The sequence below is a fragment of the Natrinema salifodinae genome (assembly GCF_900110455.1).
GTDB classification, from domain to species: Archaea; Halobacteriota; Halobacteria; order Halobacteriales; family Natrialbaceae; genus Natrinema; species Natrinema salifodinae.
The window spans coordinates 448,207-505,486 of record NZ_FOIS01000004.1 but is presented as its reverse complement, the minus strand read 5'-3'; the positions used below and the strand labels follow the sequence as shown (position 1 = coordinate 505,486).

50 protein-coding genes and 1 tRNA gene (2 of these 51 running past the window's edge) are annotated in these 57,280 nt (G+C 66.7%); 25 read left to right on the top strand and 26 right to left on the bottom strand.

Annotated elements, in window-relative coordinates; genetic code table 11:
• From BMY29_RS16760 to BMY29_RS16750, 3 genes are all read right to left on the bottom strand, one after another.
• Positions 1–109, bottom strand: partial view of an ABC transporter permease gene (locus BMY29_RS16760; protein ID WP_049990717.1) — the 5' end (the start) only. Its footprint begins 923 nt before the window's first position; only the first 109 of its 1,032 coding nucleotides appear in the window; its start codon is at positions 107–109; its stop codon lies off the left edge, out of view.
• A gap of 2 nt (positions 110–111) precedes the next feature.
• Positions 112–1,113 carry an ABC transporter permease gene (locus BMY29_RS16755; RefSeq protein WP_049990718.1) on the bottom strand — a complete coding sequence of 334 codons (1,002 nt, stop codon included), beginning with the start codon at positions 1,111–1,113 and terminating at the stop codon, positions 112–114.
• 99 nt (positions 1,114–1,212) lie between these two features.
• On the bottom strand, positions 1,213–2,796 hold the full coding sequence (locus tag BMY29_RS16750; protein ID WP_049990719.1) for an ABC transporter substrate-binding protein: 1,584 nt from the start codon (positions 2,794–2,796) through the stop codon (positions 1,213–1,215).
• A gap of 206 nt (positions 2,797–3,002) precedes the next feature.
• On the opposite strand from BMY29_RS16750, the gene BMY29_RS16745 reads away from it, so the two are divergent.
• From BMY29_RS16745 to BMY29_RS16725, 5 genes are all read left to right on the top strand, one after another.
• Positions 3,003–3,422: a PPC domain-containing DNA-binding protein gene (locus BMY29_RS16745; RefSeq protein WP_049990720.1), complete on the top strand. Its 420-nt coding sequence runs from the start codon at positions 3,003–3,005 to the stop codon at positions 3,420–3,422.
• Between the two features lies 1 nt (position 3,423).
• On the top strand, positions 3,424–7,086 hold the full coding sequence (locus tag BMY29_RS16740; protein WP_049990721.1) for a DNA polymerase II large subunit: 3,663 nt from the start codon (positions 3,424–3,426) through the stop codon (positions 7,084–7,086).
• Positions 7,087–7,440: 354 nt separating this feature from the next.
• Positions 7,441–7,779 carry a DUF7130 family rubredoxin-like protein gene (locus tag BMY29_RS16735; RefSeq protein ID WP_049990722.1) on the top strand — a complete coding sequence of 113 codons (339 nt, stop codon included), beginning with the start codon at positions 7,441–7,443 and terminating at the stop codon, positions 7,777–7,779.
• A 101-nt stretch (positions 7,780–7,880) separates the two neighbouring features.
• Positions 7,881–8,174, top strand: a complete 294-nt coding sequence (locus tag BMY29_RS16730; protein ID WP_049990723.1) for a DUF7130 family rubredoxin-like protein — start codon at positions 7,881–7,883, stop codon at positions 8,172–8,174.
• An 88-nt stretch (positions 8,175–8,262) separates the two neighbouring features.
• On the top strand, positions 8,263–9,183 hold the full coding sequence (locus BMY29_RS16725; protein WP_049990724.1) for a ketopantoate reductase family protein: 921 nt from the start codon (positions 8,263–8,265) through the stop codon (positions 9,181–9,183).
• 106 nt (positions 9,184–9,289) lie between these two features.
• Here the strand turns inward: BMY29_RS16725 and BMY29_RS16720 are convergent, their stop codons facing one another.
• Positions 9,290–9,652 (bottom strand): NifU family protein, encoded by a 363-nt coding sequence (locus tag BMY29_RS16720; RefSeq protein WP_049990725.1) that lies wholly within the window; start codon positions 9,650–9,652, stop codon positions 9,290–9,292.
• 83 nt (positions 9,653–9,735) lie between these two features.
• The gene (locus tag BMY29_RS16715; protein WP_049990726.1) at positions 9,736–10,053 is read right to left on the bottom strand and encodes a DUF5783 family protein; all 318 of its coding nucleotides are present in this window, start codon (positions 10,051–10,053) and stop codon (positions 9,736–9,738) included.
• 220 nt (positions 10,054–10,273) lie between these two features.
• On the opposite strand from BMY29_RS16715, the gene BMY29_RS16710 reads away from it, so the two are divergent.
• The gene (locus tag BMY29_RS16710; protein WP_049990727.1) at positions 10,274–10,669 is read left to right on the top strand and encodes a hypothetical protein; all 396 of its coding nucleotides are present in this window, start codon (positions 10,274–10,276) and stop codon (positions 10,667–10,669) included.
• Positions 10,670–10,811: 142 nt separating this feature from the next.
• Here BMY29_RS16710 and BMY29_RS21795 read toward each other — a convergent pair whose 3' ends face one another.
• Positions 10,812–11,234 (bottom strand): DUF7552 domain-containing protein, encoded by a 423-nt coding sequence (locus tag BMY29_RS21795; RefSeq protein WP_049990728.1) that lies wholly within the window; start codon positions 11,232–11,234, stop codon positions 10,812–10,814.
• Between the two features lie 975 nt (positions 11,235–12,209).
• Here BMY29_RS21795 and BMY29_RS16700 point away from each other — a divergent pair.
• Positions 12,210–12,965 (top strand): PHP-associated domain-containing protein, encoded by a 756-nt coding sequence (locus BMY29_RS16700; RefSeq protein ID WP_049990729.1) that lies wholly within the window; start codon positions 12,210–12,212, stop codon positions 12,963–12,965.
• Positions 12,966–12,980: 15 nt separating this feature from the next.
• Here BMY29_RS16700 and BMY29_RS16695 read toward each other — a convergent pair whose 3' ends face one another.
• The 7 genes from BMY29_RS16695 to hemC all read right to left on the bottom strand — a co-directional run bounded on the left by BMY29_RS16695 (position 12,981) and on the right by hemC (position 22,307).
• Complete coding sequence (locus BMY29_RS16695; RefSeq protein ID WP_049990730.1) at positions 12,981–14,516, bottom strand: RecJ family nuclease; 1,536 nt, start codon at positions 14,514–14,516, stop codon at positions 12,981–12,983.
• Positions 14,517–14,591: 75 nt separating this feature from the next.
• The gene (locus BMY29_RS16690) at positions 14,592–15,584 is read right to left on the bottom strand and encodes an outer membrane protein assembly factor BamB family protein (RefSeq protein ID WP_049990731.1); all 993 of its coding nucleotides are present in this window, start codon (positions 15,582–15,584) and stop codon (positions 14,592–14,594) included.
• A gap of 128 nt (positions 15,585–15,712) precedes the next feature.
• The gene (locus tag BMY29_RS16685; RefSeq protein WP_049990732.1) at positions 15,713–18,106 is read right to left on the bottom strand and encodes a type 1 glutamine amidotransferase family protein; all 2,394 of its coding nucleotides are present in this window, start codon (positions 18,104–18,106) and stop codon (positions 15,713–15,715) included.
• Positions 18,106–19,131: a hypothetical protein gene (locus BMY29_RS16680; RefSeq protein ID WP_143067729.1), complete on the bottom strand. Its 1,026-nt coding sequence runs from the start codon at positions 19,129–19,131 to the stop codon at positions 18,106–18,108. Before BMY29_RS16680 ends, BMY29_RS16685 begins: the two co-directional genes overlap by 1 nt.
• 451 nt (positions 19,132–19,582) lie before the next feature.
• The gene (locus BMY29_RS16675) at positions 19,583–20,320 is read right to left on the bottom strand and encodes a uroporphyrinogen-III synthase (RefSeq protein WP_049990734.1); all 738 of its coding nucleotides are present in this window, start codon (positions 20,318–20,320) and stop codon (positions 19,583–19,585) included.
• A gap of 4 nt (positions 20,321–20,324) precedes the next feature.
• Complete coding sequence (cobA, locus tag BMY29_RS16670) at positions 20,325–21,155, bottom strand: uroporphyrinogen-III C-methyltransferase (protein ID WP_049990735.1); 831 nt, start codon at positions 21,153–21,155, stop codon at positions 20,325–20,327.
• A gap of 15 nt (positions 21,156–21,170) precedes the next feature.
• The gene (hemC, locus tag BMY29_RS16665) at positions 21,171–22,307 is read right to left on the bottom strand and encodes a hydroxymethylbilane synthase (protein WP_049990736.1); all 1,137 of its coding nucleotides are present in this window, start codon (positions 22,305–22,307) and stop codon (positions 21,171–21,173) included.
• 230 nt (positions 22,308–22,537) lie between these two features.
• On the opposite strand from hemC, the gene BMY29_RS16660 reads away from it, so the two are divergent.
• Positions 22,538–22,903, top strand: coding sequence for a group I truncated hemoglobin (locus BMY29_RS16660; protein WP_049990737.1), 366 nt, complete (start codon positions 22,538–22,540; stop codon positions 22,901–22,903).
• 194 nt (positions 22,904–23,097) lie between these two features.
• Here the strand turns inward: BMY29_RS16660 and hemL are convergent, their stop codons facing one another.
• The 4 genes from hemL to BMY29_RS16635 all read right to left on the bottom strand — a co-directional run bounded on the left by hemL (position 23,098) and on the right by BMY29_RS16635 (position 29,706).
• Complete coding sequence (hemL, locus tag BMY29_RS16655) at positions 23,098–24,444, bottom strand: glutamate-1-semialdehyde 2,1-aminomutase (RefSeq protein ID WP_049990738.1); 1,347 nt, start codon at positions 24,442–24,444, stop codon at positions 23,098–23,100.
• Between the two features lie 420 nt (positions 24,445–24,864).
• Positions 24,865–26,529, bottom strand: coding sequence for an ammonium transporter (locus tag BMY29_RS16645; RefSeq protein WP_049990739.1), 1,665 nt, complete (start codon positions 26,527–26,529; stop codon positions 24,865–24,867).
• A gap of 535 nt (positions 26,530–27,064) precedes the next feature.
• Positions 27,065–28,078: a porphobilinogen synthase gene (gene hemB, locus BMY29_RS16640; RefSeq protein WP_049990740.1), complete on the bottom strand. Its 1,014-nt coding sequence runs from the start codon at positions 28,076–28,078 to the stop codon at positions 27,065–27,067.
• A 143-nt stretch (positions 28,079–28,221) separates the two neighbouring features.
• On the bottom strand, positions 28,222–29,706 hold the full coding sequence (locus tag BMY29_RS16635) for a sodium:solute symporter family protein (protein WP_049990741.1): 1,485 nt from the start codon (positions 29,704–29,706) through the stop codon (positions 28,222–28,224).
• Positions 29,707–29,996: 290 nt separating this feature from the next.
• Here BMY29_RS16635 and BMY29_RS16630 point away from each other — a divergent pair, with 290 nt between their 5' ends.
• From BMY29_RS16630 to BMY29_RS16620, 4 genes are all read left to right on the top strand, one after another.
• The gene (locus tag BMY29_RS16630) at positions 29,997–31,172 is read left to right on the top strand and encodes an MFS transporter (protein ID WP_049990742.1); all 1,176 of its coding nucleotides are present in this window, start codon (positions 29,997–29,999) and stop codon (positions 31,170–31,172) included.
• A 121-nt stretch (positions 31,173–31,293) separates the two neighbouring features.
• Positions 31,294–31,449 carry a hypothetical protein gene (locus BMY29_RS21235; RefSeq protein WP_173424919.1) on the top strand — a complete coding sequence of 52 codons (156 nt, stop codon included), beginning with the start codon at positions 31,294–31,296 and terminating at the stop codon, positions 31,447–31,449.
• Between the two features lie 69 nt (positions 31,450–31,518).
• Entirely contained in the window at positions 31,519–32,319 is an 801-nt protein-coding gene (locus tag BMY29_RS16625) for a TrmB family transcriptional regulator (RefSeq protein ID WP_049990743.1), read from the top strand.
• A gap of 165 nt (positions 32,320–32,484) precedes the next feature.
• Complete coding sequence (locus BMY29_RS16620; protein WP_049990744.1) at positions 32,485–32,808, top strand: 4Fe-4S dicluster domain-containing protein; 324 nt, start codon at positions 32,485–32,487, stop codon at positions 32,806–32,808.
• 38 nt (positions 32,809–32,846) lie between these two features.
• On the opposite strand, the gene BMY29_RS21230 is transcribed toward BMY29_RS16620, so the two are convergent.
• Positions 32,847–33,011: a DUF6757 family protein gene (locus BMY29_RS21230; protein ID WP_006110911.1), complete on the bottom strand. Its 165-nt coding sequence runs from the start codon at positions 33,009–33,011 to the stop codon at positions 32,847–32,849.
• A gap of 64 nt (positions 33,012–33,075) precedes the next feature.
• On the bottom strand, positions 33,076–33,852 hold the full coding sequence (locus BMY29_RS16615; protein ID WP_049990745.1) for a PHP domain-containing protein: 777 nt from the start codon (positions 33,850–33,852) through the stop codon (positions 33,076–33,078).
• A 159-nt stretch (positions 33,853–34,011) separates the two neighbouring features.
• Here BMY29_RS16615 and BMY29_RS16610 point away from each other — a divergent pair, with 159 nt between their 5' ends.
• Positions 34,012–34,299: a DUF5789 family protein gene (locus BMY29_RS16610; protein ID WP_049990746.1), complete on the top strand. Its 288-nt coding sequence runs from the start codon at positions 34,012–34,014 to the stop codon at positions 34,297–34,299.
• A gap of 117 nt (positions 34,300–34,416) precedes the next feature.
• Here BMY29_RS16610 and BMY29_RS16605 read toward each other — a convergent pair whose 3' ends face one another.
• Positions 34,417–35,424, bottom strand: a complete 1,008-nt coding sequence (locus BMY29_RS16605; protein WP_049990754.1) for a DUF5784 family protein — start codon at positions 35,422–35,424, stop codon at positions 34,417–34,419.
• Positions 35,425–35,613: 189 nt separating this feature from the next.
• On the opposite strand from BMY29_RS16605, the gene BMY29_RS21225 reads away from it, so the two are divergent.
• The gene (locus BMY29_RS21225) at positions 35,614–35,787 is read left to right on the top strand and encodes a DUF5786 family protein (protein ID WP_241471299.1); all 174 of its coding nucleotides are present in this window, start codon (positions 35,614–35,616) and stop codon (positions 35,785–35,787) included.
• 136 nt (positions 35,788–35,923) lie between these two features.
• Here BMY29_RS21225 and BMY29_RS16600 read toward each other — a convergent pair whose 3' ends face one another.
• On the bottom strand, positions 35,924–36,940 hold the full coding sequence (locus BMY29_RS16600) for a YkgJ family cysteine cluster protein (protein WP_049990747.1): 1,017 nt from the start codon (positions 36,938–36,940) through the stop codon (positions 35,924–35,926).
• 111 nt (positions 36,941–37,051) lie between these two features.
• Between BMY29_RS16600 and BMY29_RS16595 the strand changes: the two genes are divergently transcribed.
• On the top strand, positions 37,052–37,303 hold the full coding sequence (locus BMY29_RS16595) for a DUF7561 family protein (RefSeq protein ID WP_049990755.1): 252 nt from the start codon (positions 37,052–37,054) through the stop codon (positions 37,301–37,303).
• Between the two features lie 168 nt (positions 37,304–37,471).
• Here BMY29_RS16595 and BMY29_RS16590 read toward each other — a convergent pair.
• Positions 37,472–37,560 (bottom strand) — tRNA-Gly (locus BMY29_RS16590).
• A gap of 212 nt (positions 37,561–37,772) precedes the next feature.
• Between BMY29_RS16590 and BMY29_RS16585 the strand changes: the two genes are divergently transcribed.
• Positions 37,773–39,620, top strand: a complete 1,848-nt coding sequence (locus tag BMY29_RS16585; RefSeq protein ID WP_049990748.1) for a helicase C-terminal domain-containing protein — start codon at positions 37,773–37,775, stop codon at positions 39,618–39,620.
• A 266-nt stretch (positions 39,621–39,886) separates the two neighbouring features.
• Here the strand turns inward: BMY29_RS16585 and BMY29_RS16580 are convergent, their stop codons facing one another.
• The 4 genes from BMY29_RS16580 to BMY29_RS16565 all read right to left on the bottom strand — a co-directional run bounded on the left by BMY29_RS16580 (position 39,887) and on the right by BMY29_RS16565 (position 45,243).
• Entirely contained in the window at positions 39,887–40,762 is an 876-nt protein-coding gene (locus BMY29_RS16580) for a helix-turn-helix transcriptional regulator (protein ID WP_074854824.1), read from the bottom strand.
• 303 nt (positions 40,763–41,065) lie between these two features.
• Complete coding sequence (locus BMY29_RS16575) at positions 41,066–42,313, bottom strand: class I SAM-dependent methyltransferase (RefSeq protein WP_049990089.1); 1,248 nt, start codon at positions 42,311–42,313, stop codon at positions 41,066–41,068.
• On the bottom strand, positions 42,306–43,493 hold the full coding sequence (locus tag BMY29_RS16570; protein WP_049990088.1) for a 60S ribosomal export protein NMD3: 1,188 nt from the start codon (positions 43,491–43,493) through the stop codon (positions 42,306–42,308). The genes BMY29_RS16575 and BMY29_RS16570 overlap by 8 nt, the downstream gene beginning before the upstream one ends.
• A gap of 97 nt (positions 43,494–43,590) precedes the next feature.
• Complete coding sequence (locus tag BMY29_RS16565; protein ID WP_049990087.1) at positions 43,591–45,243, bottom strand: outer membrane protein assembly factor BamB family protein; 1,653 nt, start codon at positions 45,241–45,243, stop codon at positions 43,591–43,593.
• Positions 45,244–45,656: 413 nt separating this feature from the next.
• Between BMY29_RS16565 and htpX the strand changes: the two genes are divergently transcribed.
• From htpX to BMY29_RS16520, 9 genes are all read left to right on the top strand, one after another.
• A complete protein-coding gene (gene htpX, locus BMY29_RS16560; RefSeq protein WP_049990086.1) occupies positions 45,657–46,544 on the top strand; it encodes a zinc metalloprotease HtpX in 888 nt (295 codons plus the stop codon).
• A 25-nt stretch (positions 46,545–46,569) separates the two neighbouring features.
• Positions 46,570–47,175 carry a PspA-associated protein PspAB gene (gene pspAB / locus BMY29_RS16555; RefSeq protein ID WP_049990085.1) on the top strand — a complete coding sequence of 202 codons (606 nt, stop codon included), beginning with the start codon at positions 46,570–46,572 and terminating at the stop codon, positions 47,173–47,175.
• 441 nt (positions 47,176–47,616) lie between these two features.
• Entirely contained in the window at positions 47,617–48,861 is a 1,245-nt protein-coding gene (locus tag BMY29_RS16550) for an outer membrane protein assembly factor BamB family protein (RefSeq protein ID WP_049990084.1), read from the top strand.
• Between the two features lie 138 nt (positions 48,862–48,999).
• Complete coding sequence (gene radA / locus BMY29_RS16545; protein WP_049990083.1) at positions 49,000–50,031, top strand: DNA repair and recombination protein RadA; 1,032 nt, start codon at positions 49,000–49,002, stop codon at positions 50,029–50,031.
• Positions 50,032–50,593: 562 nt separating this feature from the next.
• Positions 50,594–51,967 carry a diaminobutyrate--2-oxoglutarate transaminase gene (locus BMY29_RS16540; RefSeq protein WP_049990082.1) on the top strand — a complete coding sequence of 458 codons (1,374 nt, stop codon included), beginning with the start codon at positions 50,594–50,596 and terminating at the stop codon, positions 51,965–51,967.
• A complete protein-coding gene (locus BMY29_RS16535; RefSeq protein WP_049990081.1) occupies positions 51,964–53,562 on the top strand; it encodes a pyridoxal phosphate-dependent decarboxylase family protein in 1,599 nt (532 codons plus the stop codon). The genes BMY29_RS16540 and BMY29_RS16535 overlap by 4 nt, the downstream gene beginning before the upstream one ends.
• Positions 53,559–55,457: an IucA/IucC family protein gene (locus BMY29_RS16530; protein WP_049990080.1), complete on the top strand. Its 1,899-nt coding sequence runs from the start codon at positions 53,559–53,561 to the stop codon at positions 55,455–55,457. The genes BMY29_RS16535 and BMY29_RS16530 overlap by 4 nt, the downstream gene beginning before the upstream one ends.
• Positions 55,454–56,155: a GNAT family N-acetyltransferase gene (locus tag BMY29_RS16525; protein WP_049990079.1), complete on the top strand. Its 702-nt coding sequence runs from the start codon at positions 55,454–55,456 to the stop codon at positions 56,153–56,155. The genes BMY29_RS16530 and BMY29_RS16525 overlap by 4 nt, the downstream gene beginning before the upstream one ends.
• Positions 56,148–57,280, top strand: the 5' portion of a protein-coding gene (locus BMY29_RS16520) for a lysine N(6)-hydroxylase/L-ornithine N(5)-oxygenase family protein (RefSeq protein ID WP_081985455.1). 499 nt of this gene lie beyond the right edge of the window; the window shows 1,133 of its 1,632 coding nt (coding positions 1–1,133); its start codon is at positions 56,148–56,150; the stop codon falls past the right edge of the window. The genes BMY29_RS16525 and BMY29_RS16520 overlap by 8 nt, the downstream gene beginning before the upstream one ends.

The following is a 57,280-nucleotide window of genomic DNA, read 5'->3' as shown; positions in this document are numbered from 1 at the left end:
CTTGTTTGATCCGCGCGACGGTGTACTGCCAGCCGACGCGGGCTTCGACCTCGTCGTCCTCGGTCGTCGAGTCGGTGCCGCTCTCGAGTTGTGATTCGCCGACTGCCATGGTTAGTCACGGTCTCCGTAGGTGACGCGCGGGTCGACGTACGCGTACGAGATGTCGGTGACGATGACCCCGACCACGAACAGGAGGCCGAGCATCATCGTGACGCCCATCACGAGTTGGTAGTCGTTCTGGGAGATCGCGTTGACGAACAGCCGACCCATGCCGTTGATGTTGAACACCGTCTCGACCAGCACCGCGCCCCCGATCGCCGTCGACAGGTTGAGGCCGACGATGGTGATGATCGGCAGCTGTGCGACCTGGAAGGCGTGCTTTCGCAGGATCGTCCGCTCGGGCACGCCGTACGCGCGGGCCAGTTTGACGTACTCGCCCTGGAGCGACTCGATCATCTGGGTGCGCTCGACGCGCATGATCGTCGCCATCTGGAGGGTTCCCAGCGCGATCATCGGCAACAGCAGGTGTCTGAGCGACTGGTAGTACAGTTCGAGGTGCCCGTCGATCCCTCGATAGGACTCGGGCGGCCGCCAGGGGTAGATGAGCCCGCTCGAGGGGAGCCAGCCGAGTTTGACCGCGAAGATCAGGATCAGGACGATCCCGATCCAGAACGACGGGGTGCTGACGCCGACGAGCGCGGCGATCCGCGAGACGTGATCGGTCGGTTCGTTGCGCTTGTTGGCGGCGACGATCCCGAGGGGGATGGCCGTCGCGAGCGCGAACGCGTACGCCGACACGACCAGCAACAGGGTCGGGCCGAGCCGCTCGACGATCAGGGCCGCGACCGGCCGCTGGTGGTGGATGCTCTGGCCGAGATCGCCCTGTAACAGGCCGGTCATGTACGTCACGTATCGCTCGTGGAGCGGCCTGTCGAGCCCGTAGCGCCGTTCGATCATCCTGATCAGCTCCTCGTCGTGCTCCTGGCCCTGGAGCATGAGGCTGACGGGGTCGCCCGGGCCCAGGTTCGCGAGCAGGAACGTGATGATCGAGATCCCGATCAGGACGGGGATCGCCTGCAGGAGCCTGTATATCGTGTACTTGAGTAGTTTCATGGGTCCACGAGTCGATCGGTGTCGGTCGTCTCGTCGCCGTCGTCCGAGCGTCGACGGCGGAAACCGGTGGGTGTCTCCGCTCCCGGTTCCGTTTCCGTCTCACTCCATCGATACGTTCGTGTAGTCCGTGATGAGCGGCGGATTGTTGGTGACCTCCGGATGCGCCTGCAAGTCCTCGACGTAGTCGCGCGAGGCCATCGTGTTATCCTCCGTGAACGCGGGCAACACGGGCAGTTGCTCGACGATCTCCCGGATCACAGGCTCGTAGATGTCGTACCGCTCCTCCTGATCGGCCGAGTTGCGCCCCTCGACGATCGCGTCGTGGAACCCGTCGCTGCCCTCGTAGAAGTGGCCCTGATTGATCTCCGCCTGGCTCTCGTGGAACAGCGAGTAGAGGTAGAAGTCCGGGTCGGGGCCGCCGGTCCAGCCCAGCAGGTACATCTGGTAGTCGTCGGCGCTTCCGGTGGTGTACGTATCGACCAGGGTCGCGAAGTCCAGCACCTGCACGTCGGCCCCGTAGCCGATCTCGTCGAGCCTGGTGGCGACTCGCTCGGCGAGTTGCGCACGGATCCCCTCCGGCGTGATGATCGTCGGCGTGAAGTCGTCGGGCGCGTGCTCGTCGAGCAGCGACTGGGCCTCGTCGGGGTCGTACTCCGGCAGCAGCTCCTGGTACTCCTCCTCGGGGAACTCCCAGACCTCGTTGACGACCGGCGGGATCGGGCTGTACATCGGCGAAGTGACGTTCGCGGCGTTGGACTCGATGAAGTCATCGAGCGAGAACGAGTGGGCGATCGCCCGTCGCACCTCCGGGTTGGTCGTCGGCCCCTCGTTGCAGTTGAACGCCATGTACATGAAGCTCGGACTCTCGGCCGAGTGGAGATTGACCCCGTCCTCCCCCTCGAGAACGTCCCAGTCGTCGTTCGGGATCCCGGCCATGGCGTCGGTGTTCTCGGCCCGAATGTCGGAGACACGACCCGCCTCGTCGTCGTGGGCCTCGAAGCGGACCCGCTCGAGGTTCGGCTCCAGGTCGTCCCAGTAGTCGTCCCACCGCTCGATTTCGACGTACTCGTTCTCCTGGAGGTCGGCGAACTCGAATGGGCCGGTGCCGACCGGATCCGTGTTGAACGCGTCGCGGTCCTCGGTCCGCACCGCCTCGGGGACGACCGTCACGGCCATCGTCTGGAGTTCGAACGGCCCGTAGGGGTCCTCGCCGAGGTCGACCTGCAGTTGGTAGTCGTCGACGACCTCGGTGCTCTCGATCATGTCGTACTCGGGAGCGTTCTCCGTCTCCTCCTCGACGGGCGCGGTAAACGAGTGCGCGACGTCCGACGCGGTCACCTCGTCGCCGTTGTGGAACTCCACCCCTTCCTGGATTTCGAAGATGTACCTGGTCCCGTCGCGCTCGACGGTCGGCTCGCCCGTCGCGATCTTCGGCTGGAGTTCTAACCCCTCGTCGAACTCGTAGAGGCCGTCGAAGACCAGGTTGATCACCTGAAAACTGTAGGCGTCGTTCGAGATGACGGGATCGAAGTTCTCCTCGCGGGACTGCTCCTGCGTGAAGTGAAACGTCTCCCCGTCCCCGGATCCTCCCCCACCGATGCACCCTGCGATCGCCGCCGCAGTGACGGCGGCGCCCGACGCGAGCAGCCGGCGTCGCTGTAACTGAATCTGGTTCGATACCATCCTGGTAGATGGTATCATCGAACCCATTTTGGTATCAACAGAGTAAGGCGTGCAAATCGGAAGTTACTAACGGATAATACGCAGAATACCGGCCGCTCCGGGTCGGCACGTGTCCATCGATGGACGGTTCTGTGCACTACCGCCACGGCGGCACGCTCGAAACCGACCCGTGGTATTTTTCTTCCGGCCGGACACAGACCACTCGTATGAACTATCGTGCCGTCGAGACCACGGACGAGTACGTCGCCCGTCTCGAGAACGGTGCCGACTGGCGAGCGGAAATCGAGTCGCTCGCCGACGAGGTCGAGGCCGACGCCGCCTGGTTCACCGCGCTCGGCGCGGTTCAGGACGCCGAACTCTGGTTCTACGACCAGGACGAGTGCGAGTACTATCCCGTCGAGTTCGACGAGCCTCTCGAGGTCGCCAGCTGCGTCGGGAACGTCTCGTGGTTAGATGACGAGCGGTTCGCCCACACCCACGTGGTCCTCTCGGACGACGAGGGGGCCGCGTACGCCGGCCACCTGAACGAGGCGACGGTCTGGGCCGGCGAGGTCCACATGCGCGTCTTCGAGGAGCCCCTCGACCGCGAGTACGACGAGACGACCGAACTGGACCTCTGGCTCTGAGATGCGGTCGGAAGACGAACGGTACTTCCAGCGGCTCGAATTGCAACTCGACGAGGCCTTCGACGTGGCCGAGCGGGCCAAAGAGCGCGGCGCGGACCCGGTGCCCGAGGTCGAGATCCCGGTCGCCCAGGACATGGCCGACCGCGTCGAGAACATCCTCGGGATCGACGGCGTCGCCGAACGCGTCCGCGAACTCGAGGGAGAGATGTCCCGCGAGGAGGCCGCGCTCGAACTCGCGGAGGACTTCGCGGAGGGCCGGGTCGGCGATTACGAGACGAAAGCCGGCAAGGTCGAAGGCGCGGTTCGGACCGCAGTCGCCCTGTTGACCGAGGGGGTCGTCGCCGCGCCCATCGAGGGGATCGACAAGGTCGAGATCTTGGAGAACGACGACGGGACGGAGTTCGTCAACGTCTACTACGCCGGTCCGATCCGCTCCGCGGGCGGGACCGCCCAGGCGCTGTCCGTGCTCGTCGCCGACTACACCCGCGCGCTCGTCGGCATCGAACAGTACGACGCCCGCGAGGAGGAAATCGAACGCTACGCCGAGGAGGTCTCCCTCTACGACAAGGAGACCGGCCTCCAGTACACGCCGAAGGACAAGGAGACGAAGTTCATCGCGAAGCACATGCCGATCATGCTGGACGGCGAAGCGACGGGCGACGAGGAGGTCTCCGGCTTCCGCGACTTAGAGCGGGTCGACACCAACAGCGCCCGCGGTGGGATGTGTCTCGTCCTCGCGGAGGGGATCGCGCTGAAGGCCCCGAAGATCCAGCGCTACACTCGGAACTTGGACGAGGTCGACTGGCCGTGGCTCCAGGACCTCATCGACGGCACCTACTACGACGACGCGGCCGACGACGAAGACGAGACGGACGAAGAAAGCGCGGACGAAGAAGGAGACGAGTCCGCCGACGGCGACGAGGACGCGGCCGACGCTGACGGGGAGGACGACGCGCCCGACCCCGACGAACCGCAGGGCCCCCCGCGCGTCGACGAGTCGATGAAGTTCCTCCGAGACCTGATCGCCGGCCGCCCCGTCTTCTCTCATCCCTGCGCCGAGGGCGGTTTCAGACTACGCTACGGTCGCGCGCGCAACCACGGGTTCGCGACCGCCGGCGTCCACCCCGCCGCGATGCATCTGGTCGACGACTTCCTCGCGACGGGTACCCAGATCAAGACCGAACGCCCCGGCAAAGCGGCGGGGGTCGTCCCCGTCGACTCCATCGAGGGGCCGACCATCAAACTCGCCAACGGCGACGTCCGCCGGATCGACGACCCCGAGGACGCCCTCGAGATCAGAAACGGCGTCGAGAAGATCCTCGACCTCGGCGAGTACCTGGTCAACTACGGCGAGTTCGTCGAGAACAACCACCCGCTCGCGCCCGCCTCCTACACCTACGAGTGGTGGGTCCAGGACCTCGAAGCCGCAGGGGCTGACGTCCAGGCCCTGGAGGACGATCCGCGGATCGACCTCGAGTTCCCCGACCCCGAGATGGCCCTCGAGTTGGCCGCGGAGCACGACGCACCGCTCCACCCCGAGTATACCTACCTCTGGCACGATCTCTCGGTCGACGCCTTCTGCGACCTCGCGGCCGCAGTCGCCGACGGCCGGGTCGAGGGTACGGGCTCCGACGGCGACGATACGCTCGTTCTCGACTACGACGACGCCACCGCCGACGCCCTCGAGACGATCGTCATCGAACACCGCCAGCGCGCGGACGAGGACCGAATCGAGATCGACACCTGGCGCCCGTTCGTCCGCACCGTCGGCTGCGAGCCCCGCCAGGCGGTCGCCGACGGCGCCGCGTTGGATCCCGACCCCGACGAGCAGCGCCGGGAGCCGACCATCGAACTCGAGCGCACCTGGGCCGACGACGGTCTCTCCGAGCGCGCTCGAAACTGGGGCCACGACGAGGACGGCGACAACGCCATCGAGGCGGTCACCGAGGTTGCCCCCTTCGAGGTCCGCGAGCGCGCGCCCACCCGGATCGGCAACCGGATGGGTCGCCCCGAGAAGTCCGAGCGTCGCGACCTGAGCCCGCCGGTCCACACCCTCTTCCCGATCGGCGAGGCCGGCGGCGCCCAGCGCAACGTCGCCGACGCCGCCAGCCACGCCGAGACGATGTCGGACACGCCTGGCGTCGTCGAACTCCAGATCGGCCGCCAGCGCTGTGGGGCCTGCGGGACGGAGACGTTCAAGAACCGCTGTCCCGACTGCGGCGAGCGGACCGACCCCGACTACCGTTGTCCGGACTGCGACCAGTCGCTCGAACCCGACGACGCGGGCCGCGTCGAGTGCGACCGCTGCGAGCGCGAGGGGACCTGCGTCGAGACCCGCGAGATCGACGTCAAAGACGAGTTCCGCTCCGCTCTGGAGTCGGTCGGCGAGCGCGAGAACGCCTTCGAGATCCTGAAAGGCGTCAAGGGGCTGTCCTCGACGAACAAGATACCCGAACCTATCGAGAAGGGCGTTCTGCGGGCGAAACACGACGTGTCGGCGTTCAAGGACGGCACCGTCCGATACGACATGACCGACCTGCCCGTGACGTCGGTCCGGGCCAGCGAACTCGACGTCGACGTCGGCCAACTGCAGGCGCTGGGATACGAGGAGGATATCCACGGCGAACCGCTCACCCACGAGGACCAGCTGGTCGAGCTCAAGGTGCAGGACATCGTCCTCTCCGACGGCGCGGCCGAGCACATGATGCAGACCGCCGACTTCATCGACGACCTGTTGGAGCAGTACTACGGGCTCGCGTCGTTCTACGAACTCGACGAGCGGGACGATCTGGTCGGCGAACTCGTCTTCGGGATGGCGCCGCACACGAGCGCGGCAACTGTCGGAAGAGTGATTGGATTCACGAGCGCGGCCGTGGGATACGCTCATCCGTACTTTCACGCAGCGAAACGGCGCAATTGCGACGGTGACGAGGACTGCGTCATGCTCCTGCTCGACGGACTCCTCAACTTCAGTAAGTCTTTCCTGCCGGACAAGCGCGGGGGGAAGATGGACGCCCCGCTGGTCATGTCCTCGCGGATCGACCCCTCCGAGATCGACGACGAGGCCCACAACATGGACATCGTCTCGCAGTACCCCCGCGAGTTCTACGAGGCCACGCGGGAGCAGGCCGATCCCGGCGAGGTCGACGTCCAGATCGCGGAGGACACGCTCGGCACCGACGGCGAGTACACCGGCTTCGAGCACACCCACGACACCACCGACATCGCGATGGGGCCTGATCTCTCGGCGTACAAGACGCTGGGCTCGATGATGGAGAAGATGGACGCCCAACTCGAGCTATCCCGCAAGCTCGAGGCCGTCGACGAGACCGACGTCGCCGAGCGGGTCATCGAGTACCACTTCCTCCCGGACCTGATCGGCAACCTTCGGGCCTTCTCCCGACAGGAGACGCGGTGTCTCGACTGCAGCGAGAAGTTCCGCCGGATGCCGCTGACCGGCGAGTGCCGCGAGTGCGGGGGCCGCGTCAACCTCACCGTCCACAAAGGCTCCGTCAACAAGTATATGCAGACGGCGATCCAGGTCGCCGACGAGTACGACTGCCGAAAATACACGAAACAGCGGTTAGAGGTGCTCGAGCGGTCGCTCGAGAGTATCTTCGAGAACGACAAGAACAAGCAGTCGGGCATCGAGGACTTCATGTAGCGGACGGGTCGGCGACGTACGATCGCTTCGCGCCGGTCTCGCGGCAATTTCGCCGACGTGTACTTCCTTCCGAACTCTCACTCGGGACAGTCCTTCGTTCGCAACAATTGTCGGACCGTTCTCCGTCCACGGCTTCGCTCGCGACCAGTACCGACTTCCAGTTTGCCTACCCAAGTCGCACGGATCGCCGCAATTGCGACGACCACGCGAACCAGGCTGCGACGCTCCGTTGCGCTGAAAAACCCGAATTGGATCCGATCCATCCTGTCCGTTAACGCCCTTCTCAGGGCCTCGAACGGCCACTCGAATAATGCGCGCTGTGTCTTTATCGCCGTCGCGAGTGTAGCTCAGCGTATGGTTGAAACTGGTGAAACACCGGCGCGGGAAGGCGAGGAGGAGGCCGTCGATGCGGTCGAGGACCTCAACTTCGGGCAGACGGTCTACGACGAGGACGGAAACGCACTCGGAAAGATTCGTGGCTTCGAGCAGAGCGGCTTCTTCGTCACCACCCGCGAGGGCGCCGAGGCGATGAGCGTCGAGCACGCCCGCTCGGGCCACGAGTTCGGCGAGGCCCACCTGATGTGGCGCTGCATGGAGTGTGGCGAGATGGGAGACATCGAGGACGGCCTCCCCGACGAGTGTCCGAACTGCGGCACCGAACGCGAGGACCTGATGTACTGGACCGAGGACTGAGCGGCGCCAGGCGTGCGGTCCGTAGCGATAGTCAGCCCAATTTTATATAGCACATTGGGGTTTATCACCGCTCGCGGCGTAGTTTCTCGTTGGTGATTCACATGGCCGAGGAACAGTCACGGCTCGCGTTCGGGATGACGGTCTACACCGAGGATGGCACCGAAATCGGACGGATTCGCGGGATCGACGAAAACGGACTGTACATCACGCTCCGCGACGGCATCGAAGGCCTGAGCGTCGAACACGTCCGGTCGGGTCAGAAGTTCGGTGAAGCCGAACTCATGTGGCGCTGCTGGGAGTGTGGCGAGTTGGGCCGGCTCGATCGCGACGTCCCCGACGAGTGTCCATCCTGCGGTGCCGACCGCGAGGACCTGTACTACTGGACCGAGGACTGATAACCGCGCCCGGCGCTCGGACGGCGGTCGGCGCCGAGCGCGGCCCCCGACGACAACCGTTTTTACTGCGCTCGGTCCACCTCGTGCCATGAACGCTGTCGTTTTCGGCGCCGGTAGCCTGGGCAGCCTCGTCGGCGGCCTATTGGCGCGCGAGCACGACGTTACCCTCGTCGCCCGCGCGGACCAGGCCCGCGCCGTCAGCGAATCGGGGTTGCAAATCGTGGGTGCGGGCGAGGGCGTCGCCGACGAGTTCCCCGTCCACTCGTCCCCATCCGTGACGACCGACGGGACCGAACTGAACGCCGACCTGGCCGTCGTGACGGTCAAGTCGTTCGACACCGCTGCGGCCGCCGCCGCGCTCTCGACGGGGTCGTTCGACGCCGTACTCTCCTTGCAAAACGGCATGGGCAACGAGGCGACGCTCGCGGCCCGCGTCGACGCGCCGGTGCTCGCGGGGACGGCGACCTACGGTGCGCTGCTCCGGGAACCAGGCGTCGTCGAATGTACGGGTCTCGGCGAGGTCGTTCTGGGCGCTCGCGACGGCGGTCCGTCGACGATCGCCGAGCGAGTCGGCCAGGCGTTTGCGGCCGCCGGGATCGAGACGACGGTCGCCGAGGATATGCCCCGCCGGTTGTGGGAGAAGATCGCGGTCAACGCCGGGATCAACGCCGTGACGGCCCTGACCGAGACCGAGAACGGGGCGGTCCTCGAGGCGCCGGCGAACGAACTGGCGCGGACGGCGACTCGGGAGACGGCACGCGTCGCTCGGGAGTGCGGCGTCTCCCTCTCGGACCGCGCGGCACTCGCCGCGATGGAAGCCGTCGCCGCGGCGACGGCCGCGAACACGTCCTCGATGGCGCAGGACCTGCTGGCCGACCGGCGGACCGAAATCGATGCGATCCACGGCTATGTCGTGGATCGCGCGGCCGAGACGGGCCTCGATGTGCCGACGGTTCGAACGCTCACGGCGCTGATCAGGACGTGGGAACGCGGACGCGACCTGCGCTGACCGGTGGTCGTCTCGGCGTCTCGTTGTGACCCCTCTACTCGGAGCGACGACTGTCGAGGAATGAAATAGCAAAAACGACTGCTCGAACGGGCGGGACGAGCGACGGTTAGAACGGTGCTTCCGGACCTTCGTCGGCTTCGCCGTCGTCGTCGACGGTCTCGCCGGGGAAGGAGGGGCTCGTGCCGCCGCCCATGTCGTCGCCACCGTCCATCCCGGTGGAAGCGTTGACCTGCTCGATTTCGGGGATTTCCTTGACCATCCGGCTCTTGATCGCCTGGATCGTCATCGGCGAGATCCCGCAGCCACTGCAGGCGCCGCCGAGCGCGATCGAGACCTCACCGCTCTCGCGGTCGATGTCCTGAATCGCTGCGCTCCCGCCGTGCATCTGGATCTGCGGGAAGTTCCGGCGCAGGAAGTTCGTGACGCGCTCCTCGAGGTCGTCCCCGTCGTTCTGGGTCTCGGTGCTCATAGAAGCCCCTTGGGTATCAGCCCCCCTAAACCTTCCGTCCTTCGCGGTCGGCTATCGGCGACTGCGACGGCCGGACCGCTTCGTTAGGCGAAGCCGAAGACGCGCTGTAGCTCGGTTTCGATTTCCTCGACGTGGGACTCTAAGACCTGCTCGAACCGTTCCTCTTCGACGAGCACGCCTGAGAGGCGCTCGTACGGATCGTCCGGGAGTTCGACGCGGAACTCGCCGTCGCCCTCGTAGAAGGGTTCGCTCTCGTTCAACACCTGCTGGTCGATCGCGTGGACGAGTTCGGAGTCGTAGCGGTCGTTCATCCGGTTGAACGCGTTCTTGTACGCCTGCTGCAGTTCGGGGAAGTAGTTGGCGTACTTGTCTTCGAACTTCTCGGGATCGAAGTCGGCCATACTCGAACTCGGACGGGCGCGGACAAAAGTCGGACGATCGTCCCCGTTCGGCCCGATTCCGCGCCGGTGGCCGTCTCGATCGCGCTCGGCGCCGCCGGCGCCCGAACGGACTCCGGTACGGTCCCCCTATGCCAGACCGCTGAAACGGTACGGGGATCCTATATAGGAACCCGCGTACGCAAGCGGAACGGACACTCCCGTTCTCTGCGATATCGATACTATGGTCGCTGACCAGGACCCCATCCCGCCGGAGGCATTGCCTCCGAGGTGGGGGCTCGCGGAGCTCCGCGACGATCGGTTCATCTACCGGCATAGCCGGCCCACGATCGAATTGATCGCGGACAGTACGCTCGCCGACCGATCCCACCCGGGACTCGGCCTCTGTCGGTGTTGGGAGCTCCGCTACCGGTACTTCCTCGCGGACAGGGCGATCCACCGAACGATCGGCCGCGTGTCGACCCGCCGAGCCGCCGTCGACGGGGTGCTCGAATGCATGCGATGCATTCACGAGACCGTCTCCACAGCCGACGATCCGCTGGCGGTCGACGAGGTGCTCGACACCGTATCGCTTTCCGACTTCGTACCCGAGGGAATTCAGTCCCCGGGTAGCACCTGAATCGTCCGCTCCGATTCGGACCGCCGCGGTCAGGTGCATCACACGGACGGCTGACGGCTGCTGCAGCTCCCGCACAGCCGCGTCACGATCGAGAGTAGCCCGAGAGTAGCGGCTGGCGGACCCAGCGTCGAGTAACACGCTGCTACCAATGACTGATACCGCGCGCCGCCGGGTCCGTAGCGGTCGTCGACTCGGTAAGTTGCACTTGCCGGTCCCCGATGAGCGCCTTCGGCCGATTCCGGTCGGTTCTCGAGTCGTTCGCGTTCGCCCGTAACGCTTCGAAGTCACGCTGGTGGAGCGACTCGTCGGCTGTCGTCCGCAGCCAGGCTCGTTTCGATCGAGTCCATCGACCAGTCGCCGCATCGCAGTTGCTGTCGTCAGTTGCCGAGCGCAACTGGCAGACGATCGGATCGGAGTACGGGAGCCGCGGATCGTCACGTCCGAGCGCGGCGCGGTATCGTTCGGTAGTGCGAGCGACGTCGGCCGCGGCCGTCCGGTCGCGAATCGCTGGCCGGCTCCGGCCCGGTCGTTCCCAGGAGCGAGCGCAGACGGCGTAGTAGTTCACGCCGTCGCTGGCTGCCTATTCGATGCGATGGCGTCTCTCTCGGAGCGTCGTTCCACCCACGGTTTTTTCTGGCTCCGAGTCCGTTTCGGAGATTCAGTATATCTCCATATGGTTCATCACTTTAGTAGAGGGCTTTTCCCAGCGTCGCGTCTCTGCGCTCGCGGTTCGAACGCAGTGTTCGCCCGCCTGGCCGACCCGCGGCCTGCCAGGACGCACGATCGTACCGCAACGGATCTCGGCCGATCGCAACGTCCGAGTTCGCGCGCGGTAGATGCCGTTTTCCTCGCCGTTCGAGCAGCCGAACTGCTCGACTACGATTTCCTCCTCCCTCGCCTCTCGGAATTGCTGTTTGTCACGAGGGGCCCGCCGCGCTCTCGGCTCGCCGCTACATTGGCTATCGCCTGGTCGGCCGATAGCGCCCCCATCGTTCGATCACGTCGGCAACCGGGTATCGACCACGTGGCGCCTCGGTCTCGATTCGCCTCGCGCAGCCCTGCATCGAGCGCGCGAGCACCCGATCTGCCGTCACCGGCGATCATCGGACCAGGCGAGCGACGATCGAACGCCGTCTCGCTGTCGCCGATCCCGGCCGCTCACGCGGTCAGCGGGGTTACAGTGCGACGACGGCAGGTACGCAACCTCGCCGTCAGCGGTCTCGAACCTCGACTGAGAATGCTTCGTTCGTCGACGTCGTTCTTCGATACCGCGTCCGCCGTCTACTGCGGGAGCACGTCCCGAGCGGACTGTTCGTACCGAATCGATCCCGACCTTCTCGTCGATTCGGCCGTTTTGGCGCGTTTCGTTCCCTCTCTGCTACTGCTTCGAATTCGGCGTCTGGACTGTCATAAATCACATAATGATATATTGAATCAGGGCCCGAGTGGGACTCGGGCGGCAGCACAGCGTTTATGCGGGGCAACAGGTTATTGGTGGTAGCGACGCCCGCTATACCGACCTCCACATGACGACCTCCACATGACGACCCAGATTCCGTTCGCGATCGACTTTCACGTCCACTCGGACGACTCCTACGACGGGCACGAACCGATCGAACTCATTCTCGAACACGCCGCCGACATCGGCCTCGACGGTGTGGTCATCACCGACCACGACGAAATCGACGAGTCGCTACGCGCCGCCGACCTCGCGCCGAAGTACGGCCTGGTCGGCATTTCAGGCGTCGAGGTCTCGACCAAACACGGCCACCTGCTGGCGATCGGCGTCGAGAAACGTCCCGATCCCGGGCAGCCGTTCATGGACACCGTTCGAGCGGTCCGCGAGCTGGGCGGGGTGGCGATCGTCCCCCACCCCTTCCAGCGCAGCCGTCACGGCGTCCGGAAACGCCACATCGCCGACGCCGATGCGATCGAGACCTACAACTCGATGCTCTTTACCGGCTACCGTAACCGCCGCGCCAGCACCTTCGCGAAGCGCCGGGATTATCCACGGATCGGTGCCAGCGACGCCCACTACCTCCTGAACGTCGGCAAGGCTTACACCGAAGTGATCGTGACGCCCGACGCGGCCAACCCGACGAAGGCCGATATCGACGGTGACGACCTGGTCGAGGCGATTCTCGAGGGACGGACCCAGATCCACGGCCGGCGCACCCCGATTCGCAAGAGCTCGGTCCAGTACGCCAAGGGCGCGGCTCGCAAGACAGCCTATCTGTTCACCTCGCGTGCACCGCTGGTCCCGACGGTCCCGGCCTCAATGGATCGATCGACCTGATAACGGACCGACTCGCTACGAGAGTTGGTCACCGACGATCTCGTCGGCGCGCTCGATGAACTCGTCTTCGTTTCCTTTCGGAATCGTCGCCCCCGCCGCGACGTCGTGACCGCCGCCGTCGCCGTCGACGGCGCGGGACGCCTGGCCCATCACGGCAGAGAGGTCCAGCCCTTTGCGGACGAGCGAGTGGGTCCCCCTGGCGGAGACCTTGATCTCCTCGTCGGCCGCTGGGACGTCGTCGCTCCGATTCGCGGTCGCTGACTCGCGCTCCGCGCGCTTCTCCGCGAACGCGATGATCGGCTTCGAGCGGCTAATTCCCTCGTTGCCCATCGCCATTCCCGCGACGATGCCGACGATTGTCTCCCGAATGCGATCGCCCGCGTGGAACCACTGGACGTTATCCTCGTGGGTCACGCCTTCGCGCGTGACCAGATCGATCCCCTCCGAGAGGTTCCGCCGGTGGTTCCGCAGGAGTTTCCGGGCGCGTTCGAGCGCTCCGTCTCGGTCGCCGAGACAGACGCCGAGCCCCACGTCGGCCCGCTCGTAGCGGGCGGTCGCGTTCAGCAGTGTCGAGAACTCGCTCGCGTCCCGGAGCTCGGTTCCCGCCGGCTCCTCAGGGAGGACGTAGGCCGTGCTCACCAGGCCCTCAATCTTCTTCGCGGGGACCCCGCTCGAGACGGCCCGCCGGACGAGCGCGCTGGCGACTGTCTGCTTCTCCTCGTTCGTGAGCCCGGACCAGCGGCGCCACTCGCCGTCGCGTTTCAATTCGAGGTCCAGGCCGTCCAGAAACCGCAGTGCGCCGTTTTCGTCGTTCGAAATCCCCGGAATGTGGACGTCGGTCGCGTACTCAAGCAGTTTCGGAAGCGGCCTGGTCTGTTTCCCGTAAAGCGCGAGGTCCTTGCCCGTCTCGAGGACGCCGGCGTCGACGCCCTCCGCGACGATCTTCGCGTTCGCGCCGTGAAGTTCGCCGCCGGAGGCCTGCATGTCGCCGACGGCGCCGACGACCGCGAGGGCGGCGAGGTCGCGATTGTCGGCGCGGGCGTTCGCGGTCCCCGATGCAGTGACGGTTCCTCCATCCGCTGCGACTGACGGATCCGGTTCGTTGTCAGAAACCTCCGCAAGCGCCCGCGCGAGGACGTAGCTCGCTCCGGCTCCCGAGAGCTCCGAGGCCCCGTTGATCCCGAATAGGAGCGGATTGAGGTGGTACTCCGTCTCCCTGTCGGCGGGCTGGTGGTGATCCGCGATAACGGGCGTGAAATCGCCCGCGTCCTCGTGGGCGCCGATGATATCGAGCTGGCCGCTCCCGAAGTCGGTAAAGAGAACGGTGTCGTAGTCGGTCGCCGCGATGTCGGCAATCGCCTGGTCGTCGAGTTGCTTCTTGAAGACCGTCTCGAACGGGATGCTCGCCCGCTCGAGCGCCTGGGCTGCGATCGCGGCGCTGGTGAGTCCGTCGGCGTCGATGTGAGAGGTGAGCAGCACGCGGTCGGCCTCGCACAGCCGTTCGGCACACGTTACCGCGCGATCCTCGAGTTCAGGCACCGGCCCGGTCATCGGTTCATTGCTCGATGGTGGGTCGTCATCGGGGATAAACCTCCGGTCCTGCGAATCGAGACGAGACGCCTCGCGTCAGGTTACGTCGAGCGCGTAGACGCGGCCGTCGTTGCTCGCGACGTAGGCAACGTCGTCGACGACAGTCGGTGCGGCGATGACGGCGTTGTCGGTTTTGAACCGCCAGTGGGCCTCGCCCGTCTCGGGATTAAGCGCGTGGACGATGCCAGCGGCGTCTCCGACGTAGAGCACGTCGTTGGCGAGAGTCGGGGAGCCGTTGATCCGGCCGCGAAGCGTCGTTTGCCACTGCTGCTCGCCAGTTTCGACGTCAACTGCGTGGACGCGCATCCGCCAGTTGCCGAAGTAGACGGTTCCGTCGCGAACCGTTGGCGAGGACGCGATGCCGCCGTCTGTCTCGTACCGCCAGCGTTCGTCGCCGTTTTGCCGGTCGATCGCGTAACATCGCCTGTCCGTCGAACCGAACACGACGCGGTCGTCGTGGATCGCCGGCCGGCTCAGAACCCGCTCGTCGGTTCCGAAACGCCACTGTCTCGCCCCGTCGCGGAGATCGATTGCGGAAAGAGTGCCGTTGGTGCTTCCGACGTACCCCCAGTCCTCGATCGTCGCCAGTTCCGATTTTACTTTCCCGCCGATTTCGACCGACCACTCGACCTCGCCAGCGGCGCTCGAGAGGGCATACAGCTTACCATCGTTGCTCCCGATGTAGACGCGGTCGTCCGCGGTTGTCGGCGGCGCGTAGATCTCGTTATCCGTCTCGACTGTCCACCGCTGGTCCCCGTCGAGCCCGATCGCGTACACTCTCTGGTCGACGCCGCCGACGTACAGGGCGTCGCCGTCGATCGTCGGTGCGGACCAGACTTCGTTCCCGGTTTCGAATCGCCACCGTTCCGTTCCGTCCTCCGTCTCGAGCGCGTAAACGTTCCGATCGAGGCTGCCGACGTGGACCCGGCCGTTCGCGACGGCAGGGGTCGTGGGTATTCGCCCGTCGGCTTCGAACGACCACAGCTCTCGTTCGGGTTGCAGCCGGTCGATCTCGTCGTCGCCACCCACACATCCTGCCACACCGATCGTCCCGCCGACGAGTGCGCTAAGGATGATGCGGCGAGTATGGCCGTCTCGTCGGCTGGGAGTCTCGGTCATTGTGATTCGTTTTGGTGATATTGCAAACGGGAGTGCGACTAGAATGGACTGGGGATATTCGAACTTAAGTATGCTTCCGGATTGGCGATTCGATCGCCGGTTGCGTCGTAGCCGACAATCCACTGTGGGGTGTCGACGATGATGTCGTTCACATCGAAGTCGAACTCGGCGAAGATCCGGGGATAGTTACGGACAACATCGTTGAGTTCGTCAAACTCTTCCAGAACGCTCCCGGGATCGTCCATTACTCGTCTCGCCCGGAGCCAGTTGAGATAGTTCTCCTTCGAGTCGATCCCCTTGTACGGCGAGATCCCCGCCTTCGCAACGACGAAGAAGGCGGCCATTCTAGCGCTGAACAGCTGTTTCCGTTTATAAGGTACGACATTCAGCCGCTGGCGCTGCCCGTCGACGTACAACGCATTGCTCGGGAAACGGCTCGTGTCCCAGACACGAGTGAACCGTCGTCCGTCAGCCAGGACGGTCAGCTCGTAGAACGAGTAGATGTTCGGAACGGCGGTCAAGAGATCGACGACTTCCTCGACGATATCGGGCAGATGGGGTGCGATGAGATCGATGATTTCGTCCGCCGACAGGTTATCCAGATCGACGCCGAATTCGGCTGGTGCCGTCCGTTGGGCGCTCATCGTGGCGGTTCCGCCGTCAGAAACGGGCTCGAATTGACCGGCGGCGTCCGCCGTCAACGCGCTTGCCCCTTCCACCGACAAGGTCAAGTCTGGAATATCGGGATCTGGGACATCGTCCCAGCCTGGTCTGTCCGGAAGGTCCGGCACGTCGTCCCAACTCGGTGAGTCAGGGAGGTCCGGGACGTCGTCCCAGCTTGGTGAGTCGGAGAGGTCCGGGCCGTCGGGGATGTCCCAGTCCGGTGTATTCGGCAGATCGCCCAGATCGTCACTGTCCGGGACCTCCGGTGGATCAGGAAGGTCGTCCCAGCCCACGTCTGGCAGGTCGTCAACGCCTGGAAGGTCCTCGACCACCTCGTACCAGCCGAAAATCGTCGCCAGAAAGTGAATCGGATTGCGGGCTGCTCGGTCGACGATTTCGTGTGCGAAGCCGGCGTATCCACTAGTGACAGTGCTGACCCGGACTCCTTCAGTTTTGCCGACTTCGACAGTGTCTATCGAATAGTCGCGATCGACTCGCGTCCCGCGTTCTCGGAGCGAATCGAACCACTCGTCCGTTCTGAGGTTGTTGATGTCGTCACCGACGAGTACCGTATACGATTCCGATTCACCCTTGTACTCGACGGTGTCGTCCGACGTGCCCTCCTCGTTGAACCGAATCCGGAGGCTCTCTTTGTCGATCGCTTCCCCGTCGGGCGACGTGAACGAGATGCTGACCTGATTTTTGAACCGATACGGCTTAAACGCGGCATCCCCGTACTCGTCGGCGTTCTTGCCATCTTTCAACTTTGTCGCTTCCTTCAGGTCAGTGTCCGGTTGCATAATCATATCTCCCTTCTGCCAGCTATCGAGCACTGGCTCGAGGGGGAAGGGCACCGAAACGTCGGGAAGCCTCGGAATCTCGGAAAGCGGCACCTGAACCGAATCAGACCGCGGGAATACTTGCATCTGGGCGCTGTGGAGCGGATGGCCTCCCTCTGTGACGTTCTCGTTCTCACCGTTGATGTAGTGCAGAATCGTCGATTGTGCCGAGACGCGCTGCGATCGTCGCCCGTCAAGCGCAATCTCGAGTTCGGTCTGCAGTAGCGCTCGCGGATCCTCCGGGCGGCTTCCGACACTACCTGTGTACGGCCACTCCATCGTCTGCATCGTCACTAGAACCCGTCCGGACTCGTACCCGTAGTCGGCGTAGGTCGGACGAGACTCGTCGCCCCCAATCGTCGCGACGACCGTCGCGTCGTCCGGGAGGTTCGTTAGGTAGCCGTGCGTCGAACTCCCCCACCCATCCAGCGTCTCGTCGGAGAATGACTCTACGAGCGGATGCGTTTCCGCCTCGATAGAGAGGTCGTTTCGGAGCGTATTCTCCTTCCCGACATCGTCCGGGAGGAACGACTCGTTCCACTGTGTCGCACATGGCCAGCCATCGTCGGTAACGTGTGCGACGAGCGTTCCACCGCCCGCAACGAAGCGTTCGATGTCGTCGTTCGCCTCCGCCAGTCGATCGTAGTAGGACGAATCCTGCGTCGACGGAAGGACGACGACCATGTAGTCCTCGAGGGTCGTTTCCGCCAGTCGTGACGACGGAATGACGTCGTAGTCGACGTTCAGGTCGTCGAACACCTGTTCGTTGGCGTCCGTCCCCCACGGCCGACAGTCCTTGATGATAAGCGCATCCGACTGGGATTCGACAGATTGAATCCCGATCCCGCCACCCGGGTTATCGTATATGATCTCGGCTGACTCGTCCCCTTCGGGGCCGTTGTGAGAAGTGTACTGCTGAGTATCGGTCATCAGTTCTCACCTCCGAGCGCGAACCGCTCCCCGTCAAGAATGTACGTTACCGACTCTCTGTCGCCCGCCTCATCGTGGTACTTGACTCCGTACATGATCTTTTCTCCGTCGGTGAACACGAAATTGCCTAATTCCATGTCGTCGGTCGATCTCAGAACCTCGTTGTCGGTGATCGACCCATGGAAGCGCTGGAGGTCGTTTCGCTTGTCTCGGAGCGCTTTCCGCGTTACCTCTCGGTTGTCGTCGCTAAGCCGGATATGATCGAACAGCACGGTCCCCATATATTCGGCCTGTCCGCGCCCCCGACCGGAGCCGCTTTCAGCGGGCGGATGATCGGCTAGGAACCAGACGATCTCGAGTCGGTGGACGTTGCTGCGAATCTTCTCCGGAATCTCCTCAAGATCCCAATATAGGGAGTGGACGGTGTTTTGCGGGACGACGATCGGATGCGATTCGACGACCGGTTTGCCGCTGCCGTTTCGCCCGTTCGTTCCGTCGTCGTCGTTGCCGTTGCTCTTCCCGTTGCGGTTCTTGCTGTTTCCATTGCCATTGTTGCCCGTTTCCGTCCCGTCGTTGCCATCTCCACCGCTTTCGCCGCGACCGGTACCCTGTGCTCCGGGATAGTACAGTCGAGCGAAAAATACGAGTGGCGAGTTCGTCCCCCCAACACTTGCCGTGAGACGGGCGAACAGATACCGGTTCGCGGCGAAGTCGGCCGTACGAACTCGGCTCTGGTTCCAGATCCGTGCGTTTCTCCGTTCGGTAAACGGGACTTGTAACCCGTGTCCACCGGTTTCGATGACACTCGTCTGACCTGCTTCGACCCTCGTTTCCCGGTGTGGCCCTCGCGATTTCCACCCCTCGAGTCCCTCCCGAAAGTCGCCTAACATCGGCGAATCCTCCGGAACCGAACTCTCTACGGCGGTCACTGTTCCTGCCCCCGAAGCCGCCAACAGGGCGGATGCACCGGCTGATAACCCCTTCAGGACATCCCTTCTCGAAGTCTGAATGTCATTATAACTCATGTAAACTAGGGATAATCTACATATTAAAAACCTTTTCTAATCAACTAATTGACGAAAACGCCACTCGATTACTGCAAGTGTATGGTCATCTCGAGGTATGACCCGGTATCGGGCGGACCACCGTGATCACAGTCCGTCTCCGCTTTCCCGACGCGCGCGTCGATTTCGTGTTCGATCCGTTCAAGATAACGCGCCCATCGTCGAACGCCAGTATCGTCGAAAACTGCCCGTTTGCCCGGAAATCAGAGTCCCACCCACGACCTGTTCAATCGAGATCGACTTCCTTGCGGGCGGTGAAACGCTTGGCCGCACGGCTCGACCGACGACGACCGTTTCGCGAATATTGTGACGATTGTCGAAAAATTGCGACACTACACCAATGAAATATGTCCTTTCGATGATAAATCCTTCTCGAGATCGGACGGATCCGTGGGACGACCTCTCACTAACCTCAATCTAGGGTCGCCGCGACCGTCTCCCGCGCGAGCGCGTCGAACGTCGCCTCCTCGGGCACCACGTCGACGTCGATCCCCTGTGCCGTCGCCGTTTCAGCCGTCGGTTCGCCGATGACGCCGACGACGGCGTCCGCGAGCCCCGCGAGCGCTTCGTCGCGGATTTCCCGTTCAGCGGCGGCCTCGAGGAAGTGCTCGACGGTCAGCGACGAGGTGAAGCAGGCGGCGTCGAGGTTGCCGTCGGCGGCCAGCGCTGCCGAGTCACCGCTTCCCTCGGGTCGCACCAGTCGATAGAGGATCGTCTCGTGGACGTACGCGCCCGCCGCTTCGAGGCCGTCGAGCAACACCGCGCTCCCGTGGTCGCTGCGGGCGACCTCGACGCGCGCGCCGTCGACCCGGGCTTCGAGTTCGGCGACCAGGCCGCTCGACGTGAACTCCTCGGGAACGACGTCGACCGCGTACCCCTCGGCGCGGAGCGCGTCGGCGGTCGCGGGCCCGATCGCGCAGACGGTTTCACTCTCGCCTGGCGCCCAGCCCGCGTCGGAGACGAGTTCGGCGCCGGTCTTGCTCGTGAAGACGACGTAGTCGGCGTCGGTCCGGGCCGTCGCGTCGGTCGGCTCGACGGCCAGCATCGGGTCCGGGACCGGCTCGGCCCCCAGGTCCGCGAGCAGGTCGACGGCTCGCTCGAGGCGGTCGTCGTCGGGTCGGAAGACGGCGACCGTCGGTGCGTCGGCCATCGGTTTACGCTCCCTCTTCGCTGTCATCTCCACTCTCGACCTCGCTTTCGGCGGCCGCGCCGTCGTCGGTCCGCAGGAAGTCGACGACCGCCTCGCGGGTCCCGGCGACGTCGCCGATCACCGTCACCGCGGGTGGCTCGATTCCTTTCTCGTCGCGGACGTCGACGATGGTCTCGAGGGTCCCCGTCGCAACCCGCTGGCCCGGCCAGGTGCCCCGTTCGACGAGCGCGACCGGCGTCTCAGGGGCCATTCCGGCCTCGCGTAAGGCTTCGGTGTAGTCGGGAAGCCGGCCGACGCCCATCAGGACGACGATGGTGCCGCCGGTGGCGGCCAGGGCCGCCCAGTCGACCGCGGACTCCGCCTTGGTCGGGTCCTCGTGGCCCGTCACGAGGGAGACCGACGAGGCGTGATCGCGGTGCGTGACCGGGATGCCGGCCACGGCGGGCGCGGCGATCGCCGAGGTGACCGCGGGGACGACCTCGAAGGGCACCTCGTGGGCCGCCAGGTACTCCGCCTCCTCGCCGCCGCGGCCGAAGACGAACGAGTCGCCGCCCTTGAGCCGGACGACCGACTTGCCCTCGCGCGCGAGTTCGACCAGGCGCTCGTTGATTGCCGACTGGGGCGTGCGCTCGCCGCCGGCGCGCTTGCCGACGTCTTCGCGGCGGTCCTCGGGGAGCATGTCGATGATCTCCGGGCCGGGGAGCTTGTCGTGGAGGACGACGTCCGCGCTCTCGAGGAGTTCCCTCGCCTTGACGGTCAACAGATCGGGATCGCCGGGGCCGCTGCCGACGAGGTAGACGGTGCCGGGTTCCGCGTCGATTTCGCGTGCTGCCATTTCAGTATCCGTGTCCTATTTCCCCGCGGGCTTATCTTCCGCGGAGACGTCGCCGTCGTCCTCGGCGTCCTCGCGAGCCTGGTCGATCAGGCTTGCGGCACCGCGATCCGCGAGGTCCCGCGCGAACGCTCGAGCGGCCTCGGCGTGGCTCTCGACGGGCAGGTCGCGGCTGCCGGTCACCGACTCCTCGCCGTCGCGGTCGAAGACGCTGACGCTCGTGTGGACGTACTCGCCCTGCACGACCGCGTAGATGCCGACCGGGGCGATACAGCCGCCGCCAAGTTCCGCGAGGATCGTCCGCTCGACGGTCGTCTCGACGCGGCTTCGCGGGTGGTCGATCGCCGACTGGATCTTTCGAGCCGTCTCGCCGTCGGTCGCGGTCACCGCGAGCGCGCCCTGGCCTGGTGCGGGGACGAACGTCGATGGCGGCAGTTCCTGGTAGTCGACGTAGTGAGCGAGCCCGCTGCGCTCGAGGCCCGCGTGTGCGAGGACGATCGCGTCGTACTCGGTCTCGATCTCGCGGCCGAGCGCCTGCTTTTCCAGTTCCGAGAGGCCCTCGAACCACTCGTCGACGGACTGCTCGTACTCGGGTTCGAAGTCGTCGTCGCCCGTGTTCGCTTTCCGTTCCTTGTCCGCTTCCGAACGCGCCTGGTGCTCCTCCTGGAGCGCGGGCGCGAGCAGTTTCTCGAGGCGCGTGTCGACGTTCCCGCGCAGCGGCTCGACCGTCAGGTCCGGCCGCTCGGAGAGCACCTGCGCGCGCCGGCGCAGACTCGAGGTGCCGACGGTCGCGCCCGCGGGCAGTTCCTCGAGGGTCGAGCCGTCGGGCGTGACGAGCACGTCGCCAGGCCGGCCCCGCTCGGGAATCGCGGCGGTTACGAGCTCCTGGGGCTGCTCGGTCGGCATGTCCTTCATCGAGTGGATCGCGCCGTCGAGGTCCCCCTCGAGGACGCGCTCGTCGAGTTCGCGGACGAACGCCCCCGTTTTCCCGAGTTGGTGAATCAATTCGTCTCTGATCTGGTCCCCCGTTGTTTCGACGGTGACGAGCTCTACCTCGTACCGGCGGTCCTCCAAGGCCTCCTGTACTAGGGTGGCCTGTCTCCGGGCGAGCGTGGACCCCCTCGTCGCCAGTCGCAGCGTCCCGCGCGTTCTCATAGGCGCCAGTCGGTGCCTCGGGTATGAAAAGCGCACGCTTGTCCGGCGCGCTCGCTCGACCGACGGGGCCCGCTGCGTTGGCGCGGTCACCGGACCGGTTCGAACCTCGGATCGACGAAAGCGCGGCTGTCCGACAGTCTCACGACGTTGTGTGGTATTTCCACACAGTGTTTTTCCAAAACGTGTTCGGGACGCGATTTATTACTCTTCGAAGGGGTACATACGAGTGGATGACAGAGACAGTGTACGACCGACTCGGTGGCGAGGACGCCATCGCCGACGTCGTCGATCGATTCTACGAGCGCGTCGTGGCTGACGATCAGGTCGCCCACTACTTCGACGACGTGGACATGCAGAAACAACGCGTCCACCAGACCCAGTTCATCAGTTCGGTCACGGGCGGCCCCGTCGAGTACACCGGCGAGGAGATGGCGGCGGCCCACGCGGACCTGGGCATCGGCCCGGCCGACTTCGAGGCGATCGCGACCCACCTCGACGACACCCTCGCCGAGTTCGGTGTCGACGAGGACGACCGCCAGGCGGTCCTCGAAGCGATCGAGAGCTACCGGGGCGACATCGTCACGGTCCCGAACTGACGCGGCCGGACGGACGCGACCAGGCGGGACCGAGACGCGATCGACCCGCGCTCGCACCGACCGATCCGACGGGTACTCTTCGTTCGCCGCTCTCTGCCGAGTCGTCGACCGCGGTCGACGATCCGGTCCTCGTCAGCGGCTCGGTTCGTCTCTACGTCGGCTCGGCCTCGACGGCGCGGTCACACGGTGGCGCCTCAGAGCGCGTTCTTGTAGGCCTCGAGCGTCCGGTCGACGTCCTCCTCGGTGTGACCGTAGCTGACGAACTGGCACTCGAACTGGTTTTGCGAGAGGAAGATGCCCTGTTCTTTCATCCGGCCCCAGAAGAGCCGCCGCCAGCGCTCGGTGTCGGCGTTTTTCACGTCGGCGGCGTTCTTCGGGCTGTACTCGTAGCGGGGGCAGTCGGGGTCCTGCCGGGAGCCGGCCTCGCACTGCCCGTCCAACTCGTCTTTCCCCGGCCCCTCGCGTGTGAAGATCACCTTGAACATGCTGTCGGTGCCGGTGACCGTGTAGCTGGGCGCCTGGTCGGCGACGATATCGGTCAGGCCGCGGCGAAGCCGGTCGCCCAGGTCGTTGACGTGGTCGTAGACGTCGTTCTCCGCGGCGAATTTCAGGGTCTCGAGGCCGGCGGCCATCGTGACGGGGTGGCCGGAGAAGGTGCCGGCCTGGAAGACGTCGCCGGTGGGGGCGAACTGTTCGATGATCTCGGCGCGGCCGCCGATCGCGCCGACGGGGAAGCCGCCGCCGACGATCTTGCCGAAGGTCGTCAGGTCGGGAGTGACGCCGAACTCGCTTTGCGCGCAGCCGAGGCCGCCGACGCGGAAGCCGGTGATGACCTCGTCGAAGATCAGGAGCGCGCCGTGGTCGTCGGTGATCTCCCGGAGGAACTCGTGGTAGCCGTCCTCGGGGTAGACGATGCCGTAGTTACCCAGGATCGGCTCGGTGAGGACCGCGGCGATGTCGTCGCCGTGTTTCTCGAAGACCTCGCGGATCGCTTCCTCGTCGTTGAACGGCACCGGGAGGGTGTGCTCGGAGAACGACTGTGGGATCCCCGCCGAGGAGGGCCGCGGGTTCTCGGCATCGCCCTCGACCAGCGTCGATTCCTGAGCGCCGTGGTAGCCGCCCTGCATGACGACGATCTTGTTCCGGCCGGTGTACCCCCGCGCGAGCCGGACGGCCGAGGTGGTCGCCTCGGTGCCCGAGTTGACGAAGCGGATCTTCTCGACGCTGGGGACGTGGCGGACGACGAACTCCGCGAGGTCGACCTCGACCTCCGTCGGCGTGCCGTACATCGGCCCCTCGCTGGCCTTCCGCTGGATGCCAGCCTGGACGGGTTCGGGGAGGTCGTGGCCCAGCAGCAGCGGACCGAGCCCCATCACCCAGTCGATGTAGCGGTTGCCGTCGGCGTCGACAACGTGACCGCCCTCGCCCTTCCGAACGAAGAACGGGTAGGGCTCGATCGCCGCGCGAACCGCGGAGTTGACGCCGCCTGGCAGCACCGACAGCGCCCGGTCGTACAGCTCGCGTGAGTGCTCCTCGTTCATGGACGCCACTTGGAATTCCGACGGGAAAGTTGTACCGAGGTTCGGCCGCGACCCCGTCGTTCGGACGCCGAACGTGTACGCCCGCGGACGCCGAGACCGAGACTCGCCGCTCGCCGCGACACCATCGCTGCGAGTGCGACTGATCGAACCGCGAGAAAAGCGAGCGAACCGCACCGAATCCAGTACAGCGCGACACGATCGAAGCCACAGCGGACTGCACTGGACGGCGGCCGCGAGCCGACGCGCGCGGACCGCCGCGTGACGCCCGGGTCGCCGGACGTCGGGGTGCCAGCCACCGCCGACTCGCATTGTCAGAGGCAGTCGATATCGTCGAACGTGGGCCGCGTGAGCGGACGCGCTGTGCTCACGTCGCGGTCCGTCGGCGGGGAGACCGCGATCGGGCGGCCGCGCGACCCGAGCTTAGACGGCGTCGGGTCCGGTCTTGCCGGTGCGGACCTGCGTCGCTCCCTCGACCGGGAGGACGAAGATCTTGCCGTCGCCAGGCTCGCCGGTTTCGGCGGCCTCGCGGATGGCGTCGACGACCTCCGCGGCCGGGATATCGGCGACGACGCACTCGATCTTGACCTTCTGGTGGAGATCGACCGTATACTCCTCGCCGCGCCACTGGCCCTTCTTCGCGGGCTGGGAGCCGCGGCCGGAGACGTTGGTGACGGTCAGCGACGGCGCGCCGACCTCCGCGAGCGCCTGCTTGACGTCGCCGAGGCAGTCTGGGCGGACGATCGCCGTGACCATCTTGATCTCGCCGTCGTTCGGCGCGCCGCCGTCAGAGCAAAGCTCTGACGAGGATTGCCTCGCGTTGCTCGGCTTACCGCCGTCGGTCGCGACGTCGGGCTCGCCGAACTCGGGGTAGGTGTCGACGCCGTGTTCGGCGACGTCGAGGCCTTCGCGCTCGTGTTCGGGCGTGACGCGGGCCTGGCCGGCGGCCTTGAAGGCGTACCAGATGGCGCCGGTCGCGACGATCGTCCAGAGGCCGATCACGACGACGCCGGCCAGTTGGACGATGAACGCGTTCGCGATGCTATCGACGACGCCCGGTGCGGCCACGAAGGGGAACAGCAGCGTTCCGAGGACCCCCGCGGAGCCGTGGACGGGGAACACCGCACAGACGTCGTCGATCTTCAGGCGCTGCTCGACGAACTCGAAGACGAGCGGCAGCTGTGCGCCGGCGAGGCCGCCGACGACGAACGCGCCCCACCACGCGGTGGTGTCCGGAATCGCGGTGATGGCAGCCAGGCCGGCCAGCAGCCCGTTCGCGACGTAGAGGGTGTCGACCTTCCCGGTCTTAAGCCACGCGACGAACGCAGCGCCCATCGCGCCGCAGGCCATCGCGATCGTCGTGGTCAGTGCGACGCGACCGAGCTGATCGCCGAGGAACGCGCTCTCGTCGATGATCGCCGAGGTACCGACGTTGAAGCCGTACCAGCCGAACGCGAGGATCAAGGTTCCGAGCGCGGCGAAGGTCAGCGAGTGCCCGGGAATGACGTTCGCGCTCCCGTCGCTGTTGTACCGGTCCATGCGCGGACCCAGCACCCACGCGGCGGTGAGGCCGGCGATGCCGCCCATGCCGTGGACGATCATCCCACCCGCGAAGTCGTGGAACAGGACGTCGCTGTACGCGATGTGTTCGCCGGCCCACGTGAGGCCGGTGACGACCGGGTAGATGACCGCTGCCAGCAGGAAGGTGTACGTGACGTACGCGCGAAGCTTCGCGCGACCGGCGACGGCCCCCGAAACGATGGTCGCCGCCGTCATGGCGAACACGGCGCCGTACAGCCAGTCCATCCAGTCGGACGCGGCGCTCTCGAACTGGAACGCGAGTCCGTTTCCGGCGACGAGGCCTTCGACGGTCGCGCCGATGAGGAAGAACACCGTCACGCCGACGCTCCAGGTCAGCAGGTTCTTCGTCAGCTGGTTCGCGACGTTCTTCGAGCGCACCTGGCCCGCCTCGAGCATGGCGAAGCCGGCGTGCATGAAGAAGATCAGGAACGTGGCGATCAGGATCCACGTGTAGTTGATCGACTCGATCAGCATCTCCGTCTCGGCCTGCAGGAGCGTCGGTTCCATCAGGCGTCCACCTCCGTTCCCCACGCGCTATCGTCGGCCACCAAACGATCGTCTTGTCCCAGTGCAATCCCGTTCATGATCGTACTCCAAATCACGTTAGAGTGGGTTGGACTTGTTCCATTTAAGGGTTAGCTTTGACAAATGGGCGAAATTGGGGGCGTAATAGGGTCATCCGTTCAAAGCTAATGTAGATATAATCTGTATAAGGGTATTGGAAATGACGTCTTTTTCGACCTGCGGTTATATTTTTTGCGTTTGTAAACCCGGGACGAGTCGAAAATCCGGCCAAAATCGATCGAATTACCATTGGAGAAGGGTCTGAACGGCGCGGATCGGCACGTTTTCCCTCGCGCGCGGCAGATATTGCCGAACGGCCGGTCAGTTAGGAGCGGTCATTGACGTTCGTCTAATACCTCCCTGAAATACCCAAGAGTGCTCGATTTTCCTATCGGTCACGCCTGGGTCGTCCGGTGACGCCGTGACTCGACCCGGTCGCAACCGTCCGGTTCTCCGTCGAACGGCGAGCGAAGGTCCGTTACAGTCCCCGTGCGACGTCTTCCGCGAAGTAGGTAAGAATCAGGTCCGCGCCGGCCCGCTTGATCGACAGCAGCGATTCCAGGGCGGCCTCCTCCAGATCGAGCCAGCCCTTCTCGGCGGCGGCGTGGAGCATGGCGTACTCGCCGGAGACGTTGTAGGCGGCGACTGGGTGGTCGAACTCCCGACGAACGGCGCTGACGATGTCGAGGTAGGGGAGCGCGGGTTTGACCATCATCACGTCGGCACCCTGCTCGGCGTCCAGTCGGACCTCCCGCATGGCTTCGCGGGCGTTCGCCGGGTCCATCTGGTAGTGACGGCGGTTCCCGAAGGCGGGCGCGCCGTCGGCGGCGTCACGGAACGGGCCGTAGAAGGCGCTCTCGTACTTGGCCGCGTAGCTCATGATCGGGACGTGTTCGAACCCCTCGCGATCGAGTGCGTCCCTGATGGTGCCGACCATCCCGTCCATCATCCCGCTGGGCGCGACCATGTCCGCGCCCGCCCGGGCGTGGGAAACGACGATCTTCTCCAAGGCCGCCAGCGCGGCGTCGTTGTCGACGGTCAGCGTCGGTTCGCAGGCGGGGCCGCCCTCGGTCACGTCGTCCTCGCTGCGGAGTTCCTCCTCGAGCGGGCCGCAGTGGCCGTGATCGGTGTACTCGCAGAGACAGACGTCGGTGATGACGTACGCGTCAGTTTCGGTCGTGATCCGGCGCAGCGCTTCCTGAATGACGCCGTCGTCCGCCCAGGCGCGCGTGCCGTCGGGATCCTTCGACTCCGGAATCCCGAACAGCATGACCGCTTCGACGCCGGTCTCGAGGACTTCCTCGACGCGGGCGACGGCCTCCTCGACTGGGACGCGCTCGTGGCCGGGCATCGACTCGATGGGGCGGCGCTCGTCGGCCGTCGCGTCGACGAACACCGGCGCGATGAGATCCGCGGGCTCGAGGCTCGTCTCGCTGACCAGGCCGCGAACGTGGTCCTGGCGGAGCCGCCGGGGACGATGAGTGAGGTCCATGTGTGCTCTTGTTCGTCTAGCGACGGGCGGGTCAAAAACGGCGCGCTCTCTCGAGCGGACCGGGTCACGGCCGAGCGTCGCCGATTCCCGGTCGACCGACCGAACGCCGTCCGTTCGCTATCGTCCGTTGCCGGTCCTGCCCGTCAGTCGTCGGCGACGTCCGCGACGTCGCCCGCGGTCAGCCGGTCCATGTCCTGACTCGCGTGTTCGCGGACCTCCTCGTTATCGAACGTCTCGCCGTCGTACAGCACGCTCACGAGCCAGATCGTGACGATCGCCGCGGCCGTCGCGGGGACGGCGGGTTCGACCTGTCCCTCGCCGAAGAACTCCGGCGATCCCAGCCCGAACTCCCAGGCGACGAAGACGAGGCCGCCGACGACGAAGCCGGGGAGGCCCGCCTCGCGGACGGTCCCCTCCCAGAGCATCATCACCAGGCCCGCGAACAGCACGGACATGATGCCCATGCCGAGCGTGTTGATGACGATGATCTCGATCCCGCTGAACGCGATCAGCGCGGCGCCGACCCCGAACCCAATGATTGTCAGCCGCGTCACGAGGACGAGGTGTGCGTCCGTGAGGCGGTCGCGACCGCCGCGCAGCGGGATGTAGAGGTCGTTGATGAAGCTCGTCGCGCCCGCCAGCAGGAACGAGTCCGCGCCGGTGATGACCGACGAGACGGCCGCGGCCAGCAGCAGTCCCGCGAAGGCGTCCGGCAGGACGTTCGTGATCGTCCAGGCGAACGCCATCGAAGATTCGATGTCGGCGCCCTGTGCGCTGGCGATCATGCCGGCTGTCGCCGTGAGGATTCCGTACCCGGTGATGACGGTGCCCGCGAGGAAAGTGCCGAACATCGCGACCCGTCGGCTCCGAGCGGACCAGGTCCGCTGGAGCATCTGCTGTTGGGCACCGGCGACGGTGATGTACATCAGGTACCAGGTTCCGATCTGGACGAGTCCGACGCCGAACCAGTTCATGTGGCCCGACGGGACCTCGGCCGTGACGGCCCCGACGCCGCCGACGTTCGTCACCGCGAGCGGAATCGCGACGAGCATCCCGACGATGATGACGACGCCGTGGAGCGTGTCGGTGTAGGCGACGGTGTTCATGCCCCCGTACGCGGTGAGGCCGACGAAGACCGCCACGCTGATCCAGAACGCGGTGTCGAGGTCGATGCCGGTGACGACCGCCAGGACCGACGCCATGCCGATCGTTTGTCCGGCCGTGAGCGCGATCTGGCCGAGGACGGTGAACAGTCCGGCGAAGTACTTCGTGTAATCGCCGTAGACGCGCCCGAGCAGTTCGGGTACGCTCACGACCTCGAACGAGTAGATAAAGCCGATGAACAGCGTCATCGTCATCCAGGCTACCCCTTGCGTCATCGCGTACCACTGGGCGCTGATCCCCTCGATGAACGCCTGCTGAGCGATCCCCATCGTGAGTCCGCCGCCCGTGAACGTCGCGAAGTAGGTCATCATATAGACGGGCAGACTCAGGTTTCGGCCGGCCAGCGTAAACTCCACGTAGCCCTCGCCCGCGCCGCGACCGAACCACAACCCGACCGCGAGTGTCACCGCGAAGTACCCAGTCATCGTTACCACGACCGGATCGGTGACCGCGTCACTTACCATGGCTCTTCCCCCGATCGAACAATCGGTCCGTCATTGACACTGTGTGGCACACCCAGTATTTCTCGAATGGCGAATTATTTCCAATACTTGCTTGCAAAAGCCGTATAAGGGGAGTCCGTGTCCGCGACACCGCTGCTCGACCAGCCCCGTCGATCGCTGCAACTCGATGCCGTCCCGCTCGAGGCGCCCCCTGCCGGTAGCAATACCCTCATCTATCGGGATCCGTGACTGACGAGTGGGTTTTCGTATCGACCGCCGAGTACCGACGACCACGTTGGAATCCGATTCGAATGCTACGCTGGCGATATCAAGAAACCGTCCTCACGATGTGTACGCTCGCCTTCCTGGCGACGATGGCCGCCAGGCTGGTGATCAGTCCGATCGTCCCCCGACTCACCGCGGAGTTCGGCGTCTCGAACTCGGTGATCGGCGTCGCGCTGACGGGCATGTGGATGGCCTACTTCCTCTCGCAGTTCCCCAGCGGCGTCTTCGCCGACAAGTACGGCGAGCGCCGCGTCATCTTGGTCGCCGTCGGCGGCACGGCCGTCGCGAGCGCATTCCTCGCGATCGCGCCCGTCTTCCCCGTCTTCGTGATCGGAACGATCGTCCTCGGGGCCGTCGCCGGCCTCCACTACAGCGTCGCAACCTCGCTGCTGACCCGGACCTACGAGGAGATCGGGGCCGCGATCGGCGTCCACAACAGCGGCGGTCCCATCGCCGGCCTGGTCGCGCCGCCGATCGCCGCCTGGGTCGCCGTCCGGTACGGCTGGCGGGCCGCGATCGCGATCGGGGCCGTCGTGGCCGTCCCGATCTTCGTCCTGTTCGCCAGGTCGGTCCGTCCGATCGATCCGCAGCGGCCGGACCAGGCGATCGCCGATCGGCTCGAACTCGGCCCGCTCGTTGACCTGCTCTCGCGGCCGGAGATTGCCTTCACCGTGGTCCTCGCCGTGCTGGGGGACTTCGTCTGGCAGGCGGTCTCGTCGTTCCTGCCGGCCTTTCTGGTCGCCTATCGGGGCCAGCCCGAGACGACGGCGAGTCTCGTCTTCGGAGGCTACTTCATCGTCCAGGGGATCACGCAGGTCGGAGTCGGCGCGGCCTCCGACCGCTACGGCCGCCAGGTCGTCACGGCGGTCTGTATGGCCTTCTCGGTCGCCGGCTTCGCGCTATTGATCGCCGTCCCCGGCCCCGTCGCGGTCGTCGCCGCGGTCCTGCTCCTCGGAATCGGGCTCGGCTGGGGAGCGGCGCTGCTCCCTCGCTTCATGGACCACCTCTCCGCGACCGAGCGCAGCGCGGGCTTCGGCCTGGTCCGGACGGTCTACGGGGTCCTCGGCGCGCTGGGATCGGTCGTCACCGGTACCCTGGCGGATCTCTTCGGCTGGGCCGTCTCCTTCGGCTTTCTCGCCGCGTTGCTCGGGGTCGTCTTCGCCGCCCTCGTCGTCAATCGCGCATTCTCGTTGGGATACTGACGCCGTCGAGGTGAGCGGCGGCGGGAGCGGACGGCGGCTGTTGTTACGGCCGGAGTAGGCGGCCGTGTACTGTCCCGAAACTCGCGGCTCGCTTATGTGACGCGCCGGTGAAGACCCGTCCATGGCGACGCAATCACGGACGCGACGGAAGGCCGCAGCGCAGTGTATCGACTGTGGCACGGCGTTAGCGGTGTGGATCTCGTCGGACGAGATTCGGCCGATCGGGAGCGCCGACGGCTGTCCCTGCGGCGGCACGTCGTTTCGGCCGTTCGAGTGACAGATACAGGATAAGGGGGTGGCGTCAGAAGGCCGCGGTCTTTCCCGATTGCTCGTTGAGTATTCGCCGATGCCCAACGTCGAGGAAGCGGTCACCTCCCTCGAAGAACTGGGGTTGACGGAGTACGAGGCCCGTTGCTTCGTCGCGCTCACTCGTATCTCGAAGGGGACCGCCAAGGAAGTCAGCCAGGTCGCGGACATCCCTCGCTCGCGCGTGTACGACACCATCGAGCGGCTCGATCGGAAGGGCCTGGTCAGCGTCCAGCAGACCGAGCCACGGGAGTACAAGGCCGTATCGGTCGAAACGGCGTGTCGGCGCATCCGGGAGGACTACGATTCCCGGATCAACGCCGCCGAGAACGCGCTCGGAAACCTCGAGACGCCGGACTCGAAGGACGACGAGGGAATGTGGGCGATCACGCAGCCCCAGCACGTCACCGACCGCATCGTCACGTTCCTCGACGACGCTGAGGATACCGTTCACTACCTCGTTCCAGCGACCGAGGTCGTCGATCGGAAGATTCTCGCGGCTCTCGAATCGGCCGCCGACCGCGGCGTCAGGGTCTACATCGAAGTGGCATCGGAGGCCGATCGAGACGAGTTCTCCGACATGGGCTCGAACGTCGACGTCGTCGTCTCGAACGATCTCAATTCGACGAACGAAATCTACTCCGAGTGGCCGGCGCAGCTGCTCATGGTCGATCAGGAATCGATCGTCGCGACCGGTATCAAGGAGAGCGATCTCCCCGACGTAGTCGACCAGGTGGCGGTCTGGACCTACGGCCACGATCACGGGTTCGCCGTTTGGATCCGCGAACTGCTCGACGATCGGCTCGAGATTCGCGACGAGGACCGGTCGACGGACGAGTGACGTCGTATATACCCCTCGACGGCCATCGGGTCGCGGCCGCGCACCGATTGTGCTAAATCCACCCGTTGAGTTCTCACACAACCGTCTCGGCTCGATCCCCCAACGCGACCGAACGGCCGTAAGTGCGCACATTTAAGTACACATCGGACCATAGACCTGTTAGCAATGGCCATCGATCCACAGTTCCACGAGAACCGCGACCAGGTCGACGAGCACGAGGGCCACGCCGTCTGGGGACCGGTCGACGAACCCGAACAGCTCGGCATCCACGGAACCCACGTCGCGGTCGACTTCGACATCTGCCTCGCGGACGGCGCCTGCGTCGAGGACTGTCCGGTCGACGTCTTCGAGTGGGTCGATACGCCTGGCCACCCCGAGAGCGAGGAGAAGGCAGATCCCGCCAACGAATCCCAGTGTATCGATTGTATGCTCTGTGTCGACGTCTGTCCGGTCGACGCGATCGACGTCGACGCCGGCCGATCGGCCTAAGTGGGCGAATCCCGCCCCTTCGATAGATGAGTGTGCGATTACTCGGCGCGATCGACGTCGACTTTCTCTTTTAAATTCTCGAGTCCGTCGGCTTCGGCGAGCTCCTGTAACCGCTCGCGGAAGTGTTCCTCGCAGAGGCCGACTTTGAGTCCGTCGGACTCGGCTGCGAACGCGGCCTCGCGGTCACAGTAGTGGCAGTTCATGTCCGCCCCTTGGGGCCACGACGCATTGAACCCTCCGCTATCGGCGAAGGCTACCCCGTCGGATTCAGGTCGGGAGGTCGAGCCGTTCGTACGCTTCTCGCGAGAGTCCGGCGATGCCGAGTTGCTCGTCGTGGGCGTCGCTTCCCCCCGTCGCGAGCAGTTCATGGCGCTCGATCGCCCGCTCGACGGGCTCGCGGTCGACCTCGCGCCCGTAGGGGTAGTGCAGTTCGACGGCGTCGAGTTCGGCCGCGACGGCGAGCGCGCTCTCGGGATCGCGATATCGCAGCGGGTGCGCCAGCGAGACGAGCCGACACGATTCGGCCAGGGCCGCCCGTCCCCGCTCGAACGACGGGACTTCCCGGGGCACGTAACACGGACAGTCGGAGCCGATGAGGTGATCGAACGCGCCCTGATAGTCGTACTCGATCTCGGGGTGGGCCTCGATCGCCCGCGCGATGTGGGGGCGGCCGAAGCCGCCGTCGATCGTCACGTCCAGTTCGATCCCCAGCCGGCTCTCCACGCAGTCGACGATCGCCTGGCCGCGCTCGATGCGGTTCGCCTGGATGTCCTCGAGGATGGCTTCGAGTTCTGCGCTCGGTTCCAGCCCGTAGCCGAGCAAGTCGAGTCGCTGGCCGCCGTCCGTCTCGACGCGCAGTTCGATCCCGTGAACGAGCGTCACGCCGTCGCGTTCGACGACCGGGCCGTCGAACGGCTGCCGTCGATCGTGATCCGTCACGGCGACGACGTCGACGCCGTTGCGGCGGGCGGCCTCGGGGACCGACTCGAGGTCGAGGCTCCCGTCCGAGCGCGTCGTGTGGACGTGTAGGTCCGCGTAGGGCATACGGTATCCGACCGGGTCCGCGCAGAAAGGCGTTTCTCCGGCCGTACGCCCGGATTTCCGAGAGACACAAGGCCATACTAGGTGTATTAGGTGTACCGTGGTGCTAGGAAACGTATATGGACAATGTTTATAATTATCGTTCACCCAGATAGGGGTGTGATGCAGCTGAACGGCACCGGCGACGCCATCGACGACCACGAGTACCCCGCCACGACCGAGGAACTGATCGAGGAATACGGGGACCGGACCATCGAGCTCCCCAACGGTACCGAGACGGTCGGCGACGTACTCGCCCGCCTCGGACCCGAGACCTTCGAAGCTCCCGAGGACGCGCGCTTCGCCGTTTACACTGCCGTGAGCAACAAGGCCGTCGGCCGCGTCGGCTACAGCGACCGCGACCCGGCACCGGTCGGCAGCCCCTACACGCCCGACGCGGTCTCGTTCTGAGACGAGACGGTTTCACGCTTTTTCGCTGCGCTCGATGGACCCCTTCGACGACCGAGCCGCGCGTTCGCTCCGCTCGCGCTCGGTCGAGTCGATTCCGCAGAAGCGTCGAGCGAACGCTCAGTCGATGAACTCGATCGCGTCGCCTAACTCGAGGGGCACCGCGCCCTTGCGGTAGCCCTCGACGTGGCCGTTTGGCCTGGTGCGATAGACGACGGCGGGGCGGTGTCGCAGGTTTGGCCGTTCGCCGCGGACCGCTGCCCACGAGTCGTCGCGGAAACTCGAGCAGTCGACGAACAGCACCGCGCCGCCGCCGTGTTCGGCCAACTGGCCGTTGGTCTTGGTCTCGGCGGTATCGCGGACGGCGGCCACGGGGCCGGCGGCTGCGCGGTTGGCCGGCGGCTGCGGGCGCGTGACTTCGACGAGGGCGTTCGCGTCGCCGTTTTCGGCCCGGAAGTCGAGCGAGTGTCCCGTCGTCACCTCGATCTCCGGGACGACGTCGTAGCCGGCGTCGGTGAGGACCTTCGCGGCGATGAACTCGGCCATCGCGGCGCTCATCCGGACGCGGTCGACGTGATCGCTGGTGCCGAGCTTGCCCGACATGACGTGGCGATACTCGTCGAGCACGCCGGTTTGCAGAAAGTCTTCGAAAAATCGGGTCGTCTCCCGGCGACCGGCGTCGGGGAAGCCGGCGGCGTGTTCGCGGAAGAAGGCGCGGGTCGAGTCGCGGCCGTCCTTGGACATGAACACCGGCAGGAAGAACCACGAGAGGTGCGGATAGTCGGCGAGCCAGGGGTCTTCCTCGTGCAGCGTCGCGGTCAGTTCTCGTTGGGCCCACCGCGAGACGTGGTAGGGGACCTCCCGCCAGCCGAACTTGTCCGTCTTCCACAGCGCGGAGGGCGTCTCCGTGTTGCCCATCCAATAGGCCTCCTGATCGTTTCGCGCGAAGAGGGCGACGTCGCCGTTGTCCATCTCGAAGCGGTGTGTCTGCCAGTCGCCGCCGCTCTTGAACCACGGCGAGGCGGCGCGGGCCCCGATGTTCGACTGCAGGGGCTGGAGAATTTCGTGTTTCACGCGCCCGTCGCTCCACGACGCGGGCGAGTACCGAAAGCGAAGCGGCCGTGCCACGTTCCCGCCTAGGCCGCGGAGGGCCATATACCGTTCGCTGTCCGACGCGTCGTCCCCGCACCTCCTGGCTCCGCCGTCGCCGACTTCGCGTCCTCGGTACGGCGTCCAGGGGTACGTTTCGCTCCCGTTAGCTGTGTGATAGACCGTTACATTGATAGTCGATACGGCCCTATCCTGTGTGTAGTTACCATGTCAATGGGTGCCTATGACGAAGACGAGCACGAGCGCCGCGAACAGCAGGCCTCGAAGGTGGACACGGACTTCGATGACGAGCGGACGATCTACCACGGGAAGGTAGAGTACGACGCCGGCGAATCCGCCGAGGAGCTGTTAGACCAGTTCGAACAGATCAAGTCGGACTGACGGTGTCGACGGCCGCCTCGGTTTCGATTTCTCTTCGCGCAGGAGGGGCCCCCGAACCCGAACAGCCGTCGGTCCGCGTCCGTTTCCGCTTCCCTGCTCTATACCCGTTTCCTCGCCGCAGCGCCCACCTCACTGATTACTCGAGCGCGTCCCACCCCGGCGTGTCGGGCGCGCCGCGGTCGGTCTCAACGGCGTCGGCGACGGCCGGCGACGGGACGGTCCCGTCGCTCTCGCGATAGCGGCGGTGCCATTCGCGGATCGCCGGGCCGACCCAGGACTCGTCGCCGCTCGATTCGCCCGATTCCTCTCCCTCTCCCTCGCCGTTCGCCCCCTCGAGCGCCCGCTCTCTGCCCCGCTCGTAGTGGCGCTCGGAGATCGCGAGCGTCCCCGGGCTCGAGGCCACGGCGATCGCGAGGGTCTCGGCGCGGTCCCGTCGGGTGAGCGCGCCCGTCGCGGCTCGTTCGACGATCCCCTCGAGCTCGGCCGGCCGCGGGTGACAGAAGAGCTTCGCCCCGATCGCCTGGGAACCTAACAGCAGGCCGTCGAGATCGCCGTGATCGTCGTCGACCAGGCGGTCGCCGCCGAAGGCCGCCTCGACGCGCTCGCACTCGGTCTCGCGGTCGAGCGCGAGGTTGTACTCGGGGTAGGCCCCGCACTCGTCGGGGTAGAGATCACCGTCGTGGATCCGACACTGCAGCGTCGTCGGATCGAGGAAGACGCAGGCCGGGAGCCAGGCCGGCTCCTCGCGGCCGAAGGGGGCGACCGGCTTGGGCGGTTTCCGGAGGCCGACGAAGAAGGCGGGCCGGCTCGCGACGGCGGCGAGGGTGTAGCCGTCCACCTCGACGCCCTCGTTCTCGTCGCGGGCGCGCCAGAACCGCGGAGTCAGGGCGTCGGCCATCCCGGCGTCGAGGAACGCCCGCACTTCGTCGCGGGTCAGCGGAACGAAGGTGGCGTCGTCGTCCAGCGGCTCCCGCGACGGCCGTTTCTCGTGATCGGCTTCGTCCCCGCCCCCGAAGGGATCGCGCCGTCGCTCGCCTCGCTGGGTCGCCTGGTCACTGGGATCGCCGTCGCGCGCATCGCTTCCGACGCCGTCCTCGAGCAACGGTCGCCAGTCCATACAACAGCCCGCACAGCCGTCGCAGTTCACCTCCATGTGCGCCGGTAGGCGTCCGCGGTCTATAATCGCTCGCCGTGCGGGTCCCTGCCTCGAGTGTCCGATACCGACGGGAGAACGACTTTCACCGTCGAGGACCGACTCACGGGTATGTCGAAGGACTCCTGTGACGGCTGTGGCCGAACGGTCACGGTCTCTGGCGGGATCGCCAACATCTGGTCGTTCGGGACGGACGCCGGCACCGTCGGGACCGCGATGACGCTCGAACTCGATGACGGGACGTCGCACCTGCTGTGTTACCCCTGTATCGAGGCGATACCGGACTATCCGACCGCCGAGGACATCGAGCGGTTAGAGCGCGTCGACGACGAGACCTCGCGGCTCGGCGCGCTGTCGGACTGATCATCGCGTCACGCCGGGCGTGTCGCCGGCGGTCGATTAACGCTCGAAAAATGACTGCAGTGGGGAGTGGAGGCGATGTGACGGAACGGAACGCGCACGCCGTGCCACGGCGAGCGTGAGCGCTCTTGCGAACCGCAGCCACAACCACGGCACAATCGCAGCCGTGAACGGAAGGGGTGGGATTCGAACGCCACGCGGCTGAACGCCGCCGCGGAACCAGGTGGCACCGCGGTGCTCTACCACTGAGCGACCCTTCCGCACGTGAGGCCGACGGCGGATTTCGTATTTGTAATCGGCCGGCTACCCGGGTCGTCGTCGGTCGCGGCCGGCCGTAGGTGCCCGATACCGGGCCGACCGCCGCCGGTAGCCGGTGGTTTCGGCGGGGCTCGCGGCCGGTCGGGCCCGCCGGACTCGCAGCGGGCGCGACGGTTCGCAGCCTTTAGGACGCGGCCGCGCCGTGAATCGAACGGTGAATCCCGAGCGGATCTTCGAAGCGTTTCCCGCACCGAGCTACCGCGGGAATCAGGAGCAGGCCCTCCGCGACATTCGCGACGCCTTCGCGGCCGGCAACGACGTCGTGCTCGTTCGTGCGCCGACGGGCAGCGGCAAGTCACTCTTGGCCCGCGCCGTCGCCGGCTGCGCCAGGCGCGCCGACGAGGGCGATCCCAGCGACGCGACCGGCGCCTACTACACGACGCCGCAGGTCTCCCAACTGGACGACGTGGCCGCCGACGACCTGCTGGCGGACCTAAACGTCATCCGGGGCAAGTCGAACTACACCTGCATCCTCCCGGAGGAGCGCGACACGCCGGTCAACCAGGCGCCCTGCGTCCGCGAACGCGGCTACGATTGCTCCGTGAAACACCGGTGTCCGTACTTCTCCGACCGGGCGATCGCCTCGAACCGGGAGATCGCGGCGATGACGCTGGCCTACTTCATGCAGACCGCTGGCAGCGAGGTCTTTCGCACGCGCGACGTCGTGGTCGTCGACGAGGCACACGGCTTAGCGGAGTGGGCGGAGATGTACGCGACGATCCAGCTCGGCCCCCGAACCGTCCCGTTCTGGGACGATCTGCGCGTCCCCGAGATCGACGACGTCGAGCGTGCCGTCCGGTACGCTGAGAGCCTCGAAGGGACGTGCGAACGCCGGAAGGACGAACTGCTCGCACAGGACTCGCTCTCCCCCGCGGAAGTTCGCGAACGCGACCGCCTCCAGGAACTCATCGGCGAACTCGACTGGTTCGTCTCGGACTATCGCGACCCCCAGAGTCCGACGACCTGGCTGGTCGACCAGTCCGAGTCGCGCGGGCGCACCGGCGCCGACGACAACGGCGACGGCGACGAACCGCGGGGCGGCCCGCTGACGATCAAGCCGATGAACCCCGAGAAGTACCTCCAGCACACCGTTTGGGACCGGGGGAACAAGTTTGCGCTCCTCTCGGCGACGATCCTCAACAAGGCCGCCTTTTGCCGTCAGGTCGGTCTCGACCCCGACGACGTCGCCCTGGTCGACGTCGGGCACACCTTCCCCGTCGAGAACCGGCCGCTGTACGACGTCACGCAGGGGAAGATGACCTACGAGCAGCGCGACGAAACGACGCCGAAGATCGCCCGCACGATCGTCCGGCTCATGCAGCGCCACCCCGACGAGAAGGGGCTGATCCACGCCCACTCCTACGACATTCAGGAGCGCCTGGCGGACCGCCTGCGGGACTTCGGCGTCGGCGACCGGATCCGGACCCACGACCGCGACGGCCGCGACGCCGCCCTCGAGGCCTGGAAGGCCAGCGACGACCCGGACGTTTTCCTCTCGGTGAAGATGGAGGAGGCGCTGGACCTCAAGGGCGACCTCTGTCGGTGGCAGGTGCTCTGTAAGGCCCCGTTCCTCAACACGGGCGACTCGCGGGTCGCCCACCGGCTCGAGGAGGGCCAGTGGGCCTGGTACTACCGGACGGCGCTGCGCACGGTGATCCAGGCCTGCGGCCGGGTCGTCCGCGCGCCCGACGACTACGGTGCGACGTACCTCGCCGACTCGAGCCTGGTCGATCTCTTCGATCGCGCTCGGACCGATATGCCCGCCTGGTTCGAAGCTCAGGTCGACCGCATGGAGTCGCCTGACCTCCCGCAGTTCGATCCGCGGGCGGCGCTCGGCGACGGGACGTCGGGAACGGACGGCAGTGTGGACAGCGGTGGACCGACATCCGACCGCGGACGAGGCGGACGGACCGATCGGTCCGCGCGCTCGCGGGGGTCGGGCCGGTCGCGGCGCTCGTCCCGCTCGAGTCCATTGGCGGACGTCTGGGACACTGACGAGTGAGCGCGGGAGCTGAGAAAACGTCTCTGGGCGCGAGCCGAGTAAAGATGCGGAGACGGCCGACGCGGCGGCGGACCGGGTCCGTCGCGGATGGTCGGCATGACCTCGAAACCGATCTACCGCCGCGTCGTCGTTCGTACCCAGCCCCTCGGCGATCAATTATCTGTCTCGTGTAACACGTTGCACGGTGTGTAACAGTCGGCGATCGGCCGGCCAGGCGATGCCGTAACAGAAGGCGAGTGAGAACGCGACTGGCTCGGAACGGCTGTTCACGTCGAGGAGAGATGACAGTCGTCGAATTCGGTCACCGGGCGCGCGTCCGCTCGCAGTCGGCGGTACCGGTGGGTCGCCCACTCCAGGAGTCGGTCGTCCGCGCTCTCGACGGCGGCATCGAGTCGTCCGTCTTCGGGCGCGCCCAGGACGACCCGTTCTCCGGCGAGTGCGATTCCCACCGACGGCGCCGCCGACGCGGCGTACAGATCGAAGCCGTCGTGTGCGAGCGCGTTCCGGACCTGGTCGGGATACCGCTCGGCGACCGCGCGGAGGGCCGCGTCGCCGACGACGAGTTCCGTCGCGCGTCCCTCGTCGAGCGGCCCCTCGTCGGTGCTCGGCGCGTGGACGGCAAGCACTCGTCGGGTGAAGACCGGCGCCGCGAGACGCAGGCGTTCCGGGTCTCCCTTCCCGATTCCACTCGTCTCCTCGTCGCCGGTCCGGGACGCGTTCTCGTTCGAGCAGGCGGCGAGTCGCTCCACGTACCACTCGGAGGGGTAGTAGGGGTTCGCGTCGGTCGCCGTCGCCAGGTCGGCACCGCGCAGCCAGTCCGGATCGAGGTCCGCGGCCGCCGGCCCGAGGTGCGAGAGAAACGGTTCGAACCGATCGATGGTCCGAAACCGAGCGCGGGCACGTTCGTAGGTTTCGAGGGCCAACTCGCCGACGGGCGTGGCGTCGTACCCGCCGTCGACGCGACGCGCCCAGTCGCGGTCGGTCACCTCGGAGAGCGTCCGGTGGACGGTCGTCCGGGAGACGCCGGTCCGTTCGACGAGGTCGGCGGGACGAGCGGGCCCGTCGACGAGCCGCTCGAGGATAGCAGGCCGGACGGCCGATCCGGAGAGGTACCGGAGGGCGCGCGCTGACTCCTCGGTCATCTAGTTGTCATATCGATCAGTTTGAAGTAAATCCTTACGCTCGATGGATCGGTATCTCGACCGCCCCGTCAGAACACGGACGCGCTCCAGGCGACCATCGAGGAGACCATGAGGAGCGCGAAGAGTAGCGCGATGAGCTGATTCTTGTCCATGGGCGGTAGCTGTCGTTCCGCGGGTATCAATGCCACGACCGACCGGCGTCCCGCGGCCGGCGGTCGACGGAGTCAGCGCCGGGTCGGGATCGGGGTCAAGGTCGACGGAGTCAGCGCCGGGTCGGGATCGGGGTCAAGGTCGACGCCGGTACTAATCGAACCGGGCATCGACGACGACGTGATCGACACCCGCGCTGTGGCTCTTGACGCGCCGCTTTTCGAGCACCTCGAGTTTCCGGTCGGCCGCGTCGGCCGCCGACTCGAGCCTGGCGAGCGGGCGGTCCCACAGCCGGGATTCGGGGGTCGCCTCGTGGTAGTGGACGACGCCGTCAGGCACCAGCGCGGTCAGGGCGTCGTCCAAGAACTCGTGGGCCTCGTCGGCGCGCGTGCCGTGTGCGCCGCCGTCGCGGTCGCCGTCCGCGCGCTCGCTCTCGTTTCCGCTCCCGTAGTACCCCATGACGACCCGGTCGGCCTCGATCTCGCCCGCCAGGTCCCGACAGTCGGTCATGTAGGCGTCGACTTGGTCGCCGACGTCGTTGAGCATCGCGTTCTCGACCAGGTACCGGAACGCGGTCGGGTTGATCTCGGTCGCAGTCACCCGCGCGCCGGACCGGGCCATAGGGAGGGTGAAGTAGCCGATGCCGGCGAACATATCGAACACCTGCTCGTCGGCGCTCGCGACCTCGCCCATCCGCGCGCGTTCGGCCTGGTTCCCCGGCGAGAACATGACCGCCGCGGGGTCGAGCCCGTACCGGGTCCCGTGTTCGGTGTGGATCGTTTCGGTGTCGCGCTCGCCCGCGATGAGGCGGGTGCGGGGCTCGCGGTAGGTGCCGGCCGCGCCGTCGTTGGCGATCCCCTCGTCGGCCAGGACGCTGTCGGCCTCGCCGTGGAGTTCCAGCAGGGCCTCCCCGAGGTCGGCCTCGTCGGGGCAGCCCTCGGGCACCGTCACGAGGATCACCGAGCCGATCACGGCCCACGAGCCTGGTGCGGATTCGAGGGCCTCGTCGCTCCAGCCGCGGTCGGCCAGCAGATCCTCGAGATCGGTATTTCGCGGCTCGGGGTCGAGCTGTCGGACGACCTCGAGCACGCGCGTCTCGGACGGGGGATCCGTGACCGGCAGCGCGATCCGGGCGGGTCCGTCCTCGCGGGTCGAAGACTGGATCGCGTCGTCCGAGGGCTTCGCTCCGCTTCGCCCTCGAGCCTCGCGCACGCGCCGGGAGTCGTCGTAGACGCCCTCGGCGCGCAGCGACTCGATGGCCGTCTCCGCGCGGGACTTCTCGACGACCGCGGCCAGCGGTGCGTCCGCGCGATCGAGGCGCGCATCGACGTCCGACGCGGGCCCATCGGGGCTCTCGTCCGGCTCCGCCGGTTCGCCGCCCCGTTCCGGATCGTCAGGCATCGGTATCGGCGTTCGCGTAGGGATCGTAGGGCTCGACGTCGTCCGCGCCGGTATCGGGATCCGAATCCGGCAGCACGTGCAGTCCCGCGCGGCTCTTCAACACGGGCACCGTCTCGGCGGCCGCATCGAAGTAGTCCGGCCTGGCGACGGTCGTCGCCTGGTAGGTCTCGGGGTCGAGCACCTGGACGGCGTTCTCGTCCTCGACGGTGACGACCGTCGTCTCGACGGCGTCCTCGAGTTCGCCGAGCTTGCGGGCCTCGGGAGAGTTCCCCTCTTCGTAGCCCGCTTCGTAGCGCTCGCCGGTGGTCACCCGCGTTCCCTTCAGGTTGCCGTGGGCGCTGCGGACGAGGACGGGCCCCTTCTCGTCGTCCGCCAGGTCGATGACGTCGCCTGGCGTGTACGGCGGCAGGCGGACGGCGAAGGTCACGCGGTAGACCTCGTTGCCGTCCTCGTCCTCCGTCACGAGGGTTTCGGCGTCGTTGACGGTGCCGCCGAACTCCTCGACCATCTTGTTCGCGATCTTCTTGCCGATCTTGTTGGTCGAGACCTTGATGTTCAGCCCGTCGTCGGTCTCGCCGACCTCGGTGACGAAGGCGTTGCGGTCGCCCGTTGCCTCCATGTCGGCGACGACCTGGTTCGCGATCTCCTCGGCGCGATCGGTCTCCTCGCTCGTCGGCGTGCGGTCCTCGGCGCGGATCTGGACGATGCTGGCGTAGTAGTCGCCGGCGATCCGGCCGCACCGCTGACAGGTCTGGCGGGCGATCTTGACCGGCACGGTCACCTGCTCGTCGACCGGCGTCCCGCGGACCACGCCCGTGAAGTAACAGTGCATTCGGATCGTGTTCTCGTCGACCTGTTCGGGATCGATCTGCCAGGCGACGTCGTCGACGTCGACGTGGACGCCCAGCGCCTCGCTGACCTCCTCGATGGCGATGTCGGTGTAGTCCTGGGCGCCGACGTCGACCCACCGGTTCCCCCGGTAGACGGCGCCGCACTGGGCGCAGACGCGGACGTCGATCCGGTCCGGGGCGTCGACGAAGTCGAAGTCCTCGAAGTAACACTCGTCGCAGAGTTCGACCTCGGCGCCCGGCCGCAGCGGATCCGCAGCGTCCGCGCCGCTCGCGGATCGCTCCGGGATCGGGTCCCCGCAACGGGGACAGAACGCGCGCGATTGACTCATTATCCCCGTTTGGGGGGTCAGGGAGTTAAACGGCGTGCTCTCCGCGGCCGGCGGTTCGTCCGCGGTCGTCCGGTAGCAGTATCCGCGGAGCGGCCGATCACTCCTCCCCCTCTCCTTCCTCGCCGCTGGCCCGCCGCCGAAGCCACTCGAGCGCGAGGGCTCCGCCGGCGATACCGGTCCCGGACGTGAATCCGGGCAGTTCGTCGGAGCCGTCTCCCTCGACCGATTCGACCTCGGACTGAAGCGCCGTCCCGTCGCCGCCGGTACGGTCGTCGCTGCCGTCGCTCTCGTTACCGAGTGCGACGGACTCGGCGTCCGCGCGTTGGGCGACCGCTCGCTCGTCCACATCGTCACCGCTACCGCGGTCGCCGGTTCCAGTGGTATCACCGTCGCCGCCACCCGCGGTACCCGTATCGCCGGCTTCGTCGGCGGCCAACGTGTCGAGTTCCTCGTCGGCGTCCGCCGATCCGTCATCCCCTTCGGACCGAATCGCGATCACCCACTCGTCACCGGCGGCGTAGAGCGTCCCGCCGACGAGCGCGAGGGATCGGACCGGATCGGTGGGGACGGCCCACTCGACGGCGCCGGTTTCGCTGTCGAAGGCGTACACGCCGGTCCCGGAGTCGGACTGCTCGTCCGGACCGCCGGCGCCGTCGGTCGCGAGGCCCGCGTAGACGGTGCCGTCGGCGACGACAATCGACGACACGTCGGACGTCGCGACCGCCGGCCGCCAGGCGGGCTCGCCGGTCTCTCCATCGTACCCGACGATATCGAACGAGCCGCGAGGGTGGACGTAGAACCGGTCGTCGGCGATCGGGCCCGGCGCGGACGAGGACTCGCCGGCGACTCGCTTTGCGCCGGTTTCGAGATCGTAGAGCGCTATCTCCCCGGTCGACTCGCTCGCGCTCGGTCCCGGTCGCTCGCGACCGACGGCGACGACATTGTCGGTCGCGACGGGATGGCCGACTCGGTCGGCAGACGGCGGCGTGAAGCGGCTGTGGTCGCCGTTATCCGCCGGTTCGTTCGTCCACCGTTCGGAGCCGTCGTCGACGTCGAGCGCGTACACCCGCGATTCGCCGAGCGCGATCACCGTCCCATCGGCGACGGCGACCGGGTGTTCGTACAGCGGCTCGTCGGGTTCGAACCGCCACTGCTCCTCGTAACCGACGGCGTCGAGGGCGTAGAGGACGCCGTCGGCGACGACGAGCACGAGTCCCGCGGCGACGACGGGCGACGGGACCCGGTCGACGACGGTCGGATCGAACAGACAGCAGATGTCGCCCGTGTACGGATCGACGGCGGTCAGCCGCTCGCCGCCGACGTGGACCGCGTCCGCCGTGACCGCGGGCGTGCCGCTCGCGTCGACGTCCGCGCTTTGCCACTCGAGCGAACCGGTGGCGGCGTCGAGCGCGTGAACCGCGCCGTCGACCGGCACATAGACGAGCCCGTTGGCGACCGCGACCCGCCCTCCGTACTCGGACTCCCAGGCGACGGTGACCGGCGACTCCGGGCCGCTGGCGTCCGGCACGAACGCGTTATTCCCGAGAGTCCCGCCCAGCGACGCCCACTCACCGGCCGTAGAAACGCTCCTGTCGCCCGTCGCGGCCGTTGTCGATGCGGTATCGGTTCCGGCGCCGGTATCGGTCTCCCCACTGCCGTCGGCGGCGGCCCTGACACCGGCCGTGAGCGCTCCCCCGGTCAGCGCCAGGCCACCGTACATCAGCACCCGCCGTCTCTCGCGATCGATCATGCTAGTCACCTTCGCATCACTCGCCGTTAGCTATCGGTTCGTTAGGATCGTTCCCGCCGTCGAATTAACGCGCTGCAACCGTTCGACGCAGAACAACAGTCCCCTGGCGGCTGGGAGCCGCTAGCGCTATCGTCGCCCGGTCGTCGCCACCGCCTGGCGGAGCGAGCCGCCGTCTTCACCCGCCGCCACGTCGACACGAAACGAAGGGGTCGACGGCGACGATATCGCGGCCGAACGCGTCAGACGTGCGTCACACGATCGGCGAGATCTCGACGTCAGACGTCACTCCGTCACAGGGTCTCCATGCGAAACGAAGGGGTTGACGATCTGCCGCCGGATCGATCGCTGCGAGTCGGTCGCGGACGACGGTTGTGGCGGTGATACTTATTCCGTCGCGTCCCGTAGGCGGAAACATGAACTGGCAGGCGGACTGGGGACTGCGGCTTCGGATGTTCGTGACGATGTTCCTGCTGTTCGCGCTGTACATCGTCTTCGCCGGGGTGATCACCGCGTACGTGGGCGGCGGTCTGTTTCTCTTCGCGCTCATGTTCGGCGGCTTCTCCCTGGTGCAGTACTACTTCAGCGACACGCTCACCCTCCGGAGCATGGGCGCGAAGACGGTCTCGCGCGACGAATACCCCCAACTCCACGCCTCGATCGAACGCCTCTCCCAGCAGGCCGACCTCCCGAAACCGAAGGTCGCGGTCGTCGACTCGCAGGTGCCAAACGCCTTCGCGACCGGTCGTAACCAGCGCAACGCCGCCGTCTGCGTGACGACAGGCCTCATGCGGACGCTCGATCGGGACGAACTCGACGGGGTGCTCGCACACGAGCTCTCCCACGTCAAGAACCGCGACATGATGGTGATGACCATCGCCTCGTTCCTCTCGACCATCGCGTTCATGATGGTCCGCTGGGGCGCGTTCTTCGGCGGTGGCCACGGTCGCGGTCGCCAGGGCGGAGGCGGCGGCATCGTCGTCGCAATCCTCATCTCGCTGGTCGTCTGGATCGTTAGCTACCTGCTAATCCGCGCGCTCTCGCGCTACCGCGAGTTCGCTGCCGACCGCGGGGCGGCCGCGATCACCGGGAACCCCTCCGCGCTCGCTTCCGCGCTACTGAAGATCTCGGGCCAGATGGATAAGGTCCCGAAGGAGGACATGCGCGAGGAGGCCGAGATGAACGCCTTCTTCATAATCCCGATCAAGTCCGGCGTCGTCGGCCGACTCTTCTCGACGCACCCCTCGACCGAGCGCCGCGTCGAACAGCTCCGCCAGCTCGAACGCGAAATACAATCAGCCTAAGGGATCGCCCGCTGACTCTCCCCCTATGGGACTACTGGACGGACTCCGCGCCGTGCTCGGACTCCGCGCCGAGGCCGACGCCGGACGCGACGCCGACCCCGACGACCTGTTCGGGATGAGCACCGCCTACATCACGATGGAGGCCGATCTCGGCTACGAGTCGGTAGACGTCGGCGCGCTCTGTTTCTCCGGCGTCGACTCCGCCGACTTCCGCGACGCCGTCGACGAGGTCGAGGGGATCTTGGCAGCCGGCCGCGAGGAGACCGGCACCGACTTCTCGGTTACATCGGACGACCACGGTTACCACTGGGTCGTGCTCGCGGACGACGATCCCGAGGACCTGATCACGAGCATCCACTTCGCCGCGGACACGTTCATCGAGCACGACTACGGCTCGCGTCTGCTCGCCGCCGTCTTCGCCTACGAGGACCGCGACGGACCCGCCTACTGGATCTATTCCTTCCGCCGGGGACGGTTCTACCCCTTCGTCCCGCGGTCCGGCCGCGAGCGTGATTCGAGCACCGAGTTCAAACTCGAATCCGCTCTGGACGGTGAACTCGAGATCGAACGCGAGAAGGAGTACTGGTACCCGCTCTGGCCCAGCGAAGGCGAAACCCATCCCTGGGAGTGAATTCGAATACTGCGGCCTCGTCGCCCGGGTTTCGCGTCGCGCTCGTCCGCCCTATCGACGGAGTACCAAATATTGTTGGGGACACTGGTATTGCGGCTCGGCGGTTACGGAAGAGTACGCGGCAGGAAGCCACACCGGCCACATCATCGCCACATCATCACATCATCACAACTGCGCCATACACCAGTTGTTCCCTTTTCCTGCCGCATTTCCTTCCATCGGCCAGTCCCTGACTCGGTCGTAACTGTCACGTTCGCCAATTGAGCGCCGAGTTCGTCGTTTTCGATATCGGGTCCGACTGGGACTCCCCCTTCGAGCGTTTCGGCGTCGAGACGGTCGACTCAACGGCGCGCGTCCTGAGAGGAGCCGCCTCGGCGGGCGCCGTCTCGCCCGACTCTCGCTCCACATCCATTATACCGGTTCGTTCGGTACACCCGACCAGTGACGGAGTGGAACCAATACAAGGGCGATTCGCGAAATTCGGGGCTCCGGCGCGATATCGACGGCCCGGCTCGCGTCACCGAGGCCTGGTCGGCCGACCTCGTCGGGCCGCCGGGGTCACCGGTGCTCGATCGCGACGCCGTCTACGTCGGAACGAGCCGCGGGAACTGCTACGCGTTCGACCGCGAAACGGGCCATCGACGGTGGGTCCTCGAGACGACGGCCGCGACCGATGCGACCCCGATCGTCTTCCGCGATCGGCTCTTCTTCGGGACGGACGACGGGACGATTACCGCGGTCGATACCGCGACCGGCGAGCGACAGTGGCGGACCGACCTCCCGGCCGACCTCACTGCCGCCGGCCTCGCGTTCTCGGACGGCCGCCTCTACGTCGGGCACGCGGCGGGCCTGGTCGCGTTCGACGCGGAGACGGGGACCGAAATATGGTCCCACGAAACGGACTCGGCGGTGGTCGGCTGTCCGGCGATTGCCGACGGTCGGGACCGGGATCGGTCGAGTTTCGACCGGAGGAACGAGCACGCCCCGGGCTCGGGCCCGGACCCGGACCCGGACCCGAACCCGATCGACGGCCACCGAGAGCCGACCCGTCTCGGCGGAGCCATCTCGGCCCGGGACCGAGACGCGGATCACAACTGGACGTCGGAACGGGTGTTCGTCGGAACCGACTACGGCAGCGTTCGCGCGCTCGACGCCGAAACGGGCGCGGAGGCCTGGTCGGCCCCGATCGACGGGACGATCCAGGGCGGGCCGACGGTCGCCGACGGCCGTGTCTACGTCGCCGCCGACGGGACGGTGCTCTCGCTGAACGCCGCGAGCGGCCAGGCCTGGTTCACCTACGAGAACCAGGCCGGATTCACGACCGCTCCGACCGTGCTGGCGGCTGCCGACGCGACGTTCGTCGGGGCGGCGGACGGCTACCTCCACGTCACCGACACGACCGTCGGACGGCGCAAGCTGCGCGGGTGGCTGTTCTCGCGGAAGGGGGTCGAACTCGACGGCCCGGTCCGCTCGTGTCCCGTCGTCGCCGGCGACGTCCTCTGTGTCGGCGACGCGAGTGGTTCGCTCTACGGAATCGCCGCGACGGACCCCGAGCCGCTGTGGCACTTCGCGCTCGGCGACGCCATTAGCGGCGCGCCCGCAGTCGCCCCCGAGCGGCTGTATCTCGGGAGCGACGACGGGACTCTCCAGTGTCTCGCGTGGGACGCCGACGAGCCGCTGCGCTGAACTCATCGGGCGCGCTCCGCACCCCTTCCCTTCTAAACCCGACGCCGACTCCTCGATCGGTCCCGCCGTCGTCCGCCACTTTCACTTTCACTCCCCTGTAAACGAGGGTTTATGGGGGGTCCGGCACAACGAGGGTGTATGCCCGAAGCAGATCTCGAGGAACTCCCCGGCGTCGGACCGGCGACCGCAGACAAACTCCACGATGCAGGCTTCGATTCCTTCCAGAGTCTCGCCGTCGCCTCCCCGTCGGAACTGTCGAACACGGCCGACGTCGGCGAGTCCACTGCCGCGGACATCGTCAACGCCGCCCGCGACGCCGCCGATGTCGGCGGCTTCGAGACCGGCTCCACGGTACTGGAACGACGGAACAAGATCGGCAAGCTGAGCTGGCACATCGACGAGGTCGACGACCTGCTCGGCGGCGGGATCGAGACCCAGTCGATCACCGAAGTCTACGGTGAGTTCGGGGCCGGCAAGTCCCAGGTCACCCACCAGATGGCCGTCAACGTCCAGCTGCCCCAGGAGGTCGGCGGTCTCCACGGCAGCGCCATCTTCGTGGACTCCGAGGACACCTTCCGCCCCGAGCGAATCGACGACATGGTTCGGGGCCTGTCGGACGAGGCCATCGAGGCCACCCTCGACGACCGCGAAATCGAGGGCGAGCCCGGCGACGAGGAGACGATGGAGGAACTCGTCAACGACATCCTCGACAAGATTCACGTCGCGAAGGCGTTCAACTCCAACCACCAGATGCTGCTGGCCGAGAAGGCCAAGGAACTGGCCAGCGAGCACGAGGACTCCGAGTATCCGGTCCGCCTGCTCGCGGTCGACTCCCTGACCGCCCACTTCCGCGCCGAGTACGTCGGCCGTGGCGAACTCGCCGACCGCCAGCAGAAGCTCAACAAACACCTCCACGACCTCGATAAGGTCGGCAACCTCTACAACGCCGCCGTCATCGTCACCAACCAGGTCGCCTCGAACCCCGACTCGTTCTTCGGCGACCCGACCCAGCCAATCGGTGGCAACATCCTCGGCCACAAGTCCACCTTCCGGATCTACCTCCGCAAGTCCAAGGGCGACAAGCGGATCGTCCGCCTGGTCGACGCGCCGAACCTGGCCGACGGCGAGGCCGTCATGCGCGTTCAGGACGGCGGTCTGAAGCCCGAATAGACCGCGACTGCGATCGTCGAACCGGGGATCGCGTTCAGTTTCCGGTCCGTCTCCGTTTCCGTTTTCACTTCGTTTCGATCCCGTTCTCGGCGTTCGTACCGTTACACTTCCGTCGAACCCGCGGTATCGTCACGAGCGGCTCGCTCCGATGTCGGTCTCGAGGCTATCCCAGTCGACTCACTCGGTGATCGACTTTTAAATAAACGCCTCGTTTTCCGGCGTGCCTTCGGTGTCGAGGATCGGACACCCATATCTCAATACCGCCGAGTTTCCGCTTTTCTGAACGATCTTCCGGCGTTCTGAACGCCTACTCGGGACGACCTGTATCTCGCTGCACACGATAATCACCGGTCGATGCGGCCGCAGACGATTCGAGCTTGGTGGGTTCTTAGCCCCTCTAAGTGGAAAATTCGGCCTCCTCAGCATATCCGCTATATCTTTTAGGTTAACCTAAAAATCGGTACGCTTTTCATTATTTAGGTTGGCCTAAAACCCGTATGCCAAACGGACACGCGCTACCTGATACGTTCATCGATCGATCGCCGACGGGGGGTGAACGCCCGTGACCGACGCCGGTGCGTCGGCCGAGGCTCTCCTCGCCCAGCAGGCGCGTCGCGAGTCGAACGCGCGGACCTATCCCAGGTCGCTGCCGCTCGCGATCGACCGCGCCGAGGGGGCGATCCTCGAGGACGTCGACGGCAACGAGTACGTCGACTGTCTCGCGGGGGCGGGAACGCTCGCGCTCGGGCACAACCACCCCGCGGTCGTCGAGCGGATGGAGGACCTGCTCGAGCGCGATCGGGCCGTCCACACGCTCGATCTGACGACGCCGATCAAGGAGCGCTTCGTCGATCGGCTGCTCGAGAGCCTCCCCGACGAGTTCGCCGAGACCGCGAAAGTCCAGTTCTGCAGCCCTGCCGGCACGGACGCCGTCGAGGCCGCGCTGAAACTCGTCAAGACGGCCACGGATAACCGGTCGATGCTCGCGTTTCAGGGCGCCTATCACGGGATGACCCACGGCGCGCTCGGGCTGATGGGCGATACGGAGCCCAAGGAGGCAATTCCAGGGCTTATGTCCGACGTCCACCACCTGCCCTATCCCCACGCCTACCGTTGCCCGTTCGGACTTGGCGGCGAGGACTGCTGGCGGACGAGCGCCGAGTACGTCGAGCGAACGCTCTCGAACCCCGACAGCGGGATCGTCGACCCCGCGGGGATGATCCTCGAACCCGTCCAGGGCGAGGGCGGCGCGGTGCCGGCCCCCGACGAGTGGCTCCGGGAGATGCGCCGCGTCACCCGCGAACGCGATATCCCGCTGATCGTCGACGAGATCCAGACCGGACTCGGCCGTACCGGCGAACTGTACGCGGTCGAGCACGCCGACGTCGTTCCGGACGTGATGACCCTCTCGAAGGCCGTCGGCGGCGGTCTTCCGCTCTCGGTCGTCGTCTACGACGAGTCCTTAGACGTCTGGGAGCCAGGCGTCCACGCGGGGACGTTCCGCGGGAACCAGCTCGGGATGGCCGCCGGCGCCGCGACCATCGAGTACGTCCTCGAGAACGACCTCGAGGCCCACGCCGCCGAAATGGGCGATCGACTGCGCGGCCACCTCGAGGAGACGGCCGCGACGTTCGAAGCGGTCGGCGACGTCCGCGGGCGCGGTCTGATGCTCGGGATGGAACTCGTCGACCCCGACGGGGTGCCCGACTCGCTCGGTCACTACCCCGCCGACGGCGACCTCGCGTCGGCCGTCCAAGCGGCGGCGTTCGACCGCGGGCTCGTCGTCGAGACCGGCGGCCGCCGCGGCAGCGTCGTCCGGTTCCTCCCGCCGCTGACGATCTCGGCCTCGCGGATCGATACGGTCGGCGAGATCGTCCACGAGAGCGTCCGGGAGGCCGTCGCGGCCGACCGTGACCTGACGGAGGCCGCGGCATGACCGGCGGACTCGGCCAGGCGAGCCGGTCTCGCGCCGACGAGCCGACGCCGCCGGCCGCCGCGAGCGCCTTTCTGGGCGACCCCGAGGGGAACGCCGCCTACGCGGACGCGATCGAACTGGCGCGGGAGGTCCTCGTCGAGTCGTTCGCGACGGCCGAGGGTCCCTACGCGGGCACCGATCACGAGACGCTGCGCGAGCGCCTGGCCGACCTCCCCGTCGTCCCCGACGAGGGCGAGTCGCTCGACGCGGTCCTCGAGACGGTCGCCGACGAGGTCCTCGATGACTCCGTCCGGGTCCACGACCCCGACTGCGTCGCGCACCTGCACTGTCCGCCGACGATCCCGGCCCTGGCCGCCGAGGTGGTGCTGTCCGGGACGAACCAGTCGCTGGACTCGTTCGACCAGGCGCCCGCGGCGTCGGTGCTGGAGGAGCGGGTCGTCGACGCCTGCTGTGACCTGTTCGACTACCCGGCCGGCGCCGACGGCGTCTTCACCGGCGGCGGCACGGAGTCGAACCTGCTGGGCCTCCTGCTGGCCCGCGACTGGTACTGCGAGCGGCGGTTCGACCGCGACGTTCAGGCCGCGGGGCTGCCCCCCGAGGCAGCGGACCTCCGGCTGCTCTGTTCCGAGGCCGCCCACTTCACGGCCGACCAGGCCGCCCACCACCTCGGGCTCGGCGAGGACGCGGTCGTCTCGGTCCCGACCGACGGCGACCGCCGGATGGACGTGTCCGCGCTGGACGAGACGCTCGACCGGCTCGCGGCCGAGGGCCGTCACCCGTTCGCGATCGTCGGCACCGCCGGCACGACGGACTTCGGCAGCATCGACCCCGTCGATGCGCTCGCCGATCGAGCGGCCGAGCGCGACCTGTGGCTCCACGTCGACGCCGCCTACGGCGGGGCCTGCGCGATCAGTGACCGGCTCCGCCCGAAGCTCGCGGGGATCGACCGCGCCGATTCGATCGCCGTCGACTTCCACAAGCTGTTCTACCAACCGATCGGCTGCGGCGCCTTCCTCCTGCGCGACGGCGACCGCTACCGGCTGCTCGAGCGCAACGCGGCCTACCTCAACCCCGAGCGCGACGACGCGGCCGGCGTGCCGAACCTCGTCTCGAAGTCCCCGCGGACGACCCGCCGGTTCGACGCGCTGAAACCGTTCGTGACGTTCAACGCGCTCGGCCGGACCGGCCTGGCCGACTGCGTCGAGTACGTCTGCGACCTCGCCGACGCGGCGGCCGACGAGATCCGGGCCGAGCCCGCGCTCGAACTGTGCTGCGAGCCGGAACTGAGCGCGGTCGTCTTCCGGTATCGACCGGACCGAACGGACGGCTGTGATCGGACGGCCGACCGGGCCGACCGGGCCGACCGGACCGATTGCTCGTCCGGCGAGGTCGTCGGCCGCGTGAACCGCGCGATCCGCGACGAACTCTTCGCTGACGGCGAGGCCCTGCTGGCCCGCACGACTGTCGACGGTACGCCCGCCCTGAAGTTCACCCTGCTGAACCCCCGCACGACGCTTTCGGACCTCCGGGACACCCTCGCGGCGGTCGTCGACCGCGGCGAGGCCCTCGAACGCGAGGTGATCGATTCCGCATGACGCCTGAACCCACGACAGCGACGACTGCGACGAACGCCGACGCGGCGGGCGTCGACCCGACGCGGGTCGCGCGCTCGGCGACGGTGCACAGCTTCCTGAACTGCTACCGCCACGAGACCGGCGCCGGCGAGTTCGTCTCCGCCGCGGACGCGCCCGTCGATCGGTCGCCCGACAGCGGGCTCGTCCTGCGGTGTCCGCTCCCGAACCAGGCCGTCGAGCTCTTCGTCCCGGTCAGCTACCGATCGGAGACGGGCCGGCACCTGTTCGACCTGCCCGCCTACTACCGGGCCGACGGGGGCGAGCCGGTCGAACTGGACTACGCCACGCTCGCGACCCTCGCAACGAAGGAACTCGAACTCGAGCGCGGAAGCGACGGAAGCCGCGACGACCTCCTCGAGCGGGTGATCCGCTCCTGCCGGAACATCGAGCGGTACGTCGCCGCTCGCGCGGACGACGCGGCGACCCTGTACGGCACGGACTTCACCTTCCGCGAGGCCGAGCAGTCGCTCGTCTTCGGCCACCTCCGGCACCCGACGCCGAAGAGCCGGCGGGGGATGGCCAACGACGCCGACCGGTACGCGCCGGAACTCGAGGGCTCGTTCCCGCTGCACTACGTCCGCGCGGACCCCGAAATCGTCGAGAGCGAATCCGCCCGCGAGACCTCCGCGGCCGCGTGGGTCCGCGAGGCCCTCCGCGACGATCCGGCGGTCCCCGACTCGCTGTTCGACCGCCTGGCGGCCGACGACGTGCTCGTTCCGGTTCACCCATGGCAGGCCGAGCGGCTGTTCGACCGGCCCGAAGTGCAGGACCTGGTCGCCGCGGGTCGGCTCGAATCGCTGGGCGAACTGGGTCGGGAGTTCCACCCCACGACGTCAGTGCGGACGCTGTACGCGCCCGACGCGCCGTTCATGGTCAAGGGGTCGCTCGCGGTCGAGATCACCAACTCGCTGCGGACGAACAAGCGCCCGGAGCTCGAGCGCGGCGTCGCCATCGCCGACCTGCTGGCGACCGAACTGGGCGACGACCTGCGCGAGCGGTTCCCCGACTTCGACGTGATCCGGGACCCGGCCTACCTGACGATCGATCCGGACGCGCTAGGGGTCGACGCCGACGAGTCCGGCTTCGAGGTCGTTCTGCGGGAGAACCCGTTCCGGGGCGAGGACGCCAGGCGGGCGACGCCGGTCGTCGCGCTCTGCCAGGACGCGATCGGCGACGGCCGATCGAGGCTGGGGCGCATCGTCGAGTCGATCGCCGAGCGCGAGGGCCGCGAGACGGCCGCCGTCAGCGAGGAGTGGTTCCGTCGCTACCTCGCGATCTCGGTGCGGCCGCTCCTTTGGCTCTACCTCGAGCGGGGCGTCGGCCTCGAGGCCCACCAGCAGAACGGCGTGCTCGCACTCGACGAGGCGGGCTACCCCGACGCGTTTCGCTACCGGGACAACCAGGGCTACTACTTCCCAAAGGGCGCCTCCGACCGAGTCGAAGCCGTCTGTCCCGGCGTCGGCGAGCGCGCCGGCACCGTCTGTCCCGACGCGGTCGCCGACGAGCGGATCCGCTACTACGTCGTGCTCAACAACGCCCTCGGCGTGGTCAACGCCTTCGGGACCGCGGGCATGGTCGACGAGCGACGGCTGCTCACCGTCCTCCGCGAGGAACTCGAGTCCCTGCGGGAGTTCGACCGGCCGAGCACGTCGATCCTGGACCCGCTGCTCGAGTCGGAGACGGTGCCCTGCAAGGCGAACCTCCTGACCCGCTTCCGCGGCCTGGACGAACTCGACGCGCCCTCGCTGGACGAGCAGTCGGTCTACGCCGACGTGCAGAACCCGCTCGTCGACGCCCTCGACGCCGACGGGACCGCGGACTCCGCCGCGGCGACGCGCACGGAGGTGACCCGATGACGCCGGATCCGACCTCCGCTTCGTCTTCGTCCCCCTCCCGGTCGCGATCCCCCGCCCGCGGCCCTTACGCCACCGTCGTCTCGGACTACGACTTCGAGTACTACGACGAGACGATCGACCGCCACATCGGGCTCCGCCCGGTCGACCTCGAGCGGGATCTGGGTCGCCTGCACGCCTGGCTCGGCTCGGACCACGTCAAGCCCTACTGGCAGCTCGACGAGCCGCTGCCCGAGTTCCGGACGACGCTCCGCGAGAAGCTCGCGGACGACCACCAGACGCTGTACGTCGGCTGTCTGGACCACGTCCCCGTGAGCTACTGGGAGCGCTACTGGGTCGCCGAGGACGACCTGGCGGCCCACTACGACGCCGACCCAGCCGACCAGGGGGTGCACCTCCTGATCGGCCCCGAGGAGTACCTCGGGCAGGGGTACGGCACGGCACTGCTCCGGGCGATGATCGCGTTCCAGTTCCGCCACCCCGAGACCCTGCGGGTCGTCGCCGAACCCGACGCCCGCAACGACGCGGTCCTCGCGGCGTTCGAGCGCTGTGGCGCCGACCTTCGCCGGGAGTTCGAGTTCGAAGCGGAGGCGAAGACGGCCAGGCTCGTCGTCTGCGAGCGCGAGCGGTTCGAACGCGAGGTCTGGCCGCCGACCGACGGCGCGGCCGCGCGCCAGGCGGAGGTGAGCGACGATGACTGAGGACGCCACGTCCGATGCCGATACCGACACCAACGCCGATGCCGATTCGGACTCGATCACCGTCGTCGACGCCGGCCCCGACGGGAGCGAGCCGGTCATCGACCGCGGCTCCTACGACGTACTCGGCGTCGGCTTGGGGCCGTTCAACCTCGGACTCGCCGCCCTGCTCGACGGCGCCGACGACCTCGATCTCGACGCCGTCTTCCTCGAGCGCGAGCCCGAGTTCGCCTGGCACGAGGGGATGCTGATCGAGGGGGCCACCCTCGAGGTGCCGTTCCTCGCGGATCTGGTGACGATGGCCGACCCCACCAACCCCTACAGCTTCCTCAACTACGTCCGGAAGCGCGATCGCATCTACGAGTTCTACTTCTACGAGACGTTCCAGATCCCCCGCCGCGAGTACGACGACTACCTCCGTTGGGCGGCCGAGACCGTTCCGACGACGCAGTTCAGTCGGGAGGTGACGAGCGTCGAGTACGCGGCGGGCGGCGACGGTGGTGATGGCGGTACCGGAGCGGACGGCACGGAACCGGCCGGCGACGGGACGTTCGTCGTCGAAGCCGTCGACCCCGAGACGGGGCAGCGCTACCGCTACCGGACCGCCGATCTGGTCCTCGGCGTCGGCTCTCGACCGACGCTGCCCGAATTTGCGCGCGACGTCGCCGACGCGGGCGAAGGTAAGCGAGATAGCGGAGCCGAGGGCGCCGGCGAACGGGTATTCCACACCGCCGACTACCGGCACCGCCGCGCCGACGCGCTCGACGCCGATTCGATCACCGTCGTCGGTTCCGGACAGAGCGCCGCCGAAGTCGTGCTCGATCTGCTCGAGCGCCAGGCGGACCGCGAGTTCCGGCTCGACTGGCTCACCCGCTCGGTCGGCTTCTTCCCGATGGAGTACTCGAAGCTCGGGCTGCAACACTTCACGCCCGAGTACGCGCAGTACTTCTACGATCTGCCCCAGTCGCGCAAAGACGAGTTGCTAGCCGATCAGGACCTGCTGTACAAGGGGATCGACATCGAGACCAGCGCGCGGATCTACGACACCCTCTACGAGCGCTCGATCGGCGACCGCGAGCCCGACTTCGGGATGCTCGCGACGACGGCGGTGACGGACGTCGAGCACGC

Coding starts and splice junctions, on each gene's coding strand:
- BMY29_RS16755 (WP_049990718.1), bottom strand. CDS start 1,113: ATGAAACTACTCAAGTACACGATATACAGGCTCCTGCAGGCGATCCCC.
- BMY29_RS16750 (WP_049990719.1), bottom strand. CDS start 2,796: ATGGTATCGAACCAGATTCAGTTACAGCGACGCCGGCTGCTCGCGTCG.
- BMY29_RS16745 (WP_049990720.1), top strand. CDS start 3,003: ATGAACTATCGTGCCGTCGAGACCACGGACGAGTACGTCGCCCGTCTC.
- BMY29_RS16740 (WP_049990721.1), top strand. CDS start 3,424: ATGCGGTCGGAAGACGAACGGTACTTCCAGCGGCTCGAATTGCAACTC.
- BMY29_RS16735 (WP_049990722.1), top strand. CDS start 7,441: ATGGTTGAAACTGGTGAAACACCGGCGCGGGAAGGCGAGGAGGAGGCC.
- BMY29_RS16730 (WP_049990723.1), top strand. CDS start 7,881: ATGGCCGAGGAACAGTCACGGCTCGCGTTCGGGATGACGGTCTACACC.
- BMY29_RS16725 (WP_049990724.1), top strand. CDS start 8,263: ATGAACGCTGTCGTTTTCGGCGCCGGTAGCCTGGGCAGCCTCGTCGGC.
- BMY29_RS16720 (WP_049990725.1), bottom strand. CDS start 9,652: ATGAGCACCGAGACCCAGAACGACGGGGACGACCTCGAGGAGCGCGTC.
- BMY29_RS16715 (WP_049990726.1), bottom strand. CDS start 10,053: ATGGCCGACTTCGATCCCGAGAAGTTCGAAGACAAGTACGCCAACTAC.
- BMY29_RS16710 (WP_049990727.1), top strand. CDS start 10,274: ATGGTCGCTGACCAGGACCCCATCCCGCCGGAGGCATTGCCTCCGAGG.
- BMY29_RS16700 (WP_049990729.1), top strand. CDS start 12,210: ATGACGACCCAGATTCCGTTCGCGATCGACTTTCACGTCCACTCGGAC.
- BMY29_RS16695 (WP_049990730.1), bottom strand. CDS start 14,516: ATGACCGGGCCGGTGCCTGAACTCGAGGATCGCGCGGTAACGTGTGCC.
- BMY29_RS16685 (WP_049990732.1), bottom strand. CDS start 18,106: ATGACCGATACTCAGCAGTACACTTCTCACAACGGCCCCGAAGGGGAC.
- BMY29_RS16680 (WP_143067729.1), bottom strand. CDS start 19,131: ATGAGTTATAATGACATTCAGACTTCGAGAAGGGATGTCCTGAAGGGG.
- BMY29_RS16675 (WP_049990734.1), bottom strand. CDS start 20,320: ATGGCCGACGCACCGACGGTCGCCGTCTTCCGACCCGACGACGACCGC.
- cobA (WP_049990735.1), bottom strand. CDS start 21,155: ATGGCAGCACGCGAAATCGACGCGGAACCCGGCACCGTCTACCTCGTC.
- hemC (WP_049990736.1), bottom strand. CDS start 22,307: ATGAGAACGCGCGGGACGCTGCGACTGGCGACGAGGGGGTCCACGCTC.
- BMY29_RS16660 (WP_049990737.1), top strand. CDS start 22,538: ATGACAGAGACAGTGTACGACCGACTCGGTGGCGAGGACGCCATCGCC.
- hemL (WP_049990738.1), bottom strand. CDS start 24,444: ATGAACGAGGAGCACTCACGCGAGCTGTACGACCGGGCGCTGTCGGTG.
- BMY29_RS16645 (WP_049990739.1), bottom strand. CDS start 26,529: ATGGAACCGACGCTCCTGCAGGCCGAGACGGAGATGCTGATCGAGTCG.
- hemB (WP_049990740.1), bottom strand. CDS start 28,078: ATGGACCTCACTCATCGTCCCCGGCGGCTCCGCCAGGACCACGTTCGC.
- BMY29_RS16635 (WP_049990741.1), bottom strand. CDS start 29,706: ATGGTAAGTGACGCGGTCACCGATCCGGTCGTGGTAACGATGACTGGG.
- BMY29_RS16630 (WP_049990742.1), top strand. CDS start 29,997: ATGCTACGCTGGCGATATCAAGAAACCGTCCTCACGATGTGTACGCTC.
- BMY29_RS21235 (WP_173424919.1), top strand. CDS start 31,294: ATGGCGACGCAATCACGGACGCGACGGAAGGCCGCAGCGCAGTGTATC.
- BMY29_RS16625 (WP_049990743.1), top strand. CDS start 31,519: ATGCCCAACGTCGAGGAAGCGGTCACCTCCCTCGAAGAACTGGGGTTG.
- BMY29_RS16620 (WP_049990744.1), top strand. CDS start 32,485: ATGGCCATCGATCCACAGTTCCACGAGAACCGCGACCAGGTCGACGAG.
- BMY29_RS21230 (WP_006110911.1), bottom strand. CDS start 33,011: ATGAACTGCCACTACTGTGACCGCGAGGCCGCGTTCGCAGCCGAGTCC.
- BMY29_RS16615 (WP_049990745.1), bottom strand. CDS start 33,852: ATGCCCTACGCGGACCTACACGTCCACACGACGCGCTCGGACGGGAGC.
- BMY29_RS16610 (WP_049990746.1), top strand. CDS start 34,012: ATGCAGCTGAACGGCACCGGCGACGCCATCGACGACCACGAGTACCCC.
- BMY29_RS21225 (WP_241471299.1), top strand. CDS start 35,614: ATGTCAATGGGTGCCTATGACGAAGACGAGCACGAGCGCCGCGAACAG.
- BMY29_RS16600 (WP_049990747.1), bottom strand. CDS start 36,940: ATGGAGGTGAACTGCGACGGCTGTGCGGGCTGTTGTATGGACTGGCGA.
- BMY29_RS16595 (WP_049990755.1), top strand. CDS start 37,052: ATGTCGAAGGACTCCTGTGACGGCTGTGGCCGAACGGTCACGGTCTCT.
- BMY29_RS16580 (WP_074854824.1), bottom strand. CDS start 40,762: ATGACCGAGGAGTCAGCGCGCGCCCTCCGGTACCTCTCCGGATCGGCC.
- BMY29_RS16575 (WP_049990089.1), bottom strand. CDS start 42,313: ATGCCTGACGATCCGGAACGGGGCGGCGAACCGGCGGAGCCGGACGAG.
- BMY29_RS16570 (WP_049990088.1), bottom strand. CDS start 43,493: ATGAGTCAATCGCGCGCGTTCTGTCCCCGTTGCGGGGACCCGATCCCG.
- BMY29_RS16565 (WP_049990087.1), bottom strand. CDS start 45,243: ATGATCGATCGCGAGAGACGGCGGGTGCTGATGTACGGTGGCCTGGCG.
- htpX (WP_049990086.1), top strand. CDS start 45,657: ATGAACTGGCAGGCGGACTGGGGACTGCGGCTTCGGATGTTCGTGACG.
- pspAB (WP_049990085.1), top strand. CDS start 46,570: ATGGGACTACTGGACGGACTCCGCGCCGTGCTCGGACTCCGCGCCGAG.
- radA (WP_049990083.1), top strand. CDS start 49,000: ATGCCCGAAGCAGATCTCGAGGAACTCCCCGGCGTCGGACCGGCGACC.
- BMY29_RS16535 (WP_049990081.1), top strand. CDS start 51,964: ATGACCGGCGGACTCGGCCAGGCGAGCCGGTCTCGCGCCGACGAGCCG.
- BMY29_RS16530 (WP_049990080.1), top strand. CDS start 53,559: ATGACGCCTGAACCCACGACAGCGACGACTGCGACGAACGCCGACGCG.
- BMY29_RS16525 (WP_049990079.1), top strand. CDS start 55,454: ATGACGCCGGATCCGACCTCCGCTTCGTCTTCGTCCCCCTCCCGGTCG.